At 70.8% G+C, this 55,930-nt stretch carries 52 protein-coding genes and 3 pseudogenes (2 of these 55 cut by a window edge); 27 read left to right on the forward strand and 28 right to left on the reverse strand.

Annotated features, from left to right (window positions below; all coding sequences use genetic code 11):
• On the reverse strand, positions 1-671 hold the 5' portion of the coding sequence (locus ACF09C_RS28795) for a DUF4246 domain-containing protein (protein WP_392095653.1). The gene continues 838 nt to the left of window position 1, outside the view; the window shows 671 of its 1,509 coding nt (coding positions 1-671); its start codon is at positions 669-671; the stop codon falls past the left edge of the window.
• A 206-nt stretch (positions 672-877) separates the two neighbouring features.
• Here ACF09C_RS28795 and ACF09C_RS28800 point away from each other — a divergent pair, with 206 nt between their 5' ends.
• Complete coding sequence (locus tag ACF09C_RS28800; RefSeq protein ID WP_392095654.1) at positions 878-2,377, forward strand: DHA2 family efflux MFS transporter permease subunit; 1,500 nt, start codon at positions 878-880, stop codon at positions 2,375-2,377.
• A gap of 12 nt (positions 2,378-2,389) precedes the next feature.
• Here ACF09C_RS28800 and ACF09C_RS28805 read toward each other — a convergent pair whose 3' ends face one another.
• The gene (locus ACF09C_RS28805; protein WP_392095655.1) at positions 2,390-2,767 is read right to left on the reverse strand and encodes an FKBP-type peptidyl-prolyl cis-trans isomerase; all 378 of its coding nucleotides are present in this window, start codon (positions 2,765-2,767) and stop codon (positions 2,390-2,392) included.
• 156 nt (positions 2,768-2,923) lie between these two features.
• Here ACF09C_RS28805 and ACF09C_RS28810 point away from each other — a divergent pair, with 156 nt between their 5' ends.
• From ACF09C_RS28810 to ACF09C_RS28830, 5 genes are all read left to right on the forward strand, one after another.
• Entirely contained in the window at positions 2,924-3,415 is a 492-nt protein-coding gene (locus tag ACF09C_RS28810; protein WP_392095656.1) for a DUF2975 domain-containing protein, read from the forward strand.
• Positions 3,415-3,642 (forward strand): helix-turn-helix domain-containing protein, encoded by a 228-nt coding sequence (locus ACF09C_RS28815; protein ID WP_392095658.1) that lies wholly within the window; start codon positions 3,415-3,417, stop codon positions 3,640-3,642. Before ACF09C_RS28810 ends, ACF09C_RS28815 begins: the two co-directional genes overlap by 1 nt.
• Before the next feature lie 131 nt (positions 3,643-3,773).
• Complete coding sequence (locus ACF09C_RS28820; RefSeq protein WP_392095660.1) at positions 3,774-4,982, forward strand: 4-hydroxybenzoate 3-monooxygenase; 1,209 nt, start codon at positions 3,774-3,776, stop codon at positions 4,980-4,982.
• A 165-nt stretch (positions 4,983-5,147) separates the two neighbouring features.
• Positions 5,148-6,851: a methyltransferase gene (locus ACF09C_RS28825; protein ID WP_392095661.1), complete on the forward strand. Its 1,704-nt coding sequence runs from the start codon at positions 5,148-5,150 to the stop codon at positions 6,849-6,851.
• 68 nt (positions 6,852-6,919) lie between these two features.
• The gene (locus ACF09C_RS28830; protein ID WP_392095663.1) at positions 6,920-8,302 is read left to right on the forward strand and encodes a DUF5685 family protein; all 1,383 of its coding nucleotides are present in this window, start codon (positions 6,920-6,922) and stop codon (positions 8,300-8,302) included.
• Between the two features lie 39 nt (positions 8,303-8,341).
• Here the strand turns inward: ACF09C_RS28830 and ACF09C_RS28835 are convergent, their stop codons facing one another.
• The 5 genes from ACF09C_RS28835 to ACF09C_RS28855 all read right to left on the reverse strand — a co-directional run bounded on the left by ACF09C_RS28835 (position 8,342) and on the right by ACF09C_RS28855 (position 15,138).
• Positions 8,342-8,668, reverse strand: a complete 327-nt coding sequence (locus tag ACF09C_RS28835) for a DUF1048 domain-containing protein (protein WP_392095665.1) — start codon at positions 8,666-8,668, stop codon at positions 8,342-8,344.
• 1 nt (position 8,669) lies between these two features.
• Complete coding sequence (locus ACF09C_RS28840; protein WP_392095666.1) at positions 8,670-9,026, reverse strand: DUF1048 domain-containing protein; 357 nt, start codon at positions 9,024-9,026, stop codon at positions 8,670-8,672.
• The gene (locus ACF09C_RS28845) at positions 9,023-9,349 is read right to left on the reverse strand and encodes a PadR family transcriptional regulator (RefSeq protein WP_392095668.1); all 327 of its coding nucleotides are present in this window, start codon (positions 9,347-9,349) and stop codon (positions 9,023-9,025) included. Before ACF09C_RS28845 ends, ACF09C_RS28840 begins: the two co-directional genes overlap by 4 nt.
• An 85-nt stretch (positions 9,350-9,434) precedes the next feature.
• Complete coding sequence (locus tag ACF09C_RS28850; RefSeq protein WP_392095670.1) at positions 9,435-12,710, reverse strand: carbohydrate binding domain-containing protein; 3,276 nt, start codon at positions 12,708-12,710, stop codon at positions 9,435-9,437.
• 55 nt (positions 12,711-12,765) lie between these two features.
• Entirely contained in the window at positions 12,766-15,138 is a 2,373-nt protein-coding gene (locus ACF09C_RS28855) for an alpha-amylase family glycosyl hydrolase (protein WP_392095672.1), read from the reverse strand.
• Between the two features lie 170 nt (positions 15,139-15,308).
• On the opposite strand from ACF09C_RS28855, the pseudogene ACF09C_RS28860 reads away from it, so the two are divergent.
• Positions 15,309-15,954 (forward strand): annotated as a pseudogene (locus ACF09C_RS28860) (tRNA (adenosine(37)-N6)-threonylcarbamoyltransferase complex transferase subunit TsaD); the annotation flags it as partial.
• Positions 15,955-16,037: 83 nt separating this feature from the next.
• Here the strand turns inward: ACF09C_RS28860 and ACF09C_RS28865 are convergent.
• Positions 16,038-17,771, reverse strand: a complete 1,734-nt coding sequence (locus ACF09C_RS28865) for an amidase (RefSeq protein ID WP_392095674.1) — start codon at positions 17,769-17,771, stop codon at positions 16,038-16,040.
• 180 nt (positions 17,772-17,951) lie between these two features.
• On the opposite strand from ACF09C_RS28865, the gene ACF09C_RS28870 reads away from it, so the two are divergent.
• The 7 genes and pseudogenes from ACF09C_RS28870 (at position 17,952) to ACF09C_RS28900 (ending at position 25,455) form a co-directional block, all read left to right on the forward strand.
• On the forward strand, positions 17,952-18,665 hold the full coding sequence (locus ACF09C_RS28870) for a TetR/AcrR family transcriptional regulator (protein ID WP_392095676.1): 714 nt from the start codon (positions 17,952-17,954) through the stop codon (positions 18,663-18,665).
• 97 nt (positions 18,666-18,762) lie between these two features.
• Positions 18,763-19,854: pseudogene (locus tag ACF09C_RS28875) on the forward strand (PP2C family protein-serine/threonine phosphatase); the annotation flags it as partial.
• 167 nt (positions 19,855-20,021) lie between these two features.
• A complete protein-coding gene (locus ACF09C_RS28880) occupies positions 20,022-20,660 on the forward strand; it encodes a hypothetical protein (RefSeq protein ID WP_392095677.1) in 639 nt (212 codons plus the stop codon).
• A gap of 113 nt (positions 20,661-20,773) precedes the next feature.
• Positions 20,774-21,016, forward strand: a complete 243-nt coding sequence (locus ACF09C_RS28885; protein WP_392096051.1) for a ferredoxin — start codon at positions 20,774-20,776, stop codon at positions 21,014-21,016.
• Positions 20,955-22,397 (forward strand): NAD(P)/FAD-dependent oxidoreductase, encoded by a 1,443-nt coding sequence (locus tag ACF09C_RS28890; protein ID WP_392095679.1) that lies wholly within the window; start codon positions 20,955-20,957, stop codon positions 22,395-22,397. Before ACF09C_RS28885 ends, ACF09C_RS28890 begins: the two co-directional genes overlap by 62 nt.
• A 24-nt stretch (positions 22,398-22,421) precedes the next feature.
• A complete protein-coding gene (locus ACF09C_RS28895; protein ID WP_392095681.1) occupies positions 22,422-23,663 on the forward strand; it encodes a cytochrome P450 in 1,242 nt (413 codons plus the stop codon).
• Positions 23,664-23,886: 223 nt separating this feature from the next.
• Positions 23,887-25,455: a carboxylesterase/lipase family protein gene (locus ACF09C_RS28900; protein ID WP_392095682.1), complete on the forward strand. Its 1,569-nt coding sequence runs from the start codon at positions 23,887-23,889 to the stop codon at positions 25,453-25,455.
• Positions 25,456-25,497: 42 nt separating this feature from the next.
• Here ACF09C_RS28900 and ACF09C_RS28905 read toward each other — a convergent pair whose 3' ends face one another.
• Positions 25,498-25,662 carry a hypothetical protein gene (locus ACF09C_RS28905; RefSeq protein WP_392095683.1) on the reverse strand — a complete coding sequence of 55 codons (165 nt, stop codon included), beginning with the start codon at positions 25,660-25,662 and terminating at the stop codon, positions 25,498-25,500.
• 356 nt (positions 25,663-26,018) lie between these two features.
• On the opposite strand from ACF09C_RS28905, the gene ACF09C_RS28910 reads away from it, so the two are divergent.
• Positions 26,019-26,684: a DUF4232 domain-containing protein gene (locus tag ACF09C_RS28910; RefSeq protein ID WP_392095685.1), complete on the forward strand. Its 666-nt coding sequence runs from the start codon at positions 26,019-26,021 to the stop codon at positions 26,682-26,684.
• Between the two features lie 116 nt (positions 26,685-26,800).
• Positions 26,801-27,121: a hypothetical protein gene (locus ACF09C_RS28915; protein ID WP_392095687.1), complete on the forward strand. Its 321-nt coding sequence runs from the start codon at positions 26,801-26,803 to the stop codon at positions 27,119-27,121.
• A 46-nt stretch (positions 27,122-27,167) separates the two neighbouring features.
• Here the strand turns inward: ACF09C_RS28915 and ACF09C_RS28920 are convergent, their stop codons facing one another.
• Together ACF09C_RS28920 and ACF09C_RS28925 are read right to left on the reverse strand one after the other, a co-directional pair.
• On the reverse strand, positions 27,168-27,695 hold the full coding sequence (locus ACF09C_RS28920; RefSeq protein ID WP_392095689.1) for a transglycosylase SLT domain-containing protein: 528 nt from the start codon (positions 27,693-27,695) through the stop codon (positions 27,168-27,170).
• Between the two features lie 442 nt (positions 27,696-28,137).
• Positions 28,138-29,295: a hypothetical protein gene (locus ACF09C_RS28925; protein ID WP_392095690.1), complete on the reverse strand. Its 1,158-nt coding sequence runs from the start codon at positions 29,293-29,295 to the stop codon at positions 28,138-28,140.
• A 223-nt stretch (positions 29,296-29,518) separates the two neighbouring features.
• Between ACF09C_RS28925 and ACF09C_RS28930 the strand changes: the two genes are divergently transcribed.
• The 9 genes from ACF09C_RS28930 to ACF09C_RS28970 all read left to right on the forward strand — a co-directional run bounded on the left by ACF09C_RS28930 (position 29,519) and on the right by ACF09C_RS28970 (position 39,181).
• A complete protein-coding gene (locus tag ACF09C_RS28930) occupies positions 29,519-29,929 on the forward strand; it encodes a RidA family protein (RefSeq protein WP_392095692.1) in 411 nt (136 codons plus the stop codon).
• A 155-nt stretch (positions 29,930-30,084) separates the two neighbouring features.
• The gene (locus ACF09C_RS28935) at positions 30,085-31,527 is read left to right on the forward strand and encodes an alanine racemase (protein ID WP_392095693.1); all 1,443 of its coding nucleotides are present in this window, start codon (positions 30,085-30,087) and stop codon (positions 31,525-31,527) included.
• A gap of 47 nt (positions 31,528-31,574) precedes the next feature.
• Complete coding sequence (locus tag ACF09C_RS28940; protein WP_392095694.1) at positions 31,575-32,555, forward strand: ornithine cyclodeaminase; 981 nt, start codon at positions 31,575-31,577, stop codon at positions 32,553-32,555.
• Positions 32,552-34,003 carry an MATE family efflux transporter gene (locus ACF09C_RS28945; RefSeq protein ID WP_392095696.1) on the forward strand — a complete coding sequence of 484 codons (1,452 nt, stop codon included), beginning with the start codon at positions 32,552-32,554 and terminating at the stop codon, positions 34,001-34,003. The genes ACF09C_RS28940 and ACF09C_RS28945 overlap by 4 nt, the downstream gene beginning before the upstream one ends.
• On the forward strand, positions 34,000-35,142 hold the full coding sequence (gene hisC / locus ACF09C_RS28950) for a histidinol-phosphate transaminase (protein ID WP_392095698.1): 1,143 nt from the start codon (positions 34,000-34,002) through the stop codon (positions 35,140-35,142). Before ACF09C_RS28945 ends, hisC begins: the two co-directional genes overlap by 4 nt.
• Entirely contained in the window at positions 35,139-36,122 is a 984-nt protein-coding gene (locus ACF09C_RS28955) for a PLP-dependent cysteine synthase family protein (RefSeq protein WP_392095700.1), read from the forward strand. The genes hisC and ACF09C_RS28955 overlap by 4 nt, the downstream gene beginning before the upstream one ends.
• A 134-nt stretch (positions 36,123-36,256) precedes the next feature.
• Positions 36,257-37,258 (forward strand): ABC transporter substrate-binding protein, encoded by a 1,002-nt coding sequence (locus tag ACF09C_RS28960; RefSeq protein WP_392095702.1) that lies wholly within the window; start codon positions 36,257-36,259, stop codon positions 37,256-37,258.
• An 82-nt stretch (positions 37,259-37,340) separates the two neighbouring features.
• Positions 37,341-38,369: a FecCD family ABC transporter permease gene (locus ACF09C_RS28965; protein ID WP_392096053.1), complete on the forward strand. Its 1,029-nt coding sequence runs from the start codon at positions 37,341-37,343 to the stop codon at positions 38,367-38,369.
• Complete coding sequence (locus ACF09C_RS28970; RefSeq protein ID WP_392095703.1) at positions 38,369-39,181, forward strand: ABC transporter ATP-binding protein; 813 nt, start codon at positions 38,369-38,371, stop codon at positions 39,179-39,181. Before ACF09C_RS28965 ends, ACF09C_RS28970 begins: the two co-directional genes overlap by 1 nt.
• Positions 39,182-39,298: 117 nt before the next feature.
• Here the strand turns inward: ACF09C_RS28970 and ACF09C_RS28975 are convergent, their stop codons facing one another.
• From ACF09C_RS28975 to ACF09C_RS29010, 8 genes are all read right to left on the reverse strand, one after another.
• The gene (locus tag ACF09C_RS28975) at positions 39,299-40,483 is read right to left on the reverse strand and encodes a lanthionine synthetase C family protein (RefSeq protein WP_392095704.1); all 1,185 of its coding nucleotides are present in this window, start codon (positions 40,481-40,483) and stop codon (positions 39,299-39,301) included.
• Between the two features lie 4 nt (positions 40,484-40,487).
• Positions 40,488-42,110 carry a hypothetical protein gene (locus ACF09C_RS28980; protein ID WP_392095706.1) on the reverse strand — a complete coding sequence of 541 codons (1,623 nt, stop codon included), beginning with the start codon at positions 42,108-42,110 and terminating at the stop codon, positions 40,488-40,490.
• A gap of 59 nt (positions 42,111-42,169) precedes the next feature.
• Positions 42,170-42,394, reverse strand: coding sequence for a hypothetical protein (locus ACF09C_RS28985; RefSeq protein WP_392095708.1), 225 nt, complete (start codon positions 42,392-42,394; stop codon positions 42,170-42,172).
• A 416-nt stretch (positions 42,395-42,810) separates the two neighbouring features.
• Positions 42,811-43,116 carry a hypothetical protein gene (locus tag ACF09C_RS28990; protein WP_392095709.1) on the reverse strand — a complete coding sequence of 102 codons (306 nt, stop codon included), beginning with the start codon at positions 43,114-43,116 and terminating at the stop codon, positions 42,811-42,813.
• A 68-nt stretch (positions 43,117-43,184) separates the two neighbouring features.
• Positions 43,185-43,373, reverse strand: a complete 189-nt coding sequence (locus ACF09C_RS28995) for a hypothetical protein (RefSeq protein ID WP_392095711.1) — start codon at positions 43,371-43,373, stop codon at positions 43,185-43,187.
• Positions 43,374-43,706: 333 nt separating this feature from the next.
• Positions 43,707-43,895, reverse strand: coding sequence for a hypothetical protein (locus tag ACF09C_RS29000; RefSeq protein ID WP_392095713.1), 189 nt, complete (start codon positions 43,893-43,895; stop codon positions 43,707-43,709).
• 80 nt (positions 43,896-43,975) lie between these two features.
• On the reverse strand, positions 43,976-44,182 hold the full coding sequence (locus tag ACF09C_RS29005; RefSeq protein ID WP_392095714.1) for a hypothetical protein: 207 nt from the start codon (positions 44,180-44,182) through the stop codon (positions 43,976-43,978).
• Between the two features lie 27 nt (positions 44,183-44,209).
• Positions 44,210-46,825, reverse strand: a complete 2,616-nt coding sequence (locus tag ACF09C_RS29010) for a S8 family serine peptidase (protein ID WP_392095716.1) — start codon at positions 46,823-46,825, stop codon at positions 44,210-44,212.
• 648 nt (positions 46,826-47,473) lie between these two features.
• Between ACF09C_RS29010 and ACF09C_RS29015 the strand changes: the two genes are divergently transcribed.
• Positions 47,474-47,860 (forward strand): BTAD domain-containing putative transcriptional regulator, encoded by a 387-nt coding sequence (locus ACF09C_RS29015; RefSeq protein WP_392095717.1) that lies wholly within the window; start codon positions 47,474-47,476, stop codon positions 47,858-47,860.
• Between the two features lie 124 nt (positions 47,861-47,984).
• On the opposite strand, the gene ACF09C_RS29020 is transcribed toward ACF09C_RS29015, so the two are convergent.
• The 4 genes and pseudogenes from ACF09C_RS29020 to ACF09C_RS29035 all read right to left on the reverse strand — a co-directional run.
• The gene (locus ACF09C_RS29020; protein WP_392095718.1) at positions 47,985-49,220 is read right to left on the reverse strand and encodes a mannosyltransferase family protein; all 1,236 of its coding nucleotides are present in this window, start codon (positions 49,218-49,220) and stop codon (positions 47,985-47,987) included.
• A 91-nt stretch (positions 49,221-49,311) separates the two neighbouring features.
• A complete protein-coding gene (locus ACF09C_RS29025) occupies positions 49,312-49,716 on the reverse strand; it encodes a hypothetical protein (protein ID WP_392095719.1) in 405 nt (134 codons plus the stop codon).
• Positions 49,709-50,266: a SigE family RNA polymerase sigma factor gene (locus tag ACF09C_RS29030; RefSeq protein ID WP_392095721.1), complete on the reverse strand. Its 558-nt coding sequence runs from the start codon at positions 50,264-50,266 to the stop codon at positions 49,709-49,711. Before ACF09C_RS29030 ends, ACF09C_RS29025 begins: the two co-directional genes overlap by 8 nt.
• A gap of 220 nt (positions 50,267-50,486) precedes the next feature.
• Positions 50,487-51,103 (reverse strand): annotated as a pseudogene (locus ACF09C_RS29035) (TauD/TfdA dioxygenase family protein); the annotation flags it as partial.
• A 544-nt stretch (positions 51,104-51,647) separates the two neighbouring features.
• On the opposite strand from ACF09C_RS29035, the gene ACF09C_RS29040 reads away from it, so the two are divergent.
• Positions 51,648-52,175 carry a GNAT family N-acetyltransferase gene (locus ACF09C_RS29040; RefSeq protein WP_392096055.1) on the forward strand — a complete coding sequence of 176 codons (528 nt, stop codon included), beginning with the start codon at positions 51,648-51,650 and terminating at the stop codon, positions 52,173-52,175.
• Between the two features lie 7 nt (positions 52,176-52,182).
• On the opposite strand, the gene ACF09C_RS29045 is transcribed toward ACF09C_RS29040, so the two are convergent.
• From ACF09C_RS29045 to ACF09C_RS29065, 5 genes are all read right to left on the reverse strand, one after another.
• Positions 52,183-52,749: a rhodanese-like domain-containing protein gene (locus ACF09C_RS29045; protein WP_392095722.1), complete on the reverse strand. Its 567-nt coding sequence runs from the start codon at positions 52,747-52,749 to the stop codon at positions 52,183-52,185.
• A 166-nt stretch (positions 52,750-52,915) separates the two neighbouring features.
• Positions 52,916-53,782, reverse strand: a complete 867-nt coding sequence (locus tag ACF09C_RS29050) for a DUF1684 domain-containing protein (protein WP_392095723.1) — start codon at positions 53,780-53,782, stop codon at positions 52,916-52,918.
• 418 nt (positions 53,783-54,200) lie between these two features.
• Positions 54,201-55,229 carry a Rieske 2Fe-2S domain-containing protein gene (locus ACF09C_RS29055; protein WP_392095725.1) on the reverse strand — a complete coding sequence of 343 codons (1,029 nt, stop codon included), beginning with the start codon at positions 55,227-55,229 and terminating at the stop codon, positions 54,201-54,203.
• A gap of 1 nt (position 55,230) precedes the next feature.
• Positions 55,231-55,470, reverse strand: a complete 240-nt coding sequence (locus ACF09C_RS29060; protein WP_392095727.1) for a recombinase-like helix-turn-helix domain-containing protein — start codon at positions 55,468-55,470, stop codon at positions 55,231-55,233.
• A gap of 42 nt (positions 55,471-55,512) precedes the next feature.
• Positions 55,513-55,930 carry the 3' portion of a PDR/VanB family oxidoreductase gene (locus ACF09C_RS29065; RefSeq protein ID WP_392095728.1) on the reverse strand. Its footprint extends 536 nt past the window's final position, so only the last 418 of its 954 coding nucleotides appear in the window; its start codon lies off the right edge, out of view — the gene reads right to left on this strand; its stop codon occupies positions 55,513-55,515.

Consider the following 55,930-nt stretch of genomic DNA (forward strand, 5'->3'; position numbering starts at 1 on the left):
AGGAGCGGGCGCAGGCGCGCGAACACGTCCGGGAGGACCGCGGCCAGTTCGCCGTGGGTTTCCGGGTGGACGTTGTTGACGTACGAGAGGAAGGTGGCATCGCCGTCGTCACTGATGTCGACGTCCGTGGGCAGCCACTGGAACCGCTCCGAGAACTCGTACGTCGAGTAGCGGTCCGTCGGGTTGTGCCACGCCCACTCGGGACCGCCGCTCGCCTCTCGCACCAGACAGAACAGCGAGGGATGCACCAGGTCCAGGACCTGGCCGTCGGATCCGGGATGCCAGTCCCGCTCCGCCTCGGGTACCTGCTCCAGGACCTCGACCGCCGAGCGCAGCCGGGACCTGAGCCGGTCGTCGACCAACGTGTCCGACTGCCACACTCCGTCGACGCCGGACACCTCGATGCCGGTCGGTTCGTCCCGCAGCGAGGCGCAATGCCGGAGTTCGGCAAGGACGTAGCGGACCTGTGCCTCGGTGAGGCCCTGGGCGAGCGCCTCCCGCGTCCACCGGGCGACGATGTCGGCGTCGTCCATCTTGTCGAACCAGCGCGGCTTCTCCCGCACGTGCGCGCTGCACTGCGTCATCTCGATCTCCCGCAGCGTCCGGGGCGTCGCGAACGCCAACGAACGGGCAGTTTGGAAGGGCAGCGGGAAGGCGGACAGGCCAGTCAATTCCGTTGTTCCTCACGGTCGGTGTGCGGTGCCGGGAACGATACGTGAGGGGACTGACACCTCAGCGGGGACGCCCTCGGAAAATGGTTTGAGCACAGGCGGCGGCACCGGCAGGATCGAACACCACCGATGAGTTCTTCCCGGCGCCGTGGTCTGTCCGTGTGACCCGCCCCTGCGCGGAGGACACTCACCCCACGGAAGGCGCCATGCTCGCACCCCACGCAACACCCACCCACGCGCCCGAACGCGTGACCGCCGTGCTGCGGATCCTCGTGCTGTCCACGTTCGTCGTCCTCCTCAACGAGACGATCATGGTCAACGCGATCCCGCGGCTCATGCGCGAGTTCGAGGTCACCGCGGCAGCCGCGGGATGGCTGTCCACGGCGTTCATGCTCACCATGGCCGTCGTCATCCCGGTGACCGGATGGTTCCTGCAGCGGGTGACGACCCGGACCGCCTACGGCCTGGCCATGGCGCTGTTCCTCGCCGGTACGGCCCTGGCCGCCGCCGCGCCCGCCTTCCCCGTGCTGCTGGCCGCCCGCGTCATCCAGGCCAGTGGCACCGCCGTCATGATGCCGCTGCTCATGACGACCCTGATGACCCTCGTGCCTCCGCAGGACCGCGGGCGTGTGATGGGCAATCTCACCCTGGTCATCTCCGTCGCACCCGCCCTCGGCCCCGCGGTCTCCGGTGTGCTGCTGGAACTGGGGACCTGGCGTCTGCTGTTCCTGGCCGTCCTGCCCATCGCCGGAGCCATGGCCTTCGTCGGCCTGCGGAAGCTGGTCAACATCGGTGAGCCGCAGGCCGGCCCGATCGACTGGCTGTCCGTCCCCCTGGCGGCCGCGGGCTTCGGCGCGCTGGTCTACGGCCTGAGCGGCCTTGGTGCCGAGCAGGAGGCCGGCTCCTTCGTGCCCCCGGAGGCCACGGCCGCGGCCGGCGCCGTGCTGGTGGGCCTGTTCGCCTGGCGGCAGCTGGCGCTGCAGCGCTCGTCCACTCCGCTGCTCGACCTGCGTACCCTGACGTTCCGTCACTTCTCGGTGGCGCTCGGCCTGATGTGCCTGTCCTTCATGGCGCTGATGGGTGCGTTCATCCTGATGCCGATCTATCTGCAGGAGGTGCTCGGTCTGAGCTCACTGCAGACCGGGCTGCTCCTCATCCCGGGCGGCCTGACCATGGGCCTCCTCGGGCCGCAGGTCGGAAAGCTCTACGACCGGCTCGGCGCACCGCGTCTCGTCGTCCCCGGAGCCGTCCTCACCGCGCTGTGTCTCGGGCTGTTCGCCCTCACGGGAGAACAGACCTCGCCGTGGGTGGTGCTCGCGCTCCATGTGGCCCTGAGCGCCGGCATGGCGTTCGTCTTCACCCCCGTCTTCACTTCCGGCCTGTCCGTGCTGCCGCCGCACCTCTACCCCCACGGCTCCGCCGTCCTGGGCTCGCTCCAGCAGGTCGCGGCCGCCGCCGGCACCGCCCTGGTCATCAGTGTCATGTCGGGACGCGCCGCCGCTGCGGCGGCCGACGGCGCCGGCGCCACCGACGCCCTGGCCGCCGGCATCCAGTGGGGATTCGGTGTGGGCGCCGCCCTCGGTGGGCTGACGGTGCTGCTCGCGCTCCTGGTCCGCACCCCGCCCACTCCGGACCAGCCGGTCGCACCGGAGACCGAGGACGAGGACGGCACCACGACGAGCAAGACCGCCGCCGCACCTCACTGACGCGGGACGCCCTCAGACCACGGAGAGCAGGTCCACGACGAAGATGAGGGTGGAACCCGCCGGGATCGACGGCGAGGGGGACTGATTGCCGTAGCCGAGGCGCGGGGGAACGATGATCTCGCGCCGACCGCCCACCTTCATCCCCCTCACCCCCCGGTCCCAGCCCTTGATGACCCGGCCGCCCCCCACGGCGAACTTGAAGGGCCGGCCGTGGTCCCACGACGCGTCGAACTCCTTGCCCGACGCGAAGGTGACCCCGACGTAGTGCACCTGGACGACCCTGCCAGGCTTCGCCTCGGGCCCGTCCCCGACGACCAGGTCCCTGACGGTCAGCTCGGAGGGTGCTTCACCCTCCGGGCGGTCGATCTCGGGTTTCATCAGTTCGCTCATCACGGCCTCGTCGTCTCCGCCGGAAGCGTGGTCGCTCCCGTCCCGTAGATGATGCCGCCACCACGGCCGGTCGCGGCACGACGAGCAGCGACCCCGTCTTGCTGAGGCTATCGATTTTCGATAGATTTCCATCGTAGCTCGATGGAAGGGTGGGTCATGGGAGATCTGGCAGTGCGGGCGCTGCGCGCCGTGCTCGCGGTGGTGCTGGTCGGCACCGTAGGCGTGCAGGCCTTGATGCTGTGGGTGTTGGTGAGTGGGAACGACCCGGAGGACGGTTCGCTCCCGCTGACACCGTTGCGCGTGATCGTGATCCTGGGGATGGTCTCGGCCCAGGTCGTGCTCGTCAGTGTGTGGCGGCTGGTGGCGATGGTGCGTCGCGGGACCGTGTTCTCGCCCGCCGCCTTCCGCTACGTGGACGCCGTGATCGGCGCGATCGTGGCGGCCGCCCTTCTGTGGTTCGTGGTCACCGCGATCAACGCGCCGGGCCAGCGGGACGACCCGGGGGTCACCGTCATCATGGGCGGCATCGGCCTGGCCATCCTCGGGGTCGCGCTCATCGTGTTCGTCCTGCGGACACTGCTCGGCCAGGCGGTCGCACGGGACGTCGAAGCGGCGCGGATGCAGGCCGAGCTGGACGAGGTCATCTGATGCCCATCGTCGTCGACATCGATGTGATGCTGGCCCGGCGGAAGATGTCCGTGGGCGAGCTCGCGGACCGCGTGGGGATCACCCCCGCCAACCTGGCGGTGCTCAAGAACGGCCGCGCCAAGGCCGTACGTTTCGCGACGCTCGCCGCCCTCTGCGACGTGCTCGCGTGCCAGCCGGGCGACCTGCTGCGCTGGGAGGTCGAGGCGGAGGGTGCGGCGGACGGATGACCGTCAGCGCACGGACCGGTCACCGCCGCGCGTCAGCGGCGGTGGCGGGGCAGAATCCTTTTCTCGCGATGTGGTGCATTCGGGTGACGTTTGATCGTTCACGTCTTCCTCAGTGCCTATGATCCACCGTTGTGACAGAGAGTCAGTACGCCCGGGTCGTCCAGCACTCGGCCGATGTGGTCATCCTCGGGGCCGGCCCGGCAGGCCTGGTGCTGGGCAACCTCTTACTCCGCAGCGGCATCGACTGTGTCGTGGTCGAACGTGCCGCTCGCGACCACATCCAGAACCGGGCACGCGCCGGCTTCCTCGCCGCGAACACCGTGCGGATCCTCGAACGCAACGGCCTGGACGAGGGACTGCGCCGACGCGGCCAGGAACACGGCATCTGCGAGTTCCGCACCGAGCACGGCCGCTTCCGCCTCGACTACCGACTGCTCGGACGGGGCGAACCGCACACCGTGTATCCGCAGCACGAGCTGGTCACCGACCTGCTGGCGCAGTACATCGACGCCGGGGGCCGGATCCACTTCGACACCGAGGCGGTCGCCGTCTCCGACGCCGACGGCCCCACGCCCACCGTGACCGTACGGGAGGGTGACGGACGCCCCGCGCGGTGGCGGGCCCGCTACGTCGCCGCCTGCGACGGCCGCCACGGAGCAGGGCGGCGTTCGATTCCGCCCGGCGTGGTCCGCCACCACCGCGACCACGGTGTGTCCTGGCTGGGCCTGCTCGCGGAGGCGCCACCGAGCCTGGACGCCGTGGGCTACGCCACCCACCCGCGCGGCTTCGCCGGGCACATGGCCCGCTCGGCCGAGATCACCCGCTACTACCTGCAGTGCGAACGGGGGACCCAGGCCGACGACTGGAGCGAGGACCGCGTCTGGGACGAGCTGGACCTGCGCATGCGCGCGACCGACTACGGACCCCTGCTGCGTGGCCCGATCGTGCAGCGCGCCGTCGTCGACCTCGAATCCGACGTGCTCGAACCGCTGCGCCACGGCTCCCTGTTCCTCGTGGGCGATGCCGCCGCCCTCATCAGCCCGTCCGCCGCGAAGGGCGCCAACCTGGCGGTGCTCGAGGCGGAGACCCTGGCCCAGGCCCTGACCGCCGCCCTCGTGCACGACGACCCCGAGCCGCTCGCCGCCTACTCGGAGCGGTGCCTCGCCCACATCTGGCGGGCGCAGGAGTTCTCGCACTGGATGATCCGCCTGCTGCACGGCGAGCCGGGCTCGGAGGGCGACTCCCTCTTCCAGGAGCGTCTGCGTCACTCCCGCATCGCCTCGCTGCGCACCTCGCGCGCCCAACAGGACTGGTTCGCCGAGAACTACGTCGGCATCTGACCGAGCCTCTCCTCCCCTTCTTCTTCTCTCTTCTGGTCCCCGTTCCGGGCCGGGCCCTGGGTTGACCGTGCCTGCGCACGCCACGCTCCGATGCCCCGGCCCGGGGCTTCCTCCTTCACCCATGGACAGGGAATGCGTTCCGAACATCGCTTCACCATGCCCACCATGCCCGTGCCCACCCCACTGACGAGCGCCGGTGACGACACGCAGCGACTGCGCGAGACGGCCGGATTCGTCCGGGAGCAGGACACCTCGGTCCTGCTCTCCCGCGTGCTGCCCGGCCTCGACGGACCCGAACTCCGGGCGCTGACGGACCAGTGCCGCTTCGCCCACGCCGCCGTGCTCGTGTTCCCGCCCGACGAGCGGACCCTGCGGGCGGATCTCACGGCATGCGGCCTCTCCGCCGACGCGCAGGCGCAACCCAGCGTCGTCGTACGTGAACGTCTCGCCGCCCGGCACGGCCGCCATCCCGAGGATCTTGACGTAAGGATTCTCCGTCCCCTGGTACGCGGCCCCGACGGCGAGCGACGGGCGGTCGAGGTGTTCGCACTGACCGTGCCACCGGGCTCCGGGCTGGCCGGGATCGTCGCCCAGGAACGCCGCCTGGACCACGAGGCGCACCTCGCCTTCGACGTGACGCGGCCCGACCCGCTGGTGCTACGAGGGCTGCTGGCCTGCCTCGCCCGGCACGGCGCGACCGCCGACGGAGGCGGCTACAACCCGCACGAGGACGGCACGGTGTTCTACTTCACCGTCCCCGCCGAGACGAAGACGCCGTACCGGCGCGTGGAGCTCTACGCCGGCGGGGACCACCGTGAGGTACTGGCCGAACATCTGCGACAGGCGGACGCGCCGCATCCGGCGGAGAGGCTCCTGTGGCTGCTGACCGGCGCGTGGACCACCCAGGCTCTGGCGGCCTGCGCGCGGCTGCGGCTGCCGGAGGCCCTGAACCGCCGAACCGGCGTCGACTGCGCGGAGCTGGCCCGGGCCGTCGACGCCGACCCGCAGAGCCTGACGACCCTGCTGAGGTACCTGGCGATGCTCGGTGTGGTCTCCGAAGACACCGACGGCTTCCGGCTCACCGAGGTCGGCGCGCTCCTGGACACGGAGGTCCCGGGCTCCATGCGGCCCCTGGCGCTGATGTACGGCGGACCCTTCTACCAGTCCTTCGCCCAGCTGACCCACACCGTACGCACCGGCGAGCCCGGCTTCGACCACCTCTACGGCCGGAACCACTTCGACCACTTCGCCGACGACCCCGAGCTGGCCACCCTGTTCGACCAGTCGATGGTGTCGAGCGCCGCCATGTTCGACGCCCTGCTCGCCCACCCGGTCCTGACTTCCGCCGCCACCGCCCCTGGCCGCCCCCGCACCGTGGTCGACATCGCCGGTGGCACCGGCGAGCTCCTCGGCCGCATCCTGACCGCCCACCCCACCCTGCGCGGCATCCTCCTCGAACGCCCCCAGGTCGTCGCCGCCGCGCGCACCCACCTCGCGGCCACCGACGCGGACGGACGGTGCGCCTACCGGGCGGGCGACTTCGCGGACGTCCCTCCCGGCGGTGACGTCTACCTCCTCTCCCGGGTCCTGCACGACTGGGACGACGACCGCTGCCGGAGCATCCTGCGCCACTGCGCCGACGCCATGCCCCGGCACGCCGACCTCCTCGTCGTCGAGCGCCTCCTGCCGGCCGAGCCGGCCGTCCCCTCACTCGCCACCGCGTGGGACCTCCACATGATGTGCAACACCGGAGGCCGTGAACGAACGGCCGACCACTACGCCCGACTGCTCGAAGGCAACGGCCTCGAACTCGTCGGCCACACCCCGCTCGCACTGGGGGCCCACGCCCTCCACGTCCGCAAGTCCTGACGGACGGAGCGACCCGTAGGATGACGACCGCGCCGTGACGGCGCGTGTTTCTACGGGGGAGAGCTTCGGTGTTCGGAATCATCAGGCCATGCCGTCATCGTCTGGGTGAGGGCTTGCGTACCGAGTGGATGGCCCATCTGTGCGGGCTGTGCCTCACACTGCGCGGGGAGTACGGGCAGTTCGCGCGGGTGGCCACCAACTACGACGGTCTGATCGTCTCGGTCCTGACCGAGGCCCAGTCGGAGCGGACCGGCGACTGGCGACGCGGGGCGGGACCGTGCCCGCTGCGCGGGATGCGGTCGGCGGACGTGGCGCAGGGCGAGGGCGCGCGGCTGGCGGCCACCGTCTCGCTGGTGCTGGCCGCCGCGAAGATACGTGACCATGTGGCGGACGGCGACGGGCTGTTGGGGCGCCGTCCGGTGGCCCTCGCGGCACGCCGGATCGCCCGCGGCTGGGACCGCGCGGGCGCCGCGGGCGGTGAGCGGCTCGGCTTCGACACCGCCGTGCTGCTCCGGGCGGTCGAGCGCCAGACGGAGATCGAGCGGTCGACCGGCCTCGGTGGCTCGCTGCTGACGGTCACCGAGCCCACGGAGACGGCGACCGCTGCCGCCTTCGCGTACACCGCGGTGCTCACGGACCGTCCGGGCAACGCCGAGCCGCTGGCGGAGGCCGGTCGACTCTTCGGCCGGCTGGCCCATCTGCTGGACGCGGTGGAGGACCTGGACGCGGACGAGGCATCGGGCGCATGGAACCCGATCGCCGTGACCGGCGCGGACCGGGCCGAGGTGCGTCGGCTCTGCGACGACGCCGTCCACGGCATCCGACTCGCCCTGTCCGACGCGGTGTTCGTCGACGGACGGCTCGTACAGGTCCTTCTGGGCGGCGAGTTGGAGCGCGCCGTGGACCGGGTCTTCGACCCTCGGCATCGTCACCACCGCCACCGCCCCCAGGCGCGCGGCCTGCGCATGCTGCCCTGGCTCGGCCGACGTCCGGAGACGGAGGCAGCCGCGGAGACCGGCACGGGCGCGGCGTGCGGGATCAGTGCGCTGGGAGGAACGGCTCCCGAAGGTGCGCAGTCGGCGTCCGGCCGGTCGCCGGAGGGGCAGTGCCCGCGGTGTCGCGAAGTGCGCCGGATCTGCCGGGACTGCAGGCTGTGCTACAACTGCTGCCGCTGCGACGACGACGGCGACGCGGGTGAGTGGGAGCCCCAGCAGTCCGGCGACGGCAACAGCGGAGGCGGCTCGAACCGGGACGGGTCCGGGGGCGATGGCTGGTTCGGCGGGGGCGGCGGGAACTCGGGTGGTTCCGGCGGAAGTTCGGGCGGTGGAGGCCACTCGCACGGCGGGTCCGGTGGGTCAGGCGGCTCCGGTGGGTCGGGCGGCGGCTCGGGCGATGGCTGCGGCGGGGGTTGCTGCAACCCGTGCAAGTGCTGCTGCGACTGCTGCGACTGACGCGGGACCGCTACGCCCCCTGGCAGGGGGCGTAGCGCCTCACTTCTCGGCCGTGCCGGGTTCCCCGCCGATGGACTCCTGGTAGACGTCCGCGTGCGTGGGGGAGTCCTTGACCAGGTCGTCGCAGAACGCGGCGACGTCGCTGCCGATGAGTTCCAGGACTCCCTTGCCGGAGGCGACGCCCTCCTCGAAGAAGTCGACGATCCCGGGGAGCAGGTCCCCGCCGGACAGGTCGACCGGCCCGACCTTGAACAGGTACCTCTGCATCTCCTTGTAGACGATCCGGTAGTCCGGCGGGAGCGCCTTGACCCGGGCCAGGTGAGCCCGCCACTGCTTCTTGCCCTCGACGATGTCCTGGATGCTCATGTCAGCCTCCCAGCCGGCTCAGTTTCCTCGCGACGTTCCTGTTCAACTGCTCGCGCCACCGGTCGCGGTAGGTGCGCGCCCCTGCCCCGCCGGCCAGCGCCGTACAGAAGCCCTGGATGTCGTCGCCGAGCACCTCGTGCACGCTCAGCCCGTCCGCCGCTGTCTCTTCGAGCAGTCCCAGGGCCGAGTCGAGGATCGGCACGAGGTCGCGGCCGGTGAAGTCCCCGTGGGGGAAGAGGCAGACCTTGATCTGTTCCCATGCCGCCCGGTGGTCGCCGGGCAGGGCCTCGGCGCGGGCCTCGAAAGCCTTCCATTCCCTGGTGAGATCGCTGCCGGTGATGGACTCCCAGAAGTTCATCTCCCGCCCTCCTTCAGCTTGTCGATGCGTGATGAGACGTACTGCCACTTCGCCCAGAACCTCGCGAGCTCCGCGCGTCCGGCATCGTTGAGCGTGTAGAACTTCCGCGGCGGACCGACGCCGGAAGGCCGCTTCGCCACCTGCACGAGTCCGTTCCGCTCCAGGCGCAGCAGGATGGTGTACACCGTCCCCTCGATGACGTCGGCGAAGCCGAGCTCGTTCAGGCGGCGGGTGATGGCGTACCCGTACGTCTCCTCGCGGTCGATGATCTCGAGCACGCACCCTTCGAGCGTGCCCTTCAACATCTCCGTCAGGTCGTCCATCCACAGCCTCCTCGGCGCCTCGCAGTACTGCGTAGTACTGAGTACCGCTACACGGTATCACCGAGTAGTGGTCGGAGCGAGGGTGCTACCTCAGGTACGGTCCGTCCGCGCCGATCTTGCCGGGTGCCGCGTTGGCGCCGCCGAGATCGAGGACGTAGACCCGCAGGTTGCCCTTGCCGGAGGCGGGGGCGGTGAGGGTGCCGTTGGCGACGGTGACGGTCTGGCCGGTGACGGCCTCCTTGTAGGTGCCGTTGAGGACCCCGCTGAAGGTCGCGCCGTTGCCGACGGAGACCAGAGCGTAGCTGTCGACGCCCGTGGCCGTGTCGGTGTAGCGGCGCTTGAAGGCCATGCCACCGCTGACGCCTTCGGTGGAGTACTGGCCCATCTGGAGGGCGGGGACGGCCCGGCGGATCTGGTTGAGTCGCTGGAGGTGCTTGACGAGAGGCTGCTGGAGGGTTGTGGCGACGGCGCCGCTTGCGCTCGTGACCTGCGAGAAGTCGCCGGCCGTGACGTCCCCCGCGATCCTGTCGCCGTAGTAGGCGCGGCCCGTGGTGGCCAGGGGGCAGGTGGGCCCGCAGTCGATCTCCTTGCCGGCCTGGAACTCGATCTCCGAGCCGTAGTACAGGGTGGGGATGCCCCGGAAGGTCCACATCAGGGACATGTTCTCGGCCCAGGCGTCGGTGCCGCCCGTGTAGCGCTCCTTGGACTTGTTGGGTCCGTAGTCGTGGCTGTCGACGTAGACGACGTTGTAGGTGGCGTCGTTGACGCTGTCGTCGGAGTCCCTGCCGTTCTCGAAGGCGTTGGACGCGTAGCCGAAGTTCATGTGCATCCGCATGTCGATGATGTTCATGCCGCTGAACCGGCTGCGGTCCGGGGTGTGGTAGCTGTTTCCGGCGAGGAAGGCGTTGTTCGAGGTGGGCTGGTTGCCGGTGCCCTGCTGCTGCTCGTAGTCGTACATCTCCAGCGCGGCCTTGGTGTCGTCGGCGTCGTACTCCTTGCGCTCCTTCCAGGTGAAGAACTGCGCGGAGTGGTTGACCGAGCCGCGGTTCCACTTGTCGTTGACGAAGGCCCCGACTTCACCGAAGACGAAGAAGTCCTTCGCCTTCTGGGCGCCGAACCTGCTCGTCACCCGGTCCTGGATGGCGGGCAGGAAGCGGCGGTTGAAGGTGGTGCGGGGGATGTGGACGGCGGTGTCGACGCGGAAGCCGTCGACACCCATGTCGATGTACTTGTTGTAGGCGCCGATCAGGTAGTTCTGGACCGGGGTGCTCTCGGTGTCGAAGTCGGCCAGGTCGTCGTGGAGCCAGCAGGAACGTGAGTCCTCGCCCTCCCAGTTGCCGAGCCAGCACTGGTGGTAGTACGCCGACGGGAACATCTTCGACGTGGGGCTGGGCCACTGGCAGTTGTAGATCGTGTACCCCTCGGGGCTCTTGGCGCCGGTCGGCACTCCCCAGTTCAGACACGTATTGCCGCTGGGTTCGGCCGTCGACCAGAGGTCGCCGTTGTAGTACGACTTCCCGGAGACGGGCTCGACGGTCAGCCCGTCGTACTCGAAGCCGGAGTTCGGCTGGTCGTAGTACCAGCTCCACTGTGCGTCCCGGACGCCGTACACCTTCGGCGTGAACAGGCCCTTGGCACCCCAGCGGGACGAGTGGTTGTAGACCACGTCCTGGTAGATCTTCATGCCCTTGGCGTGGGCGGCGTTGATCAGGTCCTGGTAGCTCGCGCCGGCGGACTCCAGGCGGGGGTCGACCTTGTAGAAGTCGTAGCCGTGGTAGCCGTGGTAGTCGTAGTCCGAGCGGTTGAGGACGACGGGCGTGATCCACACGGCGGAGAAGCCGAGGCCCTTGATGTAGTCGAGCTTCTGGACCAGGCCCTTGAAGTCGCCGCGGAACATGGGGTCGTTGTTGGCGGCGTTGCCGGACTTCGTGTGCTGGCTGCCGCCGCGGTTGTTGGACGTGTCGCCGTCGTTGAAGCGGGCGGTGAGCACGAAGTAGATCGGGTCCTTGCGTGGATCGCCACCGAGCGGGGTGCCGGGGGAGGCGGGCGGCGGGGCGTCGCCGGTGGTGGCGCACTCCTGGGCGCTCGCGGCGGAGATGTTGCCGGCCGCGTCCAGGGCCTTGACGGTCCAGCAGTACGCGGTGTGCGCCGCCAGGCCGGTGACGGAAAGCACGGTGGAGGAGGTGTTCACCACCGACGTGCCCTGACCGCCACCGGTGCGGGTGACCTGATAGCCGGTGACGCCCTCGTTGTCGGTGGACGCGTTCCAGCTCAGCACGGCGGAGGTGTCGGTGACGCTCGCGTCCAGGCCCGAGGGCACGGTGGGTGCCGTGGTGTCCGGCACCACGGCCGCGCAGGGGTCGGTGGCGCTCGCCGTCACCACCCTGTCCTTGACGGTGGAGTTCCCTGTGCCGAGCGGGTAGTTGGCGCCGTTGTTGTTGTCCCAGACGCCGTTGCCGTTGTTGAAGGTGGCCTGCCAGGTCGTGGCGGTGCCGATGTCGACCGTCTTTCTCACCCACCCGGCGCAGGCGGGTTCCATGCCGGTTCCCGGCGCGGTGGTCCAGGTGCCTCCGGTGGGCGCCCAGTGCAGGTTGACGGTCGTCCACCCGACGGTGGCGGTGGAGTACCAGACGGTCGCCGCGTTGCCCTGCGGTGGCTGCGTCGAGCCGCACGGGTCGCTGTGGGCGATCACACCGTCCCTGACGGTGATCGAGCCGGTGCCGAGCTGGTGGTTGGCGCCGTTGTTGCTGTCCCAGGTGCCGGAGCCGTTGGTGAAGGCGGCCTGCCAGCCGGTGGCCGTCCCCAGGTCGACGGTCAGCTTGACCCAGTCGGCGCAGGCGGCGGTCATCCGCGTACCCGGGGCCGTCGTCCAGCTGCCGCCCGCGGGTGCCCAGTGCAGGTAGTACGCCGACCAGTTCCGCGTCGCCGTGTAGTAGTACACGGTCGCGGAGGTCGGCTCGGCGGCGGCGCACGGGTCGATGGTGGTCACCGCGCCGTTGTCGACGGCCGAGATCCCGCCGCCGAGCTGGTAGTTGGCGCCGCCGTGGTTGTCCCACGTGCCGGAGCCGTTGTTGAACGTGACGGCCAGGCCGGAGGCCGTGCCCAGGTCGATCGTCTTCTTGTACCAGCCGGCGCAGGCTGCCGTCATGGGCAGACCGGGAGCGGTGGTCCAGCTGCCGCCGGTCGGGGCGTAGTGGATGTTGACGGTGGTCCAGCTCGCGGCCGGCTTGTAGTAGACGGTGGCGGTCGTCGCCGCGTGCGCGGTCACGGCCGGCAGCAGTGCTGCCAGCATGCCGAGCAGCGCGACGAGAAGGCCGAGGCCGGTCAGGGGGCGGGCTTTCCCGCGTGGCGGATTGCTCATGAGGGCGGCTCCTGAGGGGAGAGGGGAGGCGTGCGGGTGCCCGCCTCCCCGACAGCTACTTGGCGATCAGCAGGAGGGTGGAGCGGCCGTTCAGGCGGTAGACGGTGCCGGCGCCGCCGATCAGCGCCTCGCCACCCGGTTGGGCGAACTGACCCGCGCCCTCGGCCCAGGTGGACGTGTCGGTGACGCGGTACCAGTTCTTGCCCGCGCCCGGGGAGGGGAGCGTGAAGTCGACGGCTCCGGACCAGCCGTTGTAGCCGACATAGACCGCGCTGTTCGGGTCGCCGAGTTCGGTGCCGTCGTAACGCCACGCCAGAGCGTGGTTGTTGACGTTGCTCCAGTACGCGCCGTCGGGCGCCGCCCCTGCCGGGGTGAACCAGTCGAGCTGGCCCATGCCGTTGCCGTTGCCGTCCGAGGCGTTGTAGAAGGCGGCCGGGCGGAGGGCGGGGTGGGCCTTGCGGAAGGCGATCAGGCGCTGTGCGTAGGTACGGAACGTGGACTGGTCCGATGTCCAGGACGTGCTGAGCCAGTTGGCGGACGAGTCCAGGTTGTAGGGGTTGTTGTTGCAGTTGACCGAGCGCAGGTACTCGTCGCCGCCGGTCATCATCGGGGTTCCGGCTGACAGCATCAGCAGGGCCAGGCCGTTGCGGGCGGCCTTGCGCTGGTCGGCGGCGACGCCGGCCTGGTCCCAGGACAGGTTGTGGTCGGATCCGCCGTCGGAAGGTCCGTACGGCCAGCCCTGACCGTTGTTCTTGGCGTTGCAGCGGTACAGGTCGGCCAGGGTGAACCCGTCGTGCGCGACCACGAAGTTGACCGAGTTCCAGGGCGCCCGACCGCTCGACCCGTACAGGTCGGAGGAACCGGCGAAGCGGGTCGCGAGGTCGCCGGGGGTGACGTTCTCGTTGCCCATGGCGTTCTGGTCGCGGCGCACGGTGTCGCGGAACTTGTCGTTCCACTCCGACCATCCCGCGGGGAAGTTGCCGACCTGGTAGGTGCCGCTGCCCAGGGCCCAGGGCTCGGCGATCCAGTCGGTGCCGGAGCCGCCGCCCGCGGGCCGCGGGGGCATCAGGGCGGTGATGCGGTTCAGGGCGGTGTTCGGGTCGGTGCGGCTGTACTGGAAGCAGCCGTGCTCGCAGGTGTTGCCGAGGACGGGAGCCAGGTCGAAGCGGAAGCCGTCGACGCCCAGGGTGTCCTTCCAGTGGGCGAGCGAGTCGGTGATCAGGTTCCTGGTGACGGGGTTGTACGTGTTGAGGTTGCCGTTGACGCCCGTGTTGTCCCAGGACGCCTGTCTGTCGCCGGTCAGCGAGTAGTAGGTGGGGTTGTCCAGGCCGCGCAGGTTGAACAGGCTGTAGGTGTTCTTGTCGCCGGCGGTCCACGGCCCGCCCTCGGCGGCGTGGTTGTACACGACGTCGGTGAAGACCTTGATCCCGGCGTCGTGATAGGCCTTCACCATCTCCTTGAACTCGCGGGTCGGCCCGCCGGGGCTCTTGTCAGCGGCGTAACGGCGGTCCGGGGCGAAGAAGTTGAGGGTTTCGTAGCCCCAGTAGTTGTCGCCCGCGGTACCGGTGGCGTCGACGTCGTTGGTGTCGTTCTGGGCCTCCTGAAGGGGAAGGAACTCCACCGCGGTCACCCCGAGGGCCGCGAGGCCGGCGGCCTTGAGGCCCGCGCCCTTGTAGGTGCCCTGATAGGGGGCAGGCACGGACGGGTCGTTCCTGGTCAGCCCCCTGACATGCACTTCGTAGACGATGTCGTCCTTCAGCGCCCGGGTCGGTTTGCTCCCCGTGTTCGTCGCGTCGGCCGCCAGCACGATGCCCTTGGGCGCCTGCGTCCCGTTGTCGACCGCGCGGTGCGCGGGGCCGGTGCCGTAGACGGTCTTGGAGGGGCCGCCCGGGGTGAGCGGGTCGTGGCTGAGTTCCAGCGCGTACGGATCGGTGAGCAGCTTGTTCGGGTTGAACCGGTTGCCCGCGCCGTCCACGTCCGCGACGAAGCCCGCCGTGGAGCCCTTGGTCCACGCCGCGTCGTACGGCCAGTTCGGGCCCCAGGCGCGGTAGCCGTAGTAGACCGGGCCGGTGATGCCGTACTGCTGGCGGATCGTGGCGACCGGCACGGTCACGGACCAGACGCCCGTGCCGGAGTCCTTGGTGAGCGTGAGCGCGGCGGCCTCGTGGACCCCGGTGGCCGCCGTGTAGAGGTACAGCTGGACGCGGGTGGCCGGCGAGGAGTGGATCCGGAACTCCACGTTGGCGCCGGTCGCGTCGTACCGCGCGCCGAGCGGCCCGCCGGCGGCGGCGGCCGCGGCGGGCGTCACGAGGGGCGCTGGGGCGACGAATCCGCCGAGGGCGGTCACGGCCGCGAGGCCGACCGTCGCGGTACGCAACACCGCGCGACGGCGCCCTCGCCGGAGGCGGGCAGGGGGGAACGCGGACATGGCGGCTCCTGAGGGCAGGCAACGGGAAGCCCCGGCGCCGTCCCTGACGCCTCGGCTGAAAACCCTTGCTGAATCTTGCCGAAAGTTAGTGCAGTCCCCTGTGCGCGTAAAGACCCGCCGCACAGCCTGTTTCAGGGCGGGCGACGACCCTTATTGCCCATATTGCAGGTGAGAAAGCGCGGTTCGGCGGTGTGGTGCCGGAGATCGCGGCCCGGGCGCACCTGCACGCGTTCAACCCGGTGGTGCGGCAGGCGCTGGACCAGGCCGGTGTGCGGATCGGCCAGATCGACGCCGTTGCCGTGACCACGGGCCCCGGCCTGTCCGGCGCCCTCCAGGTGGGCCTCGCCGGTGCCAAGACCCTCGCCTACGCGGCCGGCGTGCCGCTGTACGGCGTCCACCACCTGGCTGGACACGTCGCCGCCGACACCCTGGAGCACGGGCCGTTGCCCGACCCGTGCGTGGTGCCGATCGTCTCCGGCGGCCACACGTCGCTGCTGCTCGTGCGGGACCTGGCCGCGAGCCGATCCTGCACCTGGGCGACACGCTGGACGACGCGGCGGGGGAGTGCTTCGACAAGCTGGCCCGCATCCTCGGCCTGCCGTACCCCGGCGGCCCCGCCATCGACAGGGCGGCGCGGGACGGCGACCCCGGGCCGTGGCCTTCCTGCGCCCGCTGACCCGCCCCGGGGACGACCCGTACGCCTTCTCCTTCTCCGGTCTCATGACGGCCGCGGCCCGCTGGGTCGAGCAGCACCGACGGCGCGGCGAGGACCTGCCGGTGGCCGACGGGGCCGCCGCGCTCCAGGAAGCCGTGGCCGCCGGCCCGCCCAGCCGTCCGAGCGGCCTGACGGCCGCCCGCGGCCTTGCTGGCGAGCCCTCCGGCGGGGAGACGGTGGGCCGCTAGGCCGCCAGGCGCGGCGTGCGCGACGGCTCGGCGCGGCGGCTGCCGGTCTGCTCGAAGGCCGCCGCGAGGGCCAGCAGGGCGTTGTCGTCGTAGGCGCGGCCCGCGAAGGTCAGGCCGACGGGCATGCCGATGTCCGCCATCGTGCCCATGGGCACGGTCACGGTCGGGATGCCGAGGTGGCGGGGGACCAGGTTGCCGTTGGCGACCCAGACCCCGTTGCGCCAGCCGAGGTCGGCGGAGGCCACGTCGACGTCCATGTCGGCGGGGCCCACGTCGGCCACCGCGGGGAAGACCACCGCGTCCAGGCCGAGACCGTCCATCCACAGCTCCAGGTCGACCCGGCGCGTCTCCTCCAGCCCGCGCAGCCCCTGCTCCAGGTGCGGCATGTCGGCGAGGGAGGCGTACGGGCGCTCGCGCACGAAGCGCGGGTAGTCGCCGATCGTGTCGTCGAAGCCCTCGTACCGGTCGGGCAGCTCGCCCTCCTGCTTGGGCCAGATGCGGTCGCCGTCGACGTCGGCCAGCGTGGAGAGCGCCGGGTCGCCGTTGGCGCGCAGGAAGTCGTCCCAGGCCCAGGCCGACAGGTCCTCGATCTCGAAGGTGAGGTACTCGCGGCCGACGAGTCCGCGGGTGAGCAGCGAGGGCGCTCCGGGGCGGTCGGACTCGTAGTGGGACACCACGGGGAAGTCGACCTCGACCACCTCCGCGCCGGCGGCCTCCAGGTCCCGGCGCGCGGCTTCCCACAGCGCGATCACCGAGGGGCGCGTGTCGATGCGCTGCCCGGTCTGGCCGCCGATGCCTCCGTCGGGGTTCGTTCCGGCGTCGGGGTCGGCGTTGATGTACATCCGGGGAACGCCGACGCGCTTGCCGGCGAGCGCCTCGGAGGCGGCCCCGGCGTGGGCGGGGGCGAGGGCGGGGTAGGAGGCGGGGCGCACCTGGGACGCGGCGGGCAGCTCCACCCACGGCTGGGCGCGCCACAGGTCGCCGCGCGTGAGCGGGTCGTCGGCGACGATGACGTCAAGCAGTTCGAACAGGTCGGCCATGGTGCGGGTGTGCGGGACGACGACGTCCATGGTCGGTACGAGCGGCCAGTTGCCGCGGACCGAGATCACACCGCGGCTGGGGGTGTAGGCGCACAGCGCGTTGTTCGAGGCGGGCGCGCGCCCCGAGGACCAGGTCTCCTCACCGAGGCCGAACGCGCCGAAGGAGGCCGCCGTCGCCGTTCCGGAGCCGTTGGAGGAGCCGGAACCGTAGGCGCTGGTGAGCCAGTCGGCGCTGTACGGGCTCTCCGCGCGGCCGTACACGCCCCGCTGCATGCCGCCGTTCGCCATCGGCGGCATGTTGGTCAGGCCGATGAGGACCGCGCCACCGGCGCGCAGCCGCTCGATGGCGAAGGCGTCGCGCTGCGCGACGAGGTGCTCGAAGGCGGGGGAGCCGGACGCGGCCGTGAGCCCCTTCGCGAGGTAGCTGTCCTTGGCGGTGTAGGGGATGCCGTCCAGCGGGCCCAGCGTCTCACCGCGCGCGCGGCGGGCGTCGGAGGCCTCCGCTTCCGCGCGGGCCTGCGGGTTCATCACGACCATCGCGTTGAGGGCGGTGGCCGTGCCGGGCCGGTCGTACGCGTCGATCCGCGCGAGGTAGGCGTCGAGCAGCTCGACCGAGGTCGTCTCGCCCTTCTCCAGCGCAGCCCGCAGATCAGCGATACAGGTCTCCACGACATCGAATCCGCGCGTCATGAGGGTGTCTCCTGGGTGGTGGTGAGTAGGACGGGCGGCCCGCCGGGCCGTCGAGGCGACCTCGTACAGCGGGGCGGCGCCCTCCCCATCGTTCTGACTAGATTTTCAGTCTAGACTAGGAGTCTAGATTTTCGGAACCTAGACTTGGGACCGGGATCGTCCGGAACCGAAAGTGAGCTCATGCCGACGTCAGAGACCGGGCGCGAGCTGCCCGACCGCCTCCTCCCGCCGGAAGCGACCAGGCCGGCGGGCCCCGGTGCCGCCTCCCGGTCCGCGGCGCGGGCCCCGGTCGACAGGAAGCGTCAGCCCAGCGGCGACGAGGCGCGGGGACGAGCGATGCGGGCCGCCATCGGCGTCATCGCCGAGAAGGGCACGGCGGCCCTGCGGATGTCGGACATCGCCGAGCGGGCCGGCATGAGCACCGGCCACATCCTCTACCACTTCGGCAAGAAGGACCGGCTCCTGCTCGAAGTCCTCGCATGGAGCCAGGCGGAACTCTGGACCCGGTTCCAGGAGGCCGCCGACCGGGCCGCGTCCCCTGCCGAGAAGCTGGACCTGTTCGTCCGCTTCTACCTGCCCCGCCACCAGGGCGACGAACGCTACGCGCTGTGGGCGCAGGTGATGACCCAGCGCCACGACGAAGCGGGCCGACGCATCCTGACCGAGCTGCTGGACGGCTGGGACGAGCGACTGGAAGCCATCCTCCGTGAGGGGCGGGACCTCGGGCTCTTCGCTGACGTGGACCTCCCGGGGTTCACCATCAGGGCGGTGGCCATGCTGAGCGGGATCTCCGAGGACGTGATGTTCGGACGGTCCCGCTGGCAGCACACCTCCGCACACGCCTTCGCCCTGTCCGCTCTCGAACGCGAACTGCGTCCCACGGGCCAGGGCTGACGCGCGTGGAGCGCTGATCCGAGGCGTGGGGACGACCGCGGGCGTCGCCGGACCGTGGAGGAGTGCGCGGCGCACCCCCGCATAGGAGCCTGGTGGTGTGGTGAAGCCAAGGAAGGCGGAGACCGGAGCGTACCGGCGGAGCTGGCTGCGCGGGGCCCCGCCGCCCCGCTGGGTGCGGGTCCTGCCGGTGGTGCTGCTCGTCGGGGTCGGAGCGGCCTCCCTCACCGACTCCGTTCCGCTGGACATCGGCTTCCTGCTCGGCGCGGTGCCTCCGCTCGCCGTCCTGGCCTACGGACCGTGGGCCACGGCCCTCCTCGGCGCCGCGACGATCGGGCTGCTGACCATTCCCCTCTTCCATCTGAACCAGCCCGGCAACACCGACCTCTTCACCCTCGGCTTCGTCGCGGCCCTGAGCGTCTTCGTCTCGTTCGTCCGCGGGCGCCGGGACGCGCAGCTCGACCTGGAACGTACCGTCGCCGAGACGGCCCAGCGGGCGATCGTCCCGGACGTACGGCGGCAGGTCGGGCCCCTGCGCTGCGCGAGCCTGTACCGCGCGGCCGAGCGCGGCACGCTCGTGGGAGGCGACTTCTTCGACGTCCGGCCCGGCCCCCACGGGGTGCGGGCGGTCCTCGGCGATGTACAGGGGCACGGTCTGTCGGCCGTCGCGACGGTCGCCGCCGTCCTGGGGGCGTTCCACGAGGCCGTACTGGACGACGTGGACGCGGAGTCGATCGCGGCGCGGCTCGACCGCAGGCTCGTGGTCGACTCGGCGGGCACGGAGCACGCGGAACTCTTCGCCACGGCCGTCCTTCTGGACTTCGCGCCGCACGGGCGGGAGGTCCGCGTCCTGGCCTGTGGTCATCCGCCCCCGGTCCTGCTGCGCGCCGGAGCCGTGAGCACCCTGGAACTCGACCCAGGACCGCCCCTGGGCCTTGGCCTCGCCGATGTCATGCCCGGAACCGTCGGGACGGTGTCACTGCTGCCCGGTGACCGGCTGCTCCTGGCGTCGGACGGTGTCCTGGAGGCCCGGGACGCCTCCGGCGCCTTCTACCCGTTCGTCGAGCGTCTGGCCCGCATGACCGGTGTCGGCCTCGACGAGCTGCCCGACGAGATCTGGGACGACCTGAGCCGCTTCACGCCCAGGATCCAGGACGACGTCACCCTCCTGATCCTCACCCGGGCACCTCCGAGCCGGGCTGACGGGACGGCGCACGGCGCCGGGGCACCGCAACCCACCGACAGGCCCGGCAGGCCTGTATGGCGCACCGCGCTCTCCCTCCCGGGTGATCCCGGTGGCGCGCGTCCCGCGATCACTGGTGTCTGGACGAAGGAAGCACAGGCAGGAAGCGGGAGACGATGGAGCGGAAGCGCGGGCGCCTCGCGACGCCGTGGGCCGCGGGGGTGGCGGGAACGGTGTTCGCGATCCTGACGGCCACGGCGATCGTCCTCGTACGCCTCGCCGTGCCGAGCGGCGCCGACGGCGAGGCGGTCACCGTGGACGCGGGGGAGCGGAGCGCGGTGCGGACGGCCCTGGAGCTGATTCCCTTCGCCGGGATCGCGTTCCTGTGGTTCATGGGTGCCCTGCGTGAGCAGGTGGGTCAGCGCGAGGACAGGTTCGTCTCCACGGTGTTCCTGGGCAGCGGTCTGGTCTTCGTCGCCATGCTGTTCGGCGCCGCGGCGGCTGCATCGAGCGTGCTCGACGAGGGCGGACAGGACTCCGCCTTCGGCCGCCACGTCGCGTACGGCCTGTTGACCACCTACGCCATGCGGATGGCGGCGGTGTTCGTCATGACGACCTCGACCATCGGCCACCGGCTCGGGATCATCCCGCGCCCGCTCACCGTCGTCGGCTATCTGGTGGGCCTGACGCTGCTCGTGGTGGGATCGAACGTGCCCTGGTCCGAGCTGGTCTTCCCGGCCTGGGTGCTCGTTCTCAGCCTGCACGCCCTGTGGGGCCGGCGTTCCGAGGTGTCGCGGTCCGCCGCCTCGCCCTGATCGGGCCGCCCCGCTCACTCGATCGGTCCGCTCCCCGTCGCTGAGGCCCTCCCGGCCGGTGAAAGTGGGCGCAGGGGGTTGTGACCGAGCCATCGGAGAGGGCCGATCCCGTGGTGCGCATCGCCGTCGATCTGAACCGCTGTCAGGGGTACGCGCAATGCGCGTTCCTCGCGCCCGAGATCTTCACCATGCACGGCGACGAGGCGCTGCTTTACGATCCGGATGCCGACGACGCACAGCGCGAGAAGCTGGCCCAGGCCGCCGCGGCCTGCCCGGTGCAGGCCATCCTCGTCGATGCCGTGGACGAGCCGGCCGAGCAGGTCGAGCAGGCCGAGGCGGTGCCCGGTGCTCGGTGACGGAGCCTTGGAGCAGCTCAGACGCGAGGGCCGCATCGTCGTCGTCGGCGCCTCGTTGGCGGGTCTAAGGGCTGCGGAGACCATGCGTGCCAAGGGCTTCCGGGGGTCCCTGACCATGATCGGCGACGAGCCCTGCGAACCGTACGACCGGCCCCCGCTGTCCAAGGGCGTGCTGCTGGGAAGGGCACGCGCCGACCGCACGGCGCTGCCCCGGATCCGGTCCGTCGACGCGACCTGGCGGCTCGGCGTCGCCGCCACCGGCCTGGACATGGCCGCGAGGACGGTGCGGCTGGCCGACGGCGACCAGGTGCCGTACGACCGGCTGCTGATCGCCACGGGTGTCCGGGCCCGGCCGTGGCCGCGCGAGGAGGAGGCGGAACTCGACGGCGTGTTCGTACTGCGGACCTCCGACGAGGGCGCCGCGCTCGCCCGGCGGCTCGACGAGGGGCCCCAGCGGGTCCTCGTCATCGGGGGAGGGTTCGCCGGCTCGGAGGTCGCCTCCGCCTGCCGCGAACGCCGCATCCCCGTCACCGTCGCCGAACGAGGCGCCGCGCCCTTGGTCGGCGCGCTCGGTGGGGTGATCGCCGCGGTGGCCGCCGACCTCCAGCGCGAGAACGGTGTGGACCTGCGGTGCGGGGTCATGGTGACCGCTCTGGAGGGCGACGCCTCGGGACGGGTGCGCGCCGCGCACCTGTCCGACGGCTCGACCGTGGAGACCGACGTGGTGGTCGTCTCGCTCGGCGCCCTCCGCAACACCGAATGGCTGTCCGGTTCAGGCCTCGGCGCCGGGCCACGGGGCATCGCCTGCGACGCGGGCTGCCGGGTCTTCGACATCCGTGGGATCGTCACCGACGACATCTACGCGGCGGGCGACGTCGCCCGCTGCCCCCATCCCCTGTTCGGGTACCAGTTCCTGTCGCTGGAGCACTGGGGCAACGCCGTCGCCCAGGCCGGGATCGCGGCGCACAACATGCTCAGCGAGAGCATCGACCGACTGCCGCACATGGACGTGCCGGCCTTCTGGTCCTCCCAGTTCGGCGTCAACATCAAGTCGGTCGGCGTGCCGTCGATGGGGACGGAGATCCTGATCGCGCAGGGCTCGCTGGACAGCCGCCGGTTCGTCGGCGTCTACGGATACCAGGGGCGCGTCATCGGTGCCGTCTCCTTCGACCACGGCCGGTGGCTGCCCTTCTACCGGGAACTCATCGAGCGCACCGCGCCGTTCCCGCCGCAGTTCCCCACGGTCGACCGGCAGACGGAAGGACAGCGGCCGATGGACGCGGACTTCCCCGACCCGTCGATCCCCAGCCACGGCCCCACCGTCACCGTCAGCGGATACTCGCCCGCCGACCGCCGGATGACGTTCACCCCCGCGCACTGACCCGTACGGCCACAAGGACCTGCCATGACGCAAACCCTGCTGCACCAGATCCTGGACTACGCCAACCGGGCCGACCCGTACCCGATCTACGAAGAGCTGCGGAAGACACCGGTCCACCACGAGACCGACGGGCCGTACCTGATCAGCACCTACTACGAGATCCGCAGCCTTCTGCACGACCCCCGGATCAGCTCCGACGCCCGCAACCTGGAGGCCGGCAGCGCCGACCCGCTGGCGCAGCCGGCCTCCGAGGAAAGCGCCCTGCCGCCGAGCTTCCTCCGGCTCGACCCGCCGGAACACGACCGGCTGCGACGCATGACGAACCGGCATTTCGGCCCGCCGCACTCCCCCCACCGGGTCGACTCCATGCGCCCGGAGCTCGACGACATCGTCGCCGGCCTCATCGACGGGATCGGCGACCCGGGGCGGATCGACCTGGTGGAGGAGTTCTCCTACCCCTTCCCGGTGACGGTGATCTGCCGACTGCTCGGGGTGCCGCGCGAGGACGAGGCACGCTTCCACACCTGGGCGGACACCCTCGCCGCCAGCCTGGACCCCGACCCCGACCATGACGGCGATCCTGCCGAGCGCGGCAAGGGGGCGCACGAGGCCCGGATGGCGTTGGGCATGTACCTGGCCGGCCTGATCGAGGAGCGCCGCAAGAACCCCGGGGAGGACATGCTCTCCCAACTGTCGACGGCCAAGGGCCAGGACGGTCCGATGACCACGATGGAACTGCTGAGCACGGCGGCTCTGCTCCTGATCGCGGGGCATGAGACCACGGTCAACCTCATCAGCAACGGAATGCTGACCCTGTTGCGCCATCCCGACGTCCTGCAGCGGCTGAGGACCGAACCGCGCCTGGCCGTGCCCCTCGTCGAGGAACTGCTCCGCTTCGAGCCGCCGGTGCAACTGCTGCCACAGCGCGCCACTCTCGCCGACATCGAGGTCCGCGGCGTCACCATCCCCAAGGGCTCCACGCTCTGGCTGCTCCTGGCGTCCGGCAACCGCGACCCGCAACGCTTCGAGAACCCGGACCGCTTCGACCCGGACCGCCCGGACATCCAGCACCTGGGCCTGGGCAGCGGCATCCACAGCTGCTTCGGCGCACCACTCGCACGCCTGGAGGCCCAACGAGCCCTGTCGGAACTTGCCCGCAGACTGGAGAACCCCCGCCTGCTGGACGACCCACCCCAGTACCGCCAGAACGCGGTACTGCGCGGGCCGCGCCATCTACGGATCGCCTGCGACGGAATCCGCCCCTGAGAACCGGCACAGCCGACGAGGATCGCGCGGCCCGGTTCCGCGATGGCACCACGTCTGCCGTACACGGCACGCTGGGCCATTGCGCCGCTGAGCTGCAACATGCTTCCGCTGAACGCGCCGGGCGATGTCTACGGCCACGCGACACCTACGTAATTGCCTGGTGCGCGTGAGGGCGGCAGGGCATGATCCCGGAACGTTCGAGCCGCTCAGTGAGGGAGCTGTGATGACCGTTGGCGACTCCGAGCCGTCCGAGCTTTCCGGGCCTTCGGACCACTCCGGGTCCCGGCCCGAGGTCCGCGTAGTCGGTGGGGTGCTGTGCGGGAGCCGCGAGGCGGGTGTGGCGGTTTTCCGGGGCATCCCGTTCGCCGAGCCGCCGGTCGGCCCGCTGCGTTTCGCCGCGCCTCGGCCCGTACGGGGATGGGACGGGGTGCGGTCGGCGGTGTTGTACGGCCCGCCGCCGCCACAGGGCGGTCATTTCGGGATGGACGCGCTGGCGCGTGACGCCGCGGGCGACGACTGGCTGACGGTCAACGTCTGGTCGACCGACCCGAGCCCCGACGCAGGGCTGCCGGTGATGGTGTGGATCCAGGGCGGCGCCTACTCGATCGGCATGTCCGGCCTTCCCGAGTACGACGGAGGCCGTCTGGCACGTGACGGTGTCGTCGTGGTGACGTTCAACTACCGGGTGGGCCTGGAGGGGTACGGACAGATCGACGGGGCGCCCGCCAATCGGGGGCTGTTGGACCAGATCGCCGCCCTGGAGTGGGTGCGCGACAACATCCGGGCCTTCGGCGGCGACCCGGGCCGCGTCACCGTCTTCGGCCAGTCGGCGGGGGCCGGGTCGGTCGCCGCCCTGCTGGCGGCGGAGCGCGCGGTCGGGCTCTTCGGCCGGGCCGTGGCACAGAGCGTGCAGGGCACGTACTTCTCACCGGAGCTGGCCGCCGACATCTCCGCCGCGTGCGCCGCCGAGCTGGGGCTACGGCCCACGGTGGCCGACCTGTCCGGCGTGGATCCCACCCGACTGGCCGCCGCCGGGGACGCGGTCGGCGCCAAGATGAACAGCTGGGCGGATCGTTGGGGGCCGGTCGCTCACCGCGCGATCCCCTTCTCGCCGGTCATCGACGGTGACACCCTGCGGGTCACCCCGTGGCAGGCGCTGGCGAACGGCGCCGGGCGCGACATCGAACTCCTCGTCGGCCACACCCGCGACGAAACGAGGCTGCTGGCCGCGCTCGACGGAGTGCTCGGCCAGGTCACGCCGGAGCAGGCCGAGACCGCCCTGCGGGTCTTCGGGCCCGGCCCGGTCGCCGCACGCCGCTACCGCGAGGCGTTCCCCGCCGCGGGCCCGGACGAGCTCTATGAACTGGTCTCCTCCGACTGGTTGTTCCGCATGCCGTCCCTCCACCTCGCCCAGTGCCAGACCGCTGCCGGCGGCCGCGCCCATGTCTACGAGCTGACCTGGTCCGCCCCGGGCATGGGCGGTGTCCTCGGCGCCTGCCACGGGCTCGACGTGCCCCTGGTCTTCGGCAACCTGGACCGCGGCCAGCCCGCGGCGCTGATCGGCGAGAGCCCGTCCCCGGAGGCGGAGGAGCTGTCCGCGCGCATGCGGGCCGCGTGGACGTCCTTCGCCGCCCACGGCGATCCGGGCTGGCCCGTGTACGACACCCGAGAGCGCCTCGTACGACTCTTCGACGTCGAGACCCGGGCGGGCGTCGCCGCCTACCCGGAAGCAGCCTCGCGCCAGATCTGGCAGGACCACACCTTCACGGCGCTGCCGCTGCTCGACCGCTGACCCTCTGCGTCGGCCGGTGAAGCGTTTCGCCCCGCCGCGCGTTCAGATGGTGCGCACCGAGCTGAAGTCGACCGCCCGGTCCGCTTCCTCCAGCACGCGCGCGGCAACCTGCCTCGCCTCCGCAGGCACATCCCCGCGCTCCCGGACGAGAGTCGCGTAGATCGGCGCGTCGCCTGCTGCCCGGCCCATGGGGTCGTACTGGTTCACTTCGGTGGTGTCCTTATCTGCGGCGGAATCAGCTAGCGAGTGTACGGGGGCCGCTTCCGGCTCGCCCGCTCCGCTCAGAGTCGCCGGTCGATCGCTCCGCCCGACGCTGCCGGCCAGGCCGGTGACGGCCACGAAATGCCCTGCCCTGAGGCATATCTGCCCCGGCGTCAGGTGGACAGGGGCCGGACGGTGATGTCCTGAACCCGCCGGTCACGCGATCGAACGGGTTCCGAGGGAACCCGTGGGGCGAACCGTGGTGGATTCGGCAAGGCGCTGTCACCGAACCGTGAAGCTTCCGCGCGAACCTGGTGTCCACCACGGCGCAGTTCGAGCGCCGCCATCGGGGGAGTACCGCCATGAGCACCGTTCGTAGAGCCATCGTCGCCGCCGCCCTCCTCGCCACGTCCGCACTGACCCTGACCGCCTGCGGCCCTTCCGAGGACGGAGCCACGGGCGGGACCGACGTGCCGACGACCGCGGCTCCCACATCCCCGCCGCAGCCCGCCAAGCCGACGACTCCCGCCAAGCCGTCCGGACCCGCAACCCCGTCCGCGACCGCCAAGCCGACGACTCCCGCCAAGCCCGTCTCGCCGACGGTCGATCCGGACTACGACGTCTTTCCCTGCAGCACCTACGACGTGACGTTCACCGCGAGCCAGGCAGAGCCCACGACCAGCAGCTACCTGCTGAAGATCACCAACAAGTCCGGCAAGCCGTGCCGGGTGCTCGGCCACCCCGTCGTCACCTTCGGTGACCTGGACGGGCAGGCGACGGAGCGGGGCACGGCCCCCGGTATCGAGGCGGCCATCCGGCTCGCACCGGGCCAGTCCGCCTACGCCGGCCTCATGGGTGGTCTGAAGGACGCCAAGAGCGAGACGGTCTCCTCGATCGCGATGACCATGAACACCGAGTCCGACCTGGAGCAGGTGCCGCTCAAGGCCTCCACGCCCGGGCTGAACGTGTCCGACGACAACTCGGTGACCGCGTGGATGGACAACGCCGAGGACGCCCTCAGCCTGTAGTCGAGTCCACTCCCAGGCGCCTCCGCCGGGCGGGGTCCCGGCGGGCATGGCAACCTACGCCGGCGCCTCCGCGTCCTCCTCCACGGCGGACGGCTGCCGATCACCCGGGAGAGCGCATGGCGAAGAAGGCCCAGACGACGGACGCGGCGAGCGAGAAGGACCGCGAGAAGTGGATGGCGCGATTCCAGGTACGGCTGGCCATGCAGCCGGGCGTGGACCGAGCGGTCGTGCTCCAGGCCGTCAAAGAGGTCACGGCGCACTGTGCGGAGACCGGGGAACACCCGCGGGCCGCCTTCGGCGACCCGGACGCCCACGCGGTGCAGGTCGCGGCGCGGCTTGTGCCGGCGGACCGGGCGGCGCGCGAGAGCCAGCGCAACACGGGGGTGGACGCGCTCGACTCCGTGCTGAAGAGGGCCAGGGACATCGCCGGTCTGTGACCGGTCGAAGCCACCCCGCGGACGCCCTCGATGGGGGAAGCGGCGATCAGTAGGCGGAGTCGACGTTGTCGATGGAGCCGTACTTGTCGGCGGCGTAGTTGGCGGCCGCCGTGATGTTCGCGACCGGGTCGGTCAGGTCATGCTCGGTGCCGGGGACGTGGTACGCGTCGAAGGTCGGCTGGATGACCTGGAGCAGGCCCTTCGAAGGCGTGCCGTTCTTCGCGTTCACGTCCCAGTTGTTCTGGGCGTTCGGGTTGCCGGAGGACTCACGCATGATGTTGCGGTGCAGGCCCTCGTAGCTGCCGGGGATCCGCTCGGCCTTCATGATGTCCAGCGCTTCCTTGATCCAGCCGTCGAGGTTGTCGGCGTACTGCTTCTTCGCCTTCTTGGCCGCCGGAGCATCCGCCGCGGACACCAGGGACGCCGAGACGTTCGCCGGAACCGTGGCTGCCTGCGCGGGCGACGGGACCAGCGTGAGCGCCGCCGCTGCGGCACCCGCGGTGGCCAGGCCTGCGACGGACAGCTTGCGGAATCGGGCGATGCGGCTGGTGGTGTTCTGCGTGGTGGCGGTCATGCGCGAGTAACTCTCCATCTGGCGACGACGTGGGATGCCGACCGAACGCGGTGGCGTCGGAAGCGAAGCGGTACTCCGCGAGGTGGCTGGGGCGGTCGAGCGAACCTGCTCTGCTGTCCGGCCCCGCACCGGGATCCCCGGAACGACAGCCATGGTTAGGGGCGCTCCGGGCGAAGCGCAAGGATGTGACGTACTACCCCACCACGGAGCAAATGCTGGAAATGCCCTGCCGCAATCCACCTGGGCGCGGGATCGCGGGACCCCCGCGTACTACCTCCCTTAGGACGTGACGTGGCTCCTGTGCGGGGCGTCACAGCCAGGGCCCCCGCCAAGGCGCCGGCGTCACCCACTGCTCGAGCCACCTCACGTTCCGTAGGCGACCAGGGGCGTCGTGCTCGCCCGCGCCTCGACGCCCCTCGCGGCCACCGCCGGGCCTGTGCCCCTAACGGCCGTCAGGCCTGCGGAAGAGGCCGAGCGTCCTCGTGAGGGACTTCAGCGGTGAGGTGTCCTGCTCGGCCGTGGCGGGTGCGGGTGTCTTGGGTGTGTTGGTGCCACTGGTGGCTTCGGCGAGCGCGGCGTGTGCCGACTCGGCCGCCTCGCGGTACAGGTCGCAGGCCGCCGTCATGGTCCTGAGTGATTCGGCGTACCGAGCGACCATGGTCCGTGCGTGGACGAGCTCCTCATCGGGGGTGAGCAGGTGCCAGCCTTGGCGCAGTCGGGTCAGGGCTTGTTCGGCGCCTGCCGGCAACGGGCGTGGCAACGAGGCGAACTCCTCGATCTTCTCCAGGAGGCCGGTCGGCTCGGTACCGTCGAGAAAGACGTTGCCGACGGTGAAGCGTTCCGCGTCGTAGCCCGGAGTCTGCGGCGCGTGGGGCAGGACGACGGCCCCGCCGCGCGGTAGCCCCACGCCCAGCTCACGCTTCGTCGCGAAGTCGGCGATCAGTGCCTGCTCCGGCGTGGCCCGGTGCTCGATCACCCGGTGCCTGAGGCTCGGTGGCAAGAATGCCGTGACCGGCCGCCGTCCCAGCGTGTCCGGTGTCATCGCCTCGTGCACCACGACATGGATGAACCAGCTCTGCCGGGCGCAGTCTCGCAGCAGGCGCCGCAACTCGCCATCGTCCTTGGGGAGGTAGTTGGTCGTTCGCAGGCGGGCGCCCGGCACCCCGTCGTGATCCCAGGCGACCCGGTCGCTGTCGGGCCAGAACACCGTGGCGGGTGAAGGCCAGCTCGCTTCCCACGCCCGCTCCGCCTCCGCTGCCAGCACCCAGGCGATCTCGCTCTCGGTCCCGGCGCGGCGGGACTCGGGCTCGTAGGTCGTCAGTTGAGCGCGCACCGTGACGTCGCCGGCGACGCGCCAGCGCGCTTCGAACAGGCGGCGGGCCGAGGGTCCGGGGTCGGCGGACTCGTCCCGGGGGAACAGGTCGGTCGAGCGGGCCGCCTCGACGGGGTCGAGGTCGAGGAAGTCGTCGATCACTCCGGCCGCCTTGAGGGCGAGCAGGTTGCGTCGGACGTCCCGCTCGGCCTCGGGTCCGAGGTGACGTCCACGTCCGAGCCATGCGGTACCGGGGACAGTGGTCGATGAAGAGCTGCTCTTGGCCATGGAACCGTCCAGTGGGTGATCGGGGCGTGACCAGTATGGTCCGCGGCCCGAGCGGCGGAGTCCACCAGCCCCGCACCGGCCCGACGGGGCACGCCGCCTGGTGTGACGCCGGAGCTCCGACGCTGTCCCGGCGCCGCACGGCAGGAAAAGGGAAGGCGGCAGGCGACTGGCCGTTGGCAGGATGTCCGCGCTGAACACCCCGTAGGGAAAGGACCACGCGACCGTGGCTCGTGCCATCACCTTGATTCGCTCCACCGCCCTGTCCGACGTCGCCGAGTACGCCTACGCGGCCACGGCGCCCGCCGAGTCGCGCCTGATCTTCCTCGCGGGGGCGTGTCCGCTCAACGATGACGGCTCCACGGCGGCGATCGGGGACTACGCAGGCCAAGCAGCGAAAGCCATCGAGAACATGCAGGCCGCTCTTGCCGCCTCGGGCGCGTCACTTCATGACGTCATCAGTACACGGGTTCTCGTCGCATCGGCCCGACGGGAGGACCTGGTGGCCGCCTGGCAGGTGGTCCGGGACTCCTTCGCCGACCATGACGTCCCCAGCACGTTGATGGGCGTCACCGTGCTCGGTTACAAGGACCAGCTCGTCGAGATCGAGGCCGTCGCCGCCGTGCTCGATTCCTGAGACCTCTTCCCAGCACACCGCAACGCGGCATTTCCAACGAATCTCCGAACCGAGCGCCCGGCCTGTCCCCTTTATGTCCTGTTCGCACCCCGAGGGAAGGGCAATTCTCTCGGGTCATATTGAAAATGAGTGTCATCTTCGTATAGAAGTACGGTGTGCTCATCTCCCGACAGCGGTTGGAGCGCCCGAAGGCCGGAGTCTTGCCCTTCGCGCTCACCGCACTCCGGCATCCCGCGGTCTCCAGGCTCCTGACGGACCACCGCGCCCTTCTCGCCGACCTCCTGGACGGCCTGGGATCACCGCTGCACGTCGTGCTGCCCGAGATCTTCGAGGAGAACGTCGGAGAACTCCGCCGGGTGATCGCCGAGACCGGTGCCGCCGCCGACATCCTGTTCGCCAAGAAGGCCAACAAGGCCGACTGCTACGTCACTGCGGCCGCCGCCCTCGGCATCGGCGTCGACGTAGCCGGCGCCCCCGAACTGGTCAAGGCGCTGGCCGGGGGAGTGCCCGGCCACCGGATCGGCATATCCGGCCCGGAGAAGGACGACGCGCTGCTCGCGCTCGCCGTCCAGCACGGCTGCCTGGTCGCCATCGACTCGATCAGCGAACTGAGGCGGCTCGCGAGGACCGCGCGGGTCGCCGGGCGGCAGGCCACGGTGCTGCTGCGGTCCCGGACGGCCGGCCAGTCGAGCAGCCGCTTCGGTCTCTCCGCCGACGAGCGCCGCGCCGCCGTCGGTCTGTGCGGGGAACTCGCCGACCACATCGCCCTCCGGGGATTCTCCTTCCACCTGAACGGCTACTCCCCGGCGGAACGCGCGACGGCCGCGAACGAGATGATCGAACACTGCCTCGACGCCCGACGGCGTGGCTCACTCTCCGCCGAACTCGTCGACATCGGCGGCGGGTTGCCCGTCCGTTACGTCGAGCCGCGGCTCTGGAACGAGTTCCTCGCGCAGAACGAGCCGGCTCACTACCACGCGGCCAAGGACTTCAAGGACTTCTATCCGTACGGGGGACAGCTCGCCGCCCAGGCCGTGCGCGCGATCATGGCGCACCCGGTCGGCGGCGGCGAGAGCCTGGCGGCGAAGGCGAACCGATACGGCATCCGCTTCGTCGTCGAGCCCGGCCGGGCCCTGCTGGACCAGGCCGGATTCACGATGTACCGCGTCCAACAGGTCGACGATCGGCGGGAGTCCGACGGGTACGCGATCGTCACCGTCGCGGGCAGCAGTTTCAGCCTCTCCGAGCAGTGGTTCAACAGCGACTACCTCCCCGACCCCCTGCTGATGTCCGCCGGGACCGTCGCCGACGAGCCCTTCCCGGCGTGCGTCGCGGGCTCGACCTGCCTGGAGAGCGACATGGTCACCTGGCGGAAGATCGGCTTCCCGCGCCCCGTGCGCCGGGGTGACCACCTGGTCTACCTCAACACCGCCGGCTACCAGATGGACTCCAACGAGTCCCCGTTCCATGACGCGCCCCTGCCGTCGAAGGTCGTCCTCCGGCTCGGCGGCGGCGGCGACGGCCTCGGTGACGGCGTCGGAGGCGGCCTCGGCGGCGACGGCGCTCCGCCGCGCTGGCGACTGGACGGAATCCGCTGAGACCTCGAACGCATCCGATACGACCACCCATGAAGGAGAAGACTCGTATGTCCCCGAGCTACGCCCCGCCCGGGCAGCTGTGGCTCCTGCCGCAAGCGCAGCAGGAAGGTCTCGACCTCGACCACCGTGAGGTGATCGCGGTCGTCGAGCAGGCCTACCGCGCGCTGCGCGAAGGCGGCTCGAACAATCCGGTCAAGACGATCATCGACGATCCCGACCATCGCTCGCTGAGCTACTCGATGGTGGCCAGGGACGCCGGCAGCGGCACCGTCTGCTTCAAGGCGGTCTACGAGTTCGACCCGCGCCGCACCCGGGACAGTTACCGGTTCCACTCGTTCGTCTTCCTGGTCGACGACACCACCGGGGCCCCCATCGCGCTGATGGACGTGGTGAAGCTCGGACCCCTGCGGTCCTCGGCCACCACCGCGCTGTTCGCCCGCTCGGCCTGCCCCGACGCGCGGACCGCCCTCGTCGTCGGCACCGGCGTCCAGGGGCAGGCGGCCCTGCCGATGCTCGTCGCGGCGATGCCGGAGCTGGAGCGGTTTCAGGTGTTCGGTACGTACCCCGAGGGGCTGCGCGCCGTCCAGGACAGCGTCGACGGCCGCGAGGTCGAGATCGTCAAGGACCTTCGTGAGGCCGCCGGTGAGGCGGACATCGTGATTGGCGCCGCGGGCCTGTCCGTCACGGAGGAGGTCCGGCGGGACTGGATGAAGCCGGGCTCGGTCGCCGTGCTCCTCGGGTACGGCGTGCACGCCGACGTGTGCCACGGTGCGGACTACCGGATCGCAACGGACACCGCCCAGATGCACGCCACCTGCGACGACCTGCGGGGCGCGGACGGCGGTCTGCCGTCCGTGGACGCGCAGTTGCCGGACATCCTGCTCGGCCGGGCACCCGCCCGACACCGACCGGAGGACGTGGTGTTCGCCTACAACAGCGGTATGGCCGTCACCGACGCCGCACTGGGCCGGTACATAGCCGACCTGGCGCTGGCGAGCGGGCGTGGGGAAAAGGTCAACTTCTGGTGAGTACCGAAACAACCGACACCACCGGTACGACGGACACGACCGGAGCCGAGAACAACGGCGCCGGGTGGTGGGTCAGGAACTCGCGCGCGCTGCTCAAGCTCGCGCTCCCGCTGATCCTGACCAACTTCGCCTACGTCGCCCTGACCACCGTCGACATCGTGATGCTGGGCCGGCTCGGCGCGGTGGAGATCGCCGCCGCCGGCCTGGCCATCGCGCTCTTCAACCAGCTGCGCACGACCGGAACCGGCCTGGTGACCGGCGTGAGCAACCTGGTGGCCGAGGCACGCGTGCGGGACGACAGGGCCCGTGTCGGCGCGCTGCTGTTCGCGGGACTCTTCTGGGCGACCGTCTGCGGTGTGGTGTTCTGCGCGGCGCTGCTGCTGATCGGACCGCTCCTTGTCCTGCTGGGGCAGGACCCGAAGGTGGTCGACAAGGCCGGCGAGTTCCTGGTGGTCCTGGCCCCGGGCATGCTGCCCTGCCTGTGGTTCCAGAACCTGCGGCACTTCACCACCGGCCTCAAGCGCCCCGGCCCGCTCCTCGCTATCACGCTGGCCTCTGTCGGAGCCACGATCGGCCTCAACTACGTACTCATCTACGGCAAGTTCGGGCTGCCCGCGTTCGGCTTCGTGGGCGTGGCGATCGCCACCGTCACCGTGTTCCTGCTGTCCTTCCTGGCCTTCGTCGCGGTGATTCTGCGCGATGGTGTCCTCCGCCCGTACCTCACCTCGCCCGAGGCGCGGCGCTGGAACGGCGACGCGGTCCGGTCCGTCTGGCGCCTCGGCCTGCCGATCTCGGGGACGTACGCCTCGGAGGCCGGGTTCTTCAGCGTGCTCACGCTGGTGATCGGCTCCCTGGGTGTGGAGGCGCTGGCCGCGCAGACGGTGTTGAACCAGATCGTCTACATCGTCTTCATGATCTCCGCCGGTCTCTCCCACGCGGCGTCGATCCACATCAGCGAGGCCGACGGCGGCAACGACTACGTGACGGCCCGCAGAATGGGCCTGCTCGGAACGGCCTGGGGCGTGATCGCGACCCTGGCCGTCGCCGTCGTGTACCTGGTGATCCCGAACCCGATCGTGTCGCTGTTCATCTCCGCCGAGCACGCCGGCAACGCCGACATCATCGCGCTGACCGTGACCGGACTGCTCATCGCCGCCCTCATGCAGGTCTTCGACGCCACCCAGAACATCGGCAACGGCATCCTGCGCGGCATCGGCGACACCGCCGGCCCCTTCCGGATCTCCCTCGTCGGCTACTGGCTGATCGGCCTACCCGCGGGCTACCTGCTCGGGATCACGGCCGACTGGGGTGTCGAGGGCGTCTGGATCGGCCAGACCATCGGCCTCGCGGCCACCGCCGCCATCCTGCTGGCCGCCTTCCTGCGCCGCGTCGACAGGCTCCACCGCGAGACGTCCGGCGCGCCCGCCCTCGAACCGGAGTCGTCATGAACCCCACCCTCGCAAGGGCCACCTCGGCCTCACTGATTCGTGGTGAGGTGGCGGGGCTGCCCGGATACGATCCCGGCGCCGATCCGGACGAGGTAGCCGCGCTCAGCGGTGCCGGCCGCGTCATCAAGCTCTCCAACAACGAGAATCCGTACGGCAGTTCTCCCGCGGTCGCCGAAGTCCTTCGCGCGGGACTGGCCGGCGGCGTCTCCCGCTACCCGGATCCCACCGGCAAGCGCCTGACCGAGGCCATCGGGACGAGCCTGGACGTGCCGGCCGAGCGCGTCGTGCTCGGCAACGGTTCGGAGAACATCCTGGAACTGCTGTGCCAGGCCGTACTGGACCCCGGTGACCTGGTGGTCACCCAGGCCCCCGGCTTCAGCCTGCACGAGATCTTCCCCCGTGTCATGGGCGCCCGGGTCCAGAAGGTCCCGGTCACCGCCGAGTTCGGGTTCGACGCGGCGGCCTGGCGCGACGCGCTGGCCGTCGGCCCCAAGCTCGTCTTCCTCGCCAACCCGTGCAACCCCACCGGTGCGATGCTCACCGCCGCCGAGCTGGAGCAGGTCGTGGCCGCCACCCCCGAGTCGGCCCTGCTGGTGCTCGACGAGGCGTACGGCGAGTTCGCCCGCACCGACCCGGAGTACCCCGACGGCCTTGACGCGCTCCGCACGCTGCGGCGGCCGTGGATCGTCCTGCGTACCTTCTCCAAGGCGTACGGCCTGGCGGGCGTCCGGGTGGGCTACGGCATCGCCTCCGACGCCACCCTGATCCAGGCACTGGACCGGGTCCGTACCCCGTACAACGTCAACCGGCCGGCCCAGGACGCCGCCGTCGCGGCACTGGGCGACGAGGCGCACCTTGCGGAAACGGTTCGTCAGACGGCTCTGGAGATCGCCAGGGTCACCGACCGCCTGCGGGGCGCGGGACTGCGCGTGGTCCCGTCCTCGACCAACTTCCTCTTCATCGACACCGGCTGCCGCTCCGACCGGGTCGCCCAGGAGCTGCACCGCGCCGGAATCATCGTCAAGGCGTGGCGCGAGCCGGGATACGAGACCTACATCCGAGCCTCTCTGTCCACCCCCGGGGACAACGACGTCTTCGTGCGGTGCCTGACGGAGATATGCGCGAAGGACGCGACATGATCAAGACCAGGATTTCCGAACTGGTGGGGCGAACGCCCCTCCTCAAGCTGCATACCTCGGAGGGCGGGGGGACCGTCCTGCTGAAGATGGAGCAGTACAACCCCACCGGCACAGCCAAGATCCGGATGGCCAGGAACATGGTCGACGAAGCGGAGGAGGCCGGACTGCTCGCCCCCGGCGGGTGGCTGGTCGAGTCCACCTCCGGCAACACCGGGCTGGGCCTGGCGCTCATCGCCGCCGAGCGCGGGTACAAGTTCACCGCCGTGGTGGACAACCACTCCAGCGCGGACAAGCTGCGCGGCATGCGCGCCTACGGCGCCGACATCCTCAACGTCGCCGGCGACGAGGACGGCCTCGCCACCGCCGAACGCGACACCACGGCCGAGCGGCTCGCGGCCGAGCACGGCGCGTACTGGACGGCGCAGCACCGCAATCAGGGCAACCCCAACGGCTACCGGCCGCTCGCCCGCGAACTCCACGACGACCTGGGCGACGACATCCAGTACCTGTACGGGGCCGTCGGCACCGGTGGTTCGCTCTGCGGCACCGGCCGCTTCCTGCGGGAACGCATTCCGGACCTGAGGATCATCGGCGTCGAGCCGGAGGGGTCGGTCCTCTTCGGCGGCAGGGGCGCGCCCTACCACCAGTCCGGCACCGGTACGCCCGAGGGCTCGGAGATCGGCCCCGTCGTCGACTACGAAGTGATCGACCAGGGGCTCAAGGTCCGCGACGCGGAAGCCTTCGAGACCTGCCGCTATCTGGCCAGGAACTTCGGTGTCCTGATCGGCGGTTCGGCGGGCGGCGTGGTCTACAAGGCCCTGGAGCGGGCGCGGAGTGCGGCGCCCGGATCCACCATCGTCGTGCTGGTCTGCGACGGCGGCGACAAGTACCTCGACACCGTGTTCAACGACGACTGGATGGCGGCCAACGGCCTCTTCGACGAGCAGGTCGTCCACCGACTTGCCGCGCTGCTGCGCTAGGCGCGCCGCCCGCACGTCGGCGCGGCGGCCCCGCCGTCCCGGGCCCGTCCGGAGCCTCCAACTCCCCTTCTTCTCCTTCCCTACGAACTGATAGTCTGCGAATAATGAAAACGAAAACGATTACCGTAACTGCTGTGGCTCTGGCGGCGCTCGCGGTCACCGGATGCGGAACGGACGCGTCCTCCGACGCCGGGGCGAAGGCCAAGGGCACGGTGCCGGCGACGAGCGCGACGACCTACCCCTTCACCCTCGAGAACTGCGGCACCGACGTGACCTACAAGGCCGCGCCGCAGAAGGCCGTCACGCTGAACCAGACCGCCGCCGAGATCCTCATCCACCTCGGGGTGGGGGACCGGATCGCCGGAACGGGCTACGAGATCGAGAAGACCCCGGACGCGATCGCCGAGCAGTACAAGAAGATCCCGGTCCTGTCCGCGCCCGGGGCGGAGATCAAGCACGAGAAGCTGCTCGAAGCGCAGCCGGACTTCGTCTACGGCTCCTTCGCCAGCATGTTCACCAAGGAGCAGGCCGGCGAGCGCAAGGACCTCCACGACCTCGGCGTTCCCACCTACCTGACCGAGTTCGACTGCACGTACCACGAGAGCGTGGCGAACGCGGACTTCCCGATGCTGTTCGAGGAGTACCGCCGACTCGGCAGGATCATGGGCGTGCCCGAGGCCGGCGAGAAGCTGGCGACCGAGCAGAAGGTCGTGGTGGACAAGGCGGTCGGCACCGTCGAGAAGCGGGACAAGCCGCTCAAGGTGATGTGGTTCTACTCCACCTACGAGGGCACCCCGTGGGCGGCGGGCCCCGGTGGCCTGCCGCAGCACATCTCCCAGCTCGTCGGGGTCGAGAACATCTTCGCCGACGCCAAGACCAAGTGGGCGGAGGTGAGTTGGGACGAGGTCGCCGCGCGGAACCCCGACGTGATCATCCTCGCCGACCTGACCCGAGGCGAACCCAACGACACCGCGAAGGAGAAGATCGAGCTCCTCAAGAAGGACCCGCTCACCAGCAAGCTCGCCGCGGTGAAGGGCGACAAGTTCATCACCATCCCCGGCAGCCACATGGATCCCAGTTACGGCAGCGCGTCCGCCGTTCCCGCGCTGGTCGACGGCCTGAACAAGCTCGGCTGACCCGTCCACCATCATGACGACGAGTTCACACACGACCGCCGCGCGCACCGGAGACCCGACCACCAGGAGTGAGACGGTTCCGGTGCGCCGGCGGCGCACCGCGACCGTGGCGCTCTACCTCCTGGCCGTGGCCGGGCTCCTGGTGTCGATCGTCACCGCGTCGCTGTTCGGCAGCGCGAACATCCGGCCGCTGGACGTGGTCTCCACGATCCTGCGGCACATCGGTTTGGGCGAGATCGCCCCCACTCCGCCGCTGCCGGGCCTGCTCGACGCCCTGATCTGGGAGTCCCGCTTCCCGCGGGTCCTGCTGGCCGTGGCCGTCGGTATGGCCCTGGCGGTCTCGGGCGCGGTCCTGCAGGCGGTCACCAGGAACCCCCTCGCCGACCCCTATCTACTGGGAGTCTCCTCCGGCGCCTCCACCGGCGCCGTCGCCGTACTCCTGCTCGGCATCGGCGGCAGCATCTCCCTGTCCACCGGAGCCTTCGTCGGCGGCCTGGTCTCCTTCGGCCTGCTCCTGCTCCTGCTCGGCGGCGGGCGTGTCGCCAGCCCTTCGCGCGTGGTGCTCACCGGCGTTCTCGTGTCCCAGTTCTTCGCCGGGGTCACCTCGGTCATCCTCATGGTCAACGGGGACGCCAACTCCACCCGCGGCTTCACCTACTGGCTCCTCGGCACCCTCGGAGGCGCCCGATGGGAGGGGGTGACCGTCACCGTCCTGGTCATCCTGGCCGGGGTGATCGCCATCCAGTTCTTCGCGCCCGCCCTCGACGCCTTCACCTTCGGGTGGGACTCCGCCGCCGCCCTCGGCATCAACGTCACCGCGGCCCGGATCTGGCTGATGGTACTGACCTCGGTCATCACGGCCGCCGCCGTCGCCGCCTCCGGAGCGATCGGCTTCATCGGGCTGCTCATCCCGCACGGCGTCCGCGTCGTGACGGGACCGATGCACCGCTCGCTGCTCCCTCTCTCCGCGATCGTCGGCGCCGTCTTCCTCATCTGGGTGGACGTGTTCGCGCGGACGGCGTTCGCGCCCCATGAACTGCCCGCCGGCGTCATCACCGCGCTCCTCGGCGCGCCCGCGTTCGCGCTGGTCCTGAAGCGTCTGGAGTCCTGATGGGCCGTATCACCACCACGCGGCTCTCCTGGTCGGTCAAGGGCCAACGGCTGCTGGACAACATCGAGATGGCGGTCCACGACGGGAAGGTCGTCGGCCTCCTCGGGCCCAACGGCTCGGGCAAGTCGACCCTGCTGCGCCTGCTCGCGGGACTGCGGAAACCCGACACCGGAACCGTCCGCTACGACGACACGAGCCTTCAGAACCTCGGCCGCCGGGTGCTGGCCCGGCGGCTCGCCGTCGTCGAACAGGACGTGTCCGCCCACCACCACGTCACCGTCCGCCAGGTCGTCGAACTCGGCCGTACTCCGTTCCGCGGCCGCTTCGACGCGCTGACCGAGCACGACCGGCGGATCGTCGACGAGGCGCTCGAACGGACCGAGATCACCGACAAGCAGCACCGGAGTTGGCACACCCTCTCCGGAGGGGAGAAACAGCGCACCCAACTCGCCCGCGCCCTGGCCCAGGAGCCCCAGGAGATCCTGCTAGACGAACCCACCAACCACCTCGACATCCGGCACCAGCTCGAACTCCTCGACCTGCTGACCTCACTGGACGTCACCTGCGTCGTCGCCCTGCACGACCTCAATCTCGCGGCGCGGTACTGCGATCACATCGTCCTCCTCGACCATGGTGAGGTGGCCGCGGCCGGCGCCCCGGAGGACGTGCTGACCCCGGACCTGATCAAGCGGGTCTACGGAGTGGAGGTGCTCGTCGACCGCGAACCCGCCACCGGGACCCTGCGCGTCACCTACGTGGCCACGGCCACGCGGACAGTCGCCGCGCAGGCGACGCGACCCGACATGCGCTGACGCCACTGCCCCGACAGCGGTCGGGCCAGGGAGGAGTTTCCGCCGCGCTCGCCGAGGCCGCCGAGGCGTGCCGCGGTCGTGGGGGTTCGGCGGGGCCTGCGGGCACGAGCCGAGCCCTCACAGATCCACGAAAGCACGGTCGCCGGGGGCGAGCAGCCGGGACAGGAACATGCCGATGCCGGCCGAGCCGGTCGCGTAGTCGTGGGCGATTCGGTTCAGCCAACGGCCAGGGAACGCGATCCCGCCCTCCTCCTCGACCCGGAACCACAGGACGGTCCTGGCGACGGCACAGGCCCTGTCCCGGTACTCCTCCTCGCCGGTGCAGCGGTACATGTCCAGCATGAACTCGCCGATCCCCGCCAGGCCTTCGAACAGGCCGGGCGCGTAGGAGTACGTGACGAAGGTGTCGTCAGCCACCCGCCGGGCGAGCTCGCCGTACCGCTCGTCGCCGAGCAGCCGGTGGAACCGGACCAGCACACTGCCGACCCCCGCGCCTCCGTGGATCCAGTACGGGTACACCACGGGATCGCCCTCGACCCGCTGCCACTGCAGGCCCAGGCCGCTCTCGCTCGCACGGCCCAGGTCGAACTCCAGACCCCGCACGGCGTACGAACGGAAGCGCTCGTCGCCGGTGGCCAGGTGCAGATGGAGGAGGAAGAGGGCGATGCCGCTCGCCCCGTAGCCGTACCCGTAGTGGACGAGACCGTCGAGAGAGGACCGCCACGTGCAGGTGTCGCCCTCGGTCTCGGCCGTTCTGAGGAGATGCTCGCCCGCCTGCACGGCATGGTCGAGATGGAGCTGCCGCCCGGTCCGCGCGTGGAAGCGCAGCGAGGCGAGTCCCCATCCGGCGACGCCGAGGAACACACCCGGATCGTCATACAGCAGGGGAGAGGAGTGCAGCAGGGTCATCACGGCCTCGCCCCGCTCCTCCCAGCCCAGGTCGTGGAAGGCCCATGCGATGCCGGCCGAGCCGACGTAGAGCCCGGGCGGATAGGTGTCGTTGTCCAGCGGCCGCCCCAGCATCCAGGCGGCCACCTCGGTCGGCAGCCCGTCCGCCGGCGCCCCACGGTCGCGCGTCCTCGAACCGAGCAGGAGCGCAGGACCGCAGGCGCCGTAGGCCACGCTCAGGGGGTTGGTCGCGAAGACCGTGTAGTCGGCGGGCCAGAGGCGGTCGGTGCGCCGCTCGTCGAAGGTACGGAGCAGCAGGCCGGCGATCCCGTCGACGGTGCGCCGGACCTCCGTGTCCGGTCGGGCCGGGACACCGTCCCCGGACCTGCGCCGTTCGGTCACCAGGGGCGTCATGGCGTCAGCCGTCCTTCCAGTCGGCCAGGACTCTCTTCGCCTCGTCGACCCGGGCGGCGGCCAGGCACGACACGACGGACCTCACCTGCGTCGGGACGCCGAGGGCGACGAGCTCGTCGAGGAAGAGGTCCTTCGCCGCGGGGTTGAGGCCGAAGAACGCGGTGGCGGGCACGACGGTGCTGTAGAGCAGCATGGCCGCGGCGTACCAGTCGTCGCAGGGGAGGAGCCGGCTGCGCGAGGAGCGGTCCGGGTGAAGGAAGCCGGGCGTGCCCCAGCGGGTCCCGTAGGACAGCATCGCCGCCTCGTCGTCCTCGTGGACGGCGCTCTCGAAGTCGATGAACCGCATCCGAAGCGTACCGGTGTCGATCAGGACGTTGTTCGGCGAGAGGTCGCCGAGGACCACACCACGGGCGTGCACCTCTTCGATCATGGGGACCAGGCGGCCGGCGACCTCCCGGAACAGGGGGACGAACCGGTCCACCCTTCCCTCCCGTCGGATGTACGGGGCGAGGATGACCTCGTCGCGCGCCCAGAAGTCGTGGAACGCGACACCCTCCAGCCGTTGCTCCACCAGGAACGTGTGCTCCCATTCCCGGAACAGCTCCACCGCCCGGGGGACGGAGTCCAAGCCCTCCAGTCGGCGCAGTACCTCGTACTCGTGGCGCAGCATGTCGACCGCGTCCACCGTGCGGTCTCCGCTCGTCCAGCAGTTGGTGAGCCGCCGGGCCTCCTTCACGACGACCGGATCCCCGGTGAGCCGGTCGGTGCCGTGATAGACGCCGCCGACGTTGGAGAAGGCGAGGGCGCCCTCGACGAGATAGCGATCGTGGAGGAGCGTGCCGTCGGCCTCCACGTCCGGCTCCGCGCCGGACTCCGCGTACGACTTCACGTCCGGCTCTGCGTCGGACTCCGGGCCGGACCGCGTCGCGGCCTCGGACGCCGGTCGCTCCGCCGGCTCCTCGGCGAAGGGGTCGCGGACCCAGGGCGGCAGCCGGAACAGCGGCAGCCGTTCGTCGGCCACGTACGAGCCGTCGGGCGCCACCAGGAACGTGCTCTGCGTGCCGTCGATGTTGAGTCGCCGCGGCGGTCGGAAGCCCCCGTACCGATAGAACAGCACCCTGCTGTCCCGATAGCGCCGGTCGGAGAGGATGTACGGCCCCTCGACGGCTTCGTCGGCCGTGCACTGGTACAGGGCCTCGATCAGCTCGGCGAAGACGTGCTCGTCGGGCGGGTACAGCGTCATGAACTTGCCGGAGAAACCGCGTTGCTGTGTCTTCGAGTTGAGTACGGCCAGCATCACCGGGTCGGCGGCGGCCTTGAACTCGACGCGGAACGACACGCACACGGGGACCACGAGTTCGAACAGGCGGACGGCGTGCGCGGGGGCGGAGGAGACATGGATCTTGAAGCCCTGGGTGGGCGGCGGAGCCGACCGCTCCGTGGATCCCGGCGCCCTCCGCGCGTGCAGCCAGACGTCCCCGCGCTCCAGAGCCCAGGCGTCCGGCAGCAGCCGTCGCAGCGCGTCGCGGTACTCAGGGGTGATGGCCCTGCGGGACAGCGGCTCGTAGTGCCGGGGATCGGCGAGACCGAAGAGGTGGTGGGCAGCCAGGGCCGCCTGGCGGTCCACAGCCGCTTATCCGCCGAGGCCCCGAGAGGGGCCCCGGCGGGCTCGTGATCCTTCCGCGGTCACATCTGCACCGTTCCGCCGCCGCCACCGCCGCAGGCCACGCTGTACGTGCTGCAGCCGATCGACTGGGTGCTGTGGAATCCGGCGATCGCGGGAGTGGCAGCACCCCCTTCGGTCTGCATCCCCTGCAGCCGCAGTACACGGTCGACGTCGGCGCATGCCCGTTCAAGGCTCGCCTTGACCTCGTTCAGCGAGGCGGACCTCGCCTTGCCCTGCTTGGCCATGAGTTCCTCCTGTCTCCTGGCGTACGTGCTGCCAGGAAACGACGGGCCGTCGTGCGCTGCCAGCCCGCAAGGCCTCCACCGGCCTTTCCTGACGGCTTCTCCACCGGGTCCGACCTGCGAGGACTCCGCTGCGCGGCCCCCGGGCGGACCTGCTCCGAACGGGTTATCGATCCGAGCTCCTCGGGCGCGGGCCTGGCCACTCCGTGTGGGGAGCCGGGCAGTGCGGGCGAGGCCCCCAGCGGGTGGCCGAACCTGCACACCGCCGCCGGCACCCGCACCGGCCTCCTGGTCCGCCTTCGCTCGGGGCGATGCGCCAGGTGCTCGAGCGCTGCAGGCGGCACGCTTCAGGCCGGGCATGTCTCTCCCCGGCCGTTGTCGCGCACGGCAGACGGCCGGGGAGAGCAAGGCGTTTCCTCCTAGAGGGTGCCGTGCCAGGTGCAGGCGGCAGTCCCTTCACCTGGCGGGCAGTTCCACCCGCGGGCGTCCGGGCCGGCCCAGGGCGGGTCGTTGACGTCGGACCCGAAGGTGGACTTGGGCGGGGGCTCCTCCATCAGATACCCCGCCTGCTCTGTCTTGGGATCCTCCTCGGTCTTGTAGTAGTAGACGCGTACGGCCTTCAGGAAGGGCCGGTACGTGTCCCAGCGGCGCTCCACTGCCCCGAGCACGGGCAGATTGAGCCCTGTGCCGGCGGGCGTGGCGGCCGCTTGGTGCGTGTCGTTCATGCCGCCGTCCTTTCGGGCCCGGCCGGGGCCGCGGCACAGCCGCGGGCGCCCGGCGTGGGGCCATCACTTCACTTGAAGAAGGCGCCGATCGCCTTCGTGGCCAGGGGCAGCAGCCAGGCGAAGTCCGCCTCGACGCCGCCCCCGTTCTCAGAGCCGGCGGCATGGCCGGCCGGCCGGGTGCGGTCTACGGCCGGTGCCTGGACAGGCGCGCGCACGACGGCCGCCGGGGCCGTGTGCTGGGGAACGTCCTTGTTCATGTCCGTGTCCTTTCAGAACAGTGCGCTGTGGCGCTAAGCCCGCCGGGAGAGCCAGTGGTCCAGCATTCCTTTGGCTCCGTGGCCGATCAGCTCCCAGGGCATCGCCCAGCTCGCCTCGGCGCCCTGCAAGCCGGCGCCGGCGCGTGCCGGGGCCGCGGGGCTCCGGTCGACCGCGGGCGTCTGCAGGGGAGGCCGGGGCGCGGCCGGCGACGGGACTGTGTGCGGGATTTCGCTGTTCACCGCGGTGTCCTCTCGAAGAAAGGTTCGTGCAGCGGTGGCCGGGGCGCCTGGGCGCGGGCCACCGCTGCCGCGAGGGGTGCTGCGAGGTGACCTCTAGAAGAGGACCTTCTTCGCGATGTTCCAGACGTCACCCAGGCCGAAGTTGGCCTGGACGCCTTCGGTCCCTTCGCCGGCGTTCTTGGGGCCGGTCGGGCTGCGGTCGACGGCGGGAGTCTGGAACGGCGTCTGCGGAGCGCCGGCCGGAGCCGGCCGCTCGTCGTACTGCGTGAACGACTCGTTCATCTTTCTCACCTTTCACCTGGTGACGATCCGGCGAGCGGTTGCCGCCGGACGGCTTGTCTTGCCCGGTGTCACGGCGTGTGTCACAGCGCCTGTGACCGCTGCGCGTAGCACATCTGCCGGGCAGGTCCCCACAGGTCCGCGCAGCCCGAGCGTGATGCCTCGACGCCGTGGTCCAGCCGCTGCTGCGGCTGCCGCGACCGGTCGCGGCAGACCGGCGGCGCTTGCGGCGGGAAGGAGGCGGGCAGAAGGTCGGGAAGCCGGGGGGTGGGGTTGGCGGTCGTGTCCATGAGGAGCTCCTCGGTGTGGGGCGGCTGTCACACACCGCCGATGAAGGTGTGGACCGGAGCGAGGCTGACCGGTACTTCGTCGCTCACGTCGAACGTGAACAGGTACGACACCGGAGCGCGCTGGTCGTTCTCGGGGTCGAAGAAGGTCAGGACGACGTCCTGGCAGTCAGAACCGGTACGACAGAAGGGGCTTGGGGAGACGCTGACGGTGTCCAGCGAGTAGAAGTTGTTGCCGCTGCCAGGGACGTGCTCGGCGGAGAGGATGCCGTCCTGGATCTGGGCGCCGACCACGAACGCGTTGGTGCCGGCGGCGTTGAGCGCGCGGTCGGCGGAACTCCGTCCGAGGTTGCGGAACTTCCAGTAGATCTTGTCCAGCAGGGAGCGGATCGTCCTCTTGAGGAACTCGCCCTTCTTGCCGTCGAACTCCTTGCGGACCTCCTCCTCGGCGGCGTCCTGGGCCGCGACGGATTCCTCGGGGGTCGCGCCGTCGGTCTCGACCTCCTCGGCTGCCTGCCGACGCGCCTCCCTCACGCGGGTGTCGACCACCGCGGCGTACACCGCGTTGACCAGCAGCGTCTCGTTCCACGTGAACAGTCCACGGCTCTTGACCTCCACCACGGGCAGCACTTCGCCCGAGAACAGTCGGACGGTGCGGTCCGTGAGGACCCCGGGTATCGAGACCCGCGAGATGTAGTCGATGTCCTTGACGTTCTTGGACTGCCCCAGCAGGGCGTCCCTGAAGGTGCGGTAGACGTAGGAGACCGGTGGGTAGGCGAGCGTCTCGAGGATCTGGGCGAGGAGCCCCGCCCCGTCGGCCCCGGCGCCCTTCCCTCCCTTGGCGGCCTTCTCCGCGAGCTTCTGCACCTTCTCCTGGGACGCCTTGGGGTCGGTGATGATGGGCCGGGTCCAGTCCATGCCCACCGGCATCTCCGCCTCCAGGGCGTAGATCGGGGTGGCGTCCATGTTGAGCGTCCAGATCAGCTTGTCGGAGGCCCACGGGTTCTTGCTCAGGTAGGCATGCAGTTGCTTGGGGTCGTAGACGTTCGGCTGGGTCTCCGTTTCCGGCTGATCTCCCTTGGCATCGACGACGATGTTCGGCATCAGCTGGCGGAAGCTGTCGCGACGTGCCTCGGTCTGGAAGTCGAACCCGATGGTGCCGATCGCGTAGATCAGCTGCCGCCCGGGGGCCGGCGCCGCCGCCGTCGCGTGGCCGCTCCCACTGGGACGACCGCCCGCCTCCGCGCACGTACCGCCGCACCCGGCGCACGACGGGCACACGCCCGTGACCGTCGCAGAGGCGGCCGGCTGCGCGGCGGTGGCAGGAGCGGCCGGTGCGGCGGTGGGCACAGCTCCCGCGGCGGCCTGCACACCAGCCGGCATGGCGGCCTGGGCCGCACCCTGCGTCGCCGTGGACGCTGCCGGCGGATAGGGAGGGGGAGCGGGCAAGGCTTCAGGCGCTGCGGGTACCGCCGCCGGCCAAGGCGCAGTGACCGGCACGCCACCGGTTCCCGCGGTCTGTGTGGATCCACTGCCCTGTACGCCCTCCGCCCACCCCGCGCCCGCCGGGTCCTGGGCCCCTGCCGGAATCGCGGGCGCGGCCGTGGGCATGGCTGCGGGGGTGGTCGTGAGCGCGTCTGTGGGCATGGTCTCGGGAGGCTGGGAGGCCTGCGCGTGTACGGCGTTTGTGTCCATGACGATGGCTCCTTGTCTCGGTTCGGCGTAAGTCGTTCCCCGGTCGGTCGGGGCCGGTCCGCCTGCCTGGTCGACCAGGGCGAAGGCGCCGGCGGCGTTCAGCAGGCCGCGAAGCAGCCTGCGGCACTCGGTGGCGTCGTCCGGGCCGCAGGGCGGGCGGAGCGCCGACTCCAGGACGGCGCGGCCCGCCGCGATCGGGTCGGCCGCGCGCCCCAGAGCCAGGTGCCTGGCCACCAGCAGCGCCACGACCCCGGTCACGGCCGGGGCGGCGAAGCTGCTGCCGGTCAGCAAGGCGAGTCCGCCGTCGGGTGCGGCTCCCTGGATGTCCTGGCCTGGCGCCAGCACCCCGTTCAGCCGGTAGGCGGCGCCCCAATTGTTGATGCCGAGCGGCACTCCGGTGGCGTCGGCCGCTCCCACGGCGACCACGGACGGCGTGGCGGCGGGCGCCTGCAGACAGTCACACCCGTCGTTCCCGACCGCCGCGACCACCAGCACCCCTCTGTCTTCGCACAGCCGAAGCGCCCGTTCGAGCATGCTGTTCGGGGTGCCTGCGGGGGTGCGTTCCCCGCCGCTGATGTTGATGACATGGGCGCCGGCCTCCACGGCTTGCTCCACGGCCCGGGCCAGGTCCAGCTGGGGCACGCGAGTCACCCGGCCGTCCGGGGACTCCCGGAAGACCGGCAGCAGCAGGCCGGTGCAGCGCGGCACAAGGCCCGGCACCGAAGAGGGGGGCTGTCCGAAGAGCAGGCTCGTCACGTGGGTGCCGTGGAGCGACATCGGACCGGGCCCGGCCGGGTCGGACACCAGGGTGGGCATACGGGTCAGGTTCGCTCCCGCGAAACACGGATGTTCCATATCCACGGGGCCGTCGAGCACCGCCACACGTACCTCGGGGCTCCCAAGGAGCTCGCCGTGTCCGGCGACCCCGCGTACCACCGACCGGATGTCCATCCTGAACCTCCGCCATCTGCGGCATCCCGGCGTGCGCCGGGATGGGTCCGTCGTGGCGCCCGGCCAACCCGTACACGGCGTACGCGCCACAACAGAAGGTGTCCCACCAGCGCATTGCGGAGGCGTTGCTCTTCCTGGCGCGGCGCGTTCGCGAGCCGTCTCCGAAACGTTCGGCGCGCGTCGCACCACTCATGGGCGAAACGTTTCTGCATCGTGGATGCGGTGCATCCCGCGGCGCACCGGACCGGCACAAACGTGCCGCGACGCGCAACCGGCCCGCGCATTCCACCGGTTGCAGCCGCATACGGCCTCGCGCACAGTGAAAGGCGTGTCGCAGCGAGCACGAATCGAACTCCTTCGCCCCTCCAAATCACCTGCGAGGGGCGGCCTGTCACCGTCTCCGCCGCGGCTCAGCGCCTCCTGGCCTTCCTGGCGCTGCACCGTGACGGCGCACACCGACGTGACGCAGCAGAACAGCTGTGGCCCGACTGCACGCCATGCCGAGCGGCCGCCAACCTGCGATCCGCCCTCTGCCAGGGCAGGAAACTCGCAACGACACCCGTCATCGCCAGCGCGGACCACACTCTGGCCCTCTCACCCTCCCTCGCCGTCGACCTTCACGATGCGTGGGACGCCGCCCAAGTCGTCGTGTCCGGCGACGATCCACTCCCTGTCACCGACCAGCTCGTCACAGACCTCGGCCAGGTCATGCTCCCCGGCTGGGACGACGAATGGCTGCTCCTCGAACGCGAACGCTGGGACCAGCTACGGCTCTACGCCCTGGAAGCACTCGCCCGGCGCTTCCAGGCGGAAGGCCGCCACCTGTCGGCGCTGCAGACGTCGCTCGTCGCCGCCTCCATCGACCCGTACCGCGAGACCCCCCACCGCATCGCTGTCGAGGTGCATCTCGCCGAGGGCAACCTGGCCTGCGCCGTCAAGCGCTACCACGACTACCGGCGCCTGCTCCAGGCGGAGTTGAAGGTTGCCCGGTCCGACCGCCTGACCCGCCTCGTCCGCGACCTGACACGGGCGTAGACGCCCCTCCGCAAGCCCGCCTCAAGGTACCTGCCGCGCCCGGCACACACCCGTGGCACCTTGACGCCGTCCCCGCCTACGTGCCGGAAGACCTCGCCCCGACGTACCCGGCGCCGGCAGTTGGTCAGCCCGCCCAGCGCCCCGAGAAGAAGGCCACGGCGAGGACCACGGAGAGCGGAACCGACACGCAGAGCCAGGCAGCGAAGAGCCGCGGCCTGCGGGACGTCCAGCAGGCGAGGCCGATCCACAGGGGCCACCACAGGAGGGTGGCGCGGGGGATGGACATGTACCAGTACGAGGTGCCCAGCGCCCACAGGCTGAGCGCGATGTAGACGGCCTCGGGCCAGCGGCGTGCACGCGCGAGGAGGACGGCGACGACCAGGCCGACGCCCATGGCGACGAGCTCGGCTTGCCACAGGAGGGCGTACGGGGCGGTGTAGCCGTGGTCGAATGCGGCCTCCCAGGTGGTGCTCCAGGCCTCCCAGGGGGCGTGGAACTCCCGGTACCAGCCGCGCTCTTGGGCGTGCTTCCAGGCCATCCAGTCCCTGGTGTGCCCGTACAGGTACCAGAAATAGAGAAGGGGCGGGAGCGCGGGCAGGGCCAGCCAAGGCAGTTGGCGCAGGTCGCCGCGCTGACGGGCCGTCAGGGCGAAGTGGACGACGAGCGCGGCGAGGAGGAAGAGGCCGCTGACGCGCACGGTGGTCGCGCAGGCCAGGAGGAGCGCGGCGAGCCGCCAGTCGTGGCGCTGTGCGGCGAGCCAGGCCGGCAGGGCGAACGCGAGGAAGAGCGACTCGGTGTAGCCGACGGCGAGGAAGACGGCACACGGCGAGACGAGCAGGAGGACGACGGTGCGGCGGGCGTCGGCCACCTGGGGCACGTGGAGCCGGGCGATGCGGCCCAAGGCGACCACCGCGACCGCTCCGGCGACGAAGGAGATGAGGAGTCCGGCCGCGGTCCAATCGCCTACGAAGGGGTGCAACGCCCTCAGCAGGAGCGGGAATCCGGGGAAGAAGGCCTCCCTGTTGTCCCACTCGACGGGCCGCGCCGCCGGATCGTCCGGGAAGTAGCCGTCGCGGGCGATGTTCAGGTAGTGGTTCCAGTCCCACTGACCGAAGACGGCCCCGAACGGCTCCGCGTGGTGGGACTCGGGATCGCGCGGGAAGAGCCAGGCCGTGCAGTACGCGGTGAGGAGGAGAGCGACACGCGTGAACAGATAGAGAGTCAGGACGTCACGGTCGTCCGCGTCGAGGCGGAACCGGAGGCTTGCGCGAAGGTGCCGAGCCTCACGGCCTGGCTCGCGGACGGCGGCTGTCGGCGCCGCCGGTGCGGGGGGCCGGACATCTCGTTCTATGAGGGTCATCGGGGGCGTCTGCTTCTCTCTGAGGGCGTGGCGGGGCGCGGGACGGCCTCAGGTGCGGTGGCGGTCCCGGAAGAGCGGGGTGGGTGCGGCCCTAGGGTCTGCCGGGCGGTGGCGTGGTCGTGGCGCCCGGCGCGATGGAGCCGGGCGGGGTCGGCGGCGGGGAGGTCGTGATGCCGACGGCGGGCGGGCGGGTGTCGCTCGTGCTCGTACTCGACGGCGTCGGGCCGCTCACCGACGGGGTGATCGCGGGCACGACCGGCTGCGAGGAGCCGGGCAGCAGGGTGGCGAGCGCGGCGCCCCCGCCGCCCAGGACGAGGCACGCGCCCACGGCGAGCGCCGCGAGGCGGCGCCGGTGGACGCGCCGCCCGAGGGCGCTGATCTCGGCGGCCGGCGGGTAGGCGGCGCGAGCCCGGCCCGCGTCGGCGGCTGCCTCGAAGAGCGACCTCAGCGGGTCGTGGGACGGGTCGTCGTGGGACGGGTCGCGGGACTCATTCACCGTGTGCCTCCTCGCCGGACGGGTGGTCGGTACCGGGGCGCTCGCCCCGCTGGTCTTCGGCGCGGGGACGCTCACCGCGCGGGTCCTCGATCCGGTGGGCGAGTGCCGCCCGGCCGCGGGACAGGTGGGTCTTGACGGTGCCGGTCGACAGACCGGTCTCGGCGGCGACCTGGTCGACGCTCAGGTCGCACAGGTAGTGCAGAGCCAGGGTGCGTCGCTGCTGCGGAGGGAGTTCACGCAGGGCGTCGACGAGCACGAGGTGGTCCGGCTCGGGGCCCTCGACCGACGGCGGCGCCGCGCCGCGCCGCCACGCCTCGGTGGTACGCCGGCGGAAGCGCCAGCGGCTCACCGCGAGCCGCCACGCGACCGTACGGATCCACGCCTCGGGCTGTCCGTCCCGGTCGAGCTGCCGCCTCCGGTTCCACGCCTTGACGAAGGCTTCCTGGACGACGTCCTGCGCCTCGTGCAGGTCGCCGAGCATCACGTACAACTGGCCCGTGAGCCGCGCCACCGCGTGGGCGTAGAACTCTTCGAACTCCTCGACGGTCAACGAACACTCCCGGATCTCCGACTACACCCCGCATACGCCTGTCGAGGGTCCCCCGGTTGACACGGAAACCCAGGAACAAGAGTGATCGTGATCACGCAACCGAATCCGGAGGACACGCGTCAGGGGAGGCCGCAGATGGACGCACGAGAGGCGCCCGACCGGTGAAACCCGGGTCAGGCGCCTCGATGTGGGTGAAGGACGATCCGTGCTTCTCAGGGGCTCAGACCGCCGCGGGGGTGTAGTGGCTCGCGTCGTCGCCCTCGATGACATGGCTGAGCGTGCCGTCGACACCGGCCGGGACGTCGCCCGCGACGGTCACGCGGTGCAGCAGGCGCGGCAGGTCGCCGTAGTCGTCGGGGGCGTAGTGCTGGGTGATGCGATTGTCGAACAGGACGAGGTCGCCCGGCTGCCAGACCACGCGCAGGATGTTCTCGGGGCGGGTGACGTACGACTGGAAGAGGCGCAGGAGGTCGCGGGAGTCGGAAGGGCTGAGCCCGACGACGCTCTGGGCGAAGCCGCCGATGAACAGCCCCCGCTCCCCGGTCTCGGGATGGACGCGGACGACGGGGTGGCGGTGCGGTACGTCCGGGAGACGAACTGCTTACGGTGCTCGGCCGCCTTCTCGCTCCTCGGGGCCGCGTAGTCGTAGACGTTCGTGTGCACCGCCCACAGTTTGTCGGCCAGCTCCCGCAGGGGCTCGGGCAGGTCCTGGTAGGCGGCGCCCGAGTTGGCGATGAGGGTGTTGCCACCGTAGGGCGGGACGACGATGCCGCGCAGTGTGGACGCCTTGGGCGGCGTTCGGACGAAGGTGACGTCCGTGTGCCATTTCGGCCTCCGATCCTGCGGATGTCGAAGCCGGTACGGGTGGTCGTGGAAGGAGTCCTTTCGGCAGCGCGAGTGAGGAACTGTCGCGGGGTCGTCGGGTCGTCGGGTTGTCGGGTCGTGGTCATGGGGAACGCTGTGCACCTTCGATGGAAGGCTGGATAGCGCACATGCGGAAAGGCGCGTGCCAGGACTCCGGGAAAGGGCATGAGAACCGCCCGACGGTGGGAAAGGGAAACCTGGCCGGAGGAGGAATCCGGCGGGCGGAAAAAGAGGCCTGGCGGTGGGTCTATCGACCGACGGCACAGATGGCGCTGGCTTGACGTCGAAGATCGACGTGCAGCCGCGCGGCGAGGTTCCGACAACTGCTCACGGCCAAGAGACTCGCAGCGGAGACCGGACGCGTCAATGTCTTGTCCTGCCGCGTCTCGCATCCTGAATTTCCTGCCATACGCGCGACGTCCGGCGTTCACAACCGGCCCGAACGGTGGGACGGCTCCGGGCGGATGTCGCGCGGAATGCGGTGGTGCGACTCGGCTGCGGCGTCAAGAATCGGCGGATGCATGAAGTGAGACTGTCCGACGGGATCATCACTCTGTCGCCGCTGTGCCCGGACGATGTGGAGGCGCATCTCGCGGGCGAGGATGAGCCGCTGGTTCGCTGGCTCAACGGCGGTCCGGGCACGCGCGACGGTGTGGAAGCGTACTTCCGGCACTGCTGGGAACAATGGAGCACCGCCGGTCCCCTGCGCGCTTTCGGCATCCGGGTGGCCGCCGGCGAGGCGCTCGCGGGGACGATCGACCTGCGGTTCGTGGGGGAGGGCCTGACTTCGAGCCAGGTTAATGTCGCCTACGGCCTCTATCCGTCGTCGAGAGGGCGTGGCCTGGCTACCCGCGCAGTCCTCCTGGCGGCCCGGTACGCGGCCACCGAGGGCGCGGAGGAGGCGGTGATCCAGGTCGATCCGGAGAATCCCGCCTCCGCCGCAGTCGCGCGGCGGGCGGGATTCACCCCCGGCGGAAAGCTGCGCGGCGACGAGGCCGCACGGTTCGACCGGTACGTCAGGGACCTGCGCGACGCACCCCCGTGACGACTCGTCACCCGTGAGGTGCTGCGCCTCGTCGGTTGAAGGGAAGCCGGCTGAGAACCACGGCCATGCCGCAGGTGTCGGTGAGTGCGGAGAAGACCAGGCCTCCGGAGATTCCGGCCGACAGGAGCTGGAACGCCGGGTGCACGAGCAGACCGAGGGCCAGGCCGAGCAGGACCAGGGTGCCTGCGGTGAAGCGGACTTGACGCTCCATCCCCCAGACCGCCCGCACGGGGCCGGGCGGGAACTCGAGCACGTGACCGGCGGCGGCCCACGCCCGGGTGCCGCCGGAGAGGCTCGACGCCGCGATCCCGTGGGCGGCGAGCGCTGCGGCGGCCTTCTCGGAACGGGCACCGGAGGCACACACCAGCAGGAGGGACCCGTCGGCCGCCGAGCCTCGCAGGTCGGCAACGCTGTCCTGAATGCGGTCGAGGGGGACGTTGACGGCGCCGGGCAGGTGGCCGGACGCGAACTCGCCCGGGGTGCGGACGTCGACCACGTACAGCCGGCGGAGCTGCGGCTCGGCCTGGCCGACGGTGAGGGTGGCGGTGGGAGTGGGGGTGGGGGAGTTGCTCATGGCGATCCTGCCCTTGGCAGCGACGGGGGAGTGGCCCTGCACCGAGCAGGTGACAGGGCCGTTCCCGAGATGCTAGGCGCGCGGCACGGCCACGGCGTGACGACGTGCGGTGCCGTCACGAGGTCGCCATGCCGTCGCCATACCGCGGCAACACGTGCGCGTTCCGTCAGTCGACCGGGCCGCGCTCCCGCGGGATGCGCTCCCCTGCCTCGACGGCCACGGGCAGCCGGTTCTCGGCCGGCGGCAGCGGGCAGGTCGCGAAGTCGGTGTAGGCGCAGGGCAGATTGGTGGCGCGGTTGAAGTCGAGCACGACACCGCCGTCGGCTCCGGGCGCGTCCACACCGAGCTGGCGGTTGGCCGCGTACGTGGTGACACCCGACGTCTCGTCGGTGAACAGCACCGTGAGGGTGCCGGGTGTGAACCCGTTGAACGCGGTCAGGCTCAACTCCTGTCCGTCCAGCCGGAAGACGATCCGGCCCGGAGCGTCGTACACGTGCCGCAGCCCCTCGACGGAGGCGCCGACCGTGGTCGGTCGCGGCTCGTCGAAGGCCTCGTAGCGGCCGGTGACCACCCAGCGCGGATCGGGAGCGTACGCGGGCGTCCCGGTGAAGGCGGTCCGCAGCGGGTGGTCGGGGTGGCGCGGCCGGACCACGTCGTGGCCGCCGCGCTTGGCGACCTCGATCACGGTGTCGTTCCAGACGGCGTTGACGCCGCCGCGCTCCGGAATGACGCCGAAGAGGTGCTTCCCCCGGACGACCGTGCCGTCGACGACGAGTTCCGTCCCCTCGTCGAGGTCGACTGTGACGCCCTCGGGCCCCGTCGACCACGTGCCGGGCGTGCCGGGGAAACTCTGCGGCTCCTCGGAGAGCCAGTGCAGACCGGTCACCGCGAGAAAGCCGTGCTCGGCGGCGAGCCGGGCGTCCTTGTCCCGGTGCCACTCCTCCCATTCCACGGCGAACCGCGCCGGATCGGGAGTACCGGTGATGTCGGTGTCGACGGTCTCGCGGGTGTCGGGGATGCCACGGACGCTCATGCGTCTCCTCCTGCTGATGCGGATGGTGTGTGCACGGCCGCGTATCCATCGCCGGAAGTCCGGAAATCCGGAAGACAAGGCGGAAGGAACGGGCCGCGGGGGCAGGACGAGGCCGTCAGGGGGCGCCCGGAAGCTGTTCGGGGTGAGCGTGGGGCTGTTCGGACGCCGGGTCGAGGCCTCGATGTCAGCCGGAACAGGCCATGGTCGTGACGCGCACGTAGTCCACGTGCCGACGCATCACGAGAAGGCTCATGGGTCGAGCAAACCACAACTCCGGTGCGGTGCACCAGTGTCGCCCGTCAGCCGCCGGCAGAGCACCCAGCTCCGCGGACATCGGGTGCATCCGTCCCTGCGGGTGTGCCTCATCTCGCCTCGGCGCGGGGCACACCCGTCGTTTGGGGGGATGGCGGTCCTTCGGTCAGGCTCCGGCCGGGGAAGACGCCGAGGACTGGGCCTCCGCGGCCGCCCGGAACAGCCGCCGCAGCCGTACCACCCCGAGGTCGTGCTGGTAGAGGTTCTCCTGCTGGTCGGCGTCCGCGGGCATGGCCTCCAGCATGACGCGGTCCTGCTCCAGGACCTCCCAGTGCCGCTTCTCGATCAGCGTCCGGTAAAGGAAGCGCCAGGTCGCTCGCTGCCAGTCGGCGACACGGCGGTAGCGCCAGAAGAAGACTCCGCTGCGCTCGGCGTCCACCGGGCAGACCATGCCCACGATGCCGAACGGTCCGCCGGGGCCGGCCGACGGCGGGTACGGGATGGACAGGTCGACCCAGTCCACACCCGTACGGCACAGCTCGACCCAGTCGAAGTTGACGCCCCGCTGGTCGGTCTTCTCGAAGAAGTAGCCGCGGTCGGTCTCCCGGATGCGGAACTTGGCCGTCGTGTCGCCATCGAACATCGTGTGCGACTCGTGGTGGAGGAAGGCGCCGTGCATCGGGTCGAGGAGGTTCTCCACGGCGTACCGCCAGGGCACGTCCCATTCGGCGTAGCACAGGAACGCGTCCACCTCCGGGTCCGTCAGCGGCTCCGGCAGCGTCAGGTCCACCGGCTCGGGGTGCGCCTCGTCACCGAAGTAGGCGAGGATCGCGCCGCCGACCTCGCGCACTGGAAGCGAGGTGACGAGCTTCTTGCCCTCCAGGTTGCAGCCGGGCAGCCCGGGGACGGAGGAGACCGTCCCGTCGGTCTCGACCTCGACGCCGTGGTACCAGCAGGCCACCCGGTCACCGAGGTGCTTCCCGAGCGACAGAGGGGCGCCCCGGTGGGGGCAGCGGTCGGCGAGCATGGAGAGCCGGCCGTCGGAGCGGCGGAACAGCAGCCACTGTTCGCCGAGCGCGGTCACCTTGCGCATCGCGCCGGGAGCGACGAAGCGCGAAGGGACGACGGGGTGCCACTGGTTGCGCAGACCGGTGGCGTAGATGTGGTCGGCGGTGGCGGTCGAGGACAGCGTCACGTCAGGCTCCCAGTCGGTTCATCTCGGCGCGGAAGGACTCCTCGGTCCACGGCGCGCCGTCGGCGGCATGGACCTTGCGGGCGTTGAGCCCGCGCACCACGTCGGCCGGCTCGTGGCCCTCGTGGGTGAAGACCTCTTCGAGGGTTGCGGCGAGCTTGTACTCGTAGGCGGTGGGTTCGTGCGTACGGGACTGGTGGACGTCCAGATACGGCCACGCGTCGCTCGTGGTGTCGGTGGTCACGGGTGTCTCCTGGGAAGGCGGGGGTCAGGGGAGGGGTGGGGTTCACAGATCGAGAACGAGGCGGCCGCCGGAGGCGCATCGCGAGACGCAGATCATCATCGTGGCGCCCGCGGCCTGCTCCGACTCGCTGAGCAGGAAGTCGCGGTGGTCGGGGGTCCCGTCGAGCACGCGGGTCTCGCACGAGCCGCAGATCCCGTCGCGGCAAGAGCTGTTGACGGCGATTCCGGCGCCCTCCGCGGCGTCGAGGATCGAGGTGTCCGCGCCGACGCCGAGCGTGAGGCCGGACTTGCGGCACTCCACCTCGAACGCCCCGTCGTCCCCGGCCCGTTCGACGACCGGGGCGGCGAACCGCTCCAGCCTCAGCCGGCCCTCCGGGCACCGCGCCTCTACGGCCGTGAGCAGTGGTTCGGGGCCGCAGGAGTAGACGAGCGTGCCGTCCGAGAGCCCGGACAGCGCCGCG

Source organism: Streptomyces sp. NPDC014870 (assembly GCF_043081505.1).
Classification (GTDB): Bacteria; Actinomycetota; Actinomycetes; order Streptomycetales; family Streptomycetaceae; genus Streptomyces.

Excerpts from the sequence above, each read along its gene's own strand:
- ACF09C_RS28800 (WP_392095654.1), top strand. The coding sequence starts at position 878 with ATGCTCGCACCCCACGCAACACCCACCCACGCGCCCGAACGCGTGACC.
- ACF09C_RS28805 (WP_392095655.1), bottom strand. The coding sequence starts at position 2,767 with ATGAGCGAACTGATGAAACCCGAGATCGACCGCCCGGAGGGTGAAGCA.
- ACF09C_RS28810 (WP_392095656.1), top strand. The coding sequence starts at position 2,924 with ATGGGAGATCTGGCAGTGCGGGCGCTGCGCGCCGTGCTCGCGGTGGTG.
- ACF09C_RS28815 (WP_392095658.1), top strand. The coding sequence starts at position 3,415 with ATGCCCATCGTCGTCGACATCGATGTGATGCTGGCCCGGCGGAAGATG.
- ACF09C_RS28825 (WP_392095661.1), top strand. The coding sequence starts at position 5,148 with ATGCCCGTGCCCACCCCACTGACGAGCGCCGGTGACGACACGCAGCGA.
- ACF09C_RS28835 (WP_392095665.1), bottom strand. The coding sequence starts at position 8,668 with ATGAGCATCCAGGACATCGTCGAGGGCAAGAAGCAGTGGCGGGCTCAC.
- ACF09C_RS28840 (WP_392095666.1), bottom strand. The coding sequence starts at position 9,026 with ATGAACTTCTGGGAGTCCATCACCGGCAGCGATCTCACCAGGGAATGG.
- ACF09C_RS28845 (WP_392095668.1), bottom strand. The coding sequence starts at position 9,349 with ATGGACGACCTGACGGAGATGTTGAAGGGCACGCTCGAAGGGTGCGTG.
- ACF09C_RS28850 (WP_392095670.1), bottom strand. The coding sequence starts at position 12,710 with ATGAGCAATCCGCCACGCGGGAAAGCCCGCCCCCTGACCGGCCTCGGC.
- ACF09C_RS28855 (WP_392095672.1), bottom strand. The coding sequence starts at position 15,138 with ATGTCCGCGTTCCCCCCTGCCCGCCTCCGGCGAGGGCGCCGTCGCGCG.
- ACF09C_RS28865 (WP_392095674.1), bottom strand. The coding sequence starts at position 17,771 with ATGACGCGCGGATTCGATGTCGTGGAGACCTGTATCGCTGATCTGCGG.
- ACF09C_RS28870 (WP_392095676.1), top strand. The coding sequence starts at position 17,952 with ATGCCGACGTCAGAGACCGGGCGCGAGCTGCCCGACCGCCTCCTCCCG.
- ACF09C_RS28880 (WP_392095677.1), top strand. The coding sequence starts at position 20,022 with ATGGAGCGGAAGCGCGGGCGCCTCGCGACGCCGTGGGCCGCGGGGGTG.
- ACF09C_RS28890 (WP_392095679.1), top strand. The coding sequence starts at position 20,955 with ATGCCGTGGACGAGCCGGCCGAGCAGGTCGAGCAGGCCGAGGCGGTGC.
- ACF09C_RS28895 (WP_392095681.1), top strand. The coding sequence starts at position 22,422 with ATGACGCAAACCCTGCTGCACCAGATCCTGGACTACGCCAACCGGGCC.
- ACF09C_RS28900 (WP_392095682.1), top strand. The coding sequence starts at position 23,887 with ATGACCGTTGGCGACTCCGAGCCGTCCGAGCTTTCCGGGCCTTCGGAC.
- ACF09C_RS28910 (WP_392095685.1), top strand. The coding sequence starts at position 26,019 with ATGAGCACCGTTCGTAGAGCCATCGTCGCCGCCGCCCTCCTCGCCACG.
- ACF09C_RS28915 (WP_392095687.1), top strand. The coding sequence starts at position 26,801 with ATGGCGAAGAAGGCCCAGACGACGGACGCGGCGAGCGAGAAGGACCGC.
- ACF09C_RS28920 (WP_392095689.1), bottom strand. The coding sequence starts at position 27,695 with ATGACCGCCACCACGCAGAACACCACCAGCCGCATCGCCCGATTCCGC.
- ACF09C_RS28925 (WP_392095690.1), bottom strand. The coding sequence starts at position 29,295 with ATGGCCAAGAGCAGCTCTTCATCGACCACTGTCCCCGGTACCGCATGG.
- ACF09C_RS28940 (WP_392095694.1), top strand. The coding sequence starts at position 31,575 with ATGTCCCCGAGCTACGCCCCGCCCGGGCAGCTGTGGCTCCTGCCGCAA.
- hisC (WP_392095698.1), top strand. The coding sequence starts at position 34,000 with ATGAACCCCACCCTCGCAAGGGCCACCTCGGCCTCACTGATTCGTGGT.
- ACF09C_RS28955 (WP_392095700.1), top strand. The coding sequence starts at position 35,139 with ATGATCAAGACCAGGATTTCCGAACTGGTGGGGCGAACGCCCCTCCTC.
- ACF09C_RS28970 (WP_392095703.1), top strand. The coding sequence starts at position 38,369 with ATGGGCCGTATCACCACCACGCGGCTCTCCTGGTCGGTCAAGGGCCAA.
- ACF09C_RS28975 (WP_392095704.1), bottom strand. The coding sequence starts at position 40,483 with ATGACGCCCCTGGTGACCGAACGGCGCAGGTCCGGGGACGGTGTCCCG.
- ACF09C_RS28985 (WP_392095708.1), bottom strand. The coding sequence starts at position 42,394 with ATGGCCAAGCAGGGCAAGGCGAGGTCCGCCTCGCTGAACGAGGTCAAG.
- ACF09C_RS28990 (WP_392095709.1), bottom strand. The coding sequence starts at position 43,116 with ATGAACGACACGCACCAAGCGGCCGCCACGCCCGCCGGCACAGGGCTC.
- ACF09C_RS28995 (WP_392095711.1), bottom strand. The coding sequence starts at position 43,373 with ATGAACAAGGACGTTCCCCAGCACACGGCCCCGGCGGCCGTCGTGCGC.
- ACF09C_RS29000 (WP_392095713.1), bottom strand. The coding sequence starts at position 43,895 with ATGAACGAGTCGTTCACGCAGTACGACGAGCGGCCGGCTCCGGCCGGC.
- ACF09C_RS29005 (WP_392095714.1), bottom strand. The coding sequence starts at position 44,182 with ATGGACACGACCGCCAACCCCACCCCCCGGCTTCCCGACCTTCTGCCC.
- ACF09C_RS29010 (WP_392095716.1), bottom strand. The coding sequence starts at position 46,825 with ATGGACATCCGGTCGGTGGTACGCGGGGTCGCCGGACACGGCGAGCTC.
- ACF09C_RS29020 (WP_392095718.1), bottom strand. The coding sequence starts at position 49,220 with ATGACCCTCATAGAACGAGATGTCCGGCCCCCCGCACCGGCGGCGCCG.
- ACF09C_RS29040 (WP_392096055.1), top strand. The coding sequence starts at position 51,648 with ATGCATGAAGTGAGACTGTCCGACGGGATCATCACTCTGTCGCCGCTG.
- ACF09C_RS29045 (WP_392095722.1), bottom strand. The coding sequence starts at position 52,749 with ATGAGCAACTCCCCCACCCCCACTCCCACCGCCACCCTCACCGTCGGC.
- ACF09C_RS29050 (WP_392095723.1), bottom strand. The coding sequence starts at position 53,782 with ATGAGCGTCCGTGGCATCCCCGACACCCGCGAGACCGTCGACACCGAC.